Origin of the sequence: Streptomyces monticola (genome assembly GCF_042665355.1) — a bacterium.
Lineage (GTDB): Bacteria > Actinomycetota > Actinomycetes > Streptomycetales > Streptomycetaceae > Streptomyces > Streptomyces monticola.
The window spans coordinates 457,300-513,917 of the sequence record NZ_JBHTCF010000005.1; the positions used below are offsets into that span (position 1 = coordinate 457,300).

Consider the following 56,618-nt stretch of genomic DNA (forward strand, 5'->3'; position numbering starts at 1 on the left):
CCGGCCTGCTCTCCACGCACCTCGGCCCGACCCAGGACAGCGGCTCGGTCGCCTATCTGCGCCCCGAGACCGCGCAGGGCATCTTCACCAACTTCGCCCAGGTCCAGCAGACTTCGCGCCGTAAGCCGCCCTTCGGCATCGCGCAGATGGGCAAGTCCTTCCGGAACGAGATCACTCCGGGCAACTTCATCTTCCGCACCCGTGAGTTCGAGCAGATGGAGATGGAGTTCTTCGTCAAGCCGGGTGAGGACGAGAAGTGGCAGGAATACTGGATGGAGCAGCGCTGGAACTGGTACACCGGCCTCGGTCTGCGCGAGGAGAACATGCGGTGGTTCGAGCACCCGCAGGAGAAGCTCTCCCACTACTCCAAGCGCACCGCGGACATCGAGTACCGCTTCCAGTTCGGCGGCTCCGAGTGGGGTGAGCTGGAAGGCGTCGCCAACCGCACGGACTACGACCTGTCCTCGCACGCCAAGGCCTCCGGCAAGGACCTCTCCTACTTCGACCAGGAGGGCGGCGAGCGCTGGACGCCGTACGTCATCGAGCCCGCGGCCGGTGTCGGCCGCGCGATGCTGGCCTTCATGCTCGACGCGTACGCGGAGGACGAGGCGCCCAACGCCAAGGGCAAGATGGAGAAGCGCGTCGTGATGCGCCTCGACCCGCGGCTCTCCCCGGTCAAGGTCGCGGTCCTGCCGCTGTCCCGCAACCCCGACCTGTCGCCGAAGGCCAAGGGCCTCGCGACGGCCCTGCGCCAGCACTGGAACATCGAGTTCGACGACGCCGGTGCGATCGGCAAGCGCTACCGCCGCCAGGACGAGATCGGTACGCCGTTCTGTGTCACGGTCGACTTCGACACGCTCGAGGACAACGCGGTGACGGTGCGGGAGCGCGACACGATGAAGCAGGAGCGGGTGTCGCTCGACCAGATCGAGGGGTACCTGGCTTCGCGCCTGATCGGCTGCTGAGTTCTTCTTGTCGCGCGGTTCTTCTTACCGCTTACCGCGCGCGCGAAGGCGCCGGCCCGCTGTGCTGCGGGCTCGGCGCCTTCGGTGTCTTCCCGCACCTGCCGACGAGTCCGGGCAGTCACGGCCAATCCATCCGGCGCCCCACGGCGAACAACCCGGGACGGCCCGCAGGGGGCGGGCCGCTCTCATCCTCACGGGGGCATCCATGCACAAGAAGACAGTCGTCGGCGTCGTCACCCTCGCCGTGGCGGCGGGCACCGTCTGCGCCGCCACGGCGATGGCCGGTCCTGAGCGGGCCGACGCCACCATCAAGACAGCAACAGGCAGTGCGGCCGGGGGCGTTGCGGGCGCGGGAGCGAGTGGCGGGGCCGGGGCGGCCGGCGACCGCGCGGCCAAGGCCATCGGCCTCACCGCAGACGGCCGGAGCCTGGTCTCCTTCCGCACCGACCGCCCCGCACGCACCTCCGGCCTCGGTGCGCTGACCGGGCTCAAGGGCGACCAGAAGCTCATCGGCATCGACTACCGCGTACAGAACAACACGTTGTACGGGGTCGGCGACCTCGGCGGCATCTACATCCTGCGCGAACAGGGCGCCCGCGCCACCAAGGTCTCCCAGCTGACCGTCGCGCTCCAGGGCCAGAACTTCGGCGTCGACTTCAACCCGGCCGCCAACCGGCTCCGGGTCATCAGCGACACCGGCCAGAACCTCCGCCACAACCTCGACGACCCGAACGGCGCCCCGGCGGCCGGCACCACCGCCGTCGACGGCACCCTCACCAACCCTCCGGTGCCGCCCGCGCCCGGGGCCACCGCACTCGGCGTGACCGCGGCCGCGTACACCAACAACGACCTCGACGCGGCCACCGGTACCACGCTCTTCGACCTCGACTCGGCCCTCGACCAGATCTCCGTCCAGTCACCCGCCAACAACGGCAGTCTCGCGCCCACCGGCAAGCTCGGCACGGACGCCGCCGCCGACTCGGGCCTCGACATCCTCAGCTCGTCCGCCGACGGCTCCAACACGGCGTTCGCCACCACGCAGAACCGCCTGTTCCGTATCAACTTGCTGACGGGCAAGGCGACTTCGCTCGGCGCCTTCCCTGAGGGCCGTCAAGTCACCGACCTGGCACTGCCGTTGAACCAGGACTGAGGAGGGCGCGGGGCCTGACGGCAACAACCTGGCAACGTAACCCTGTTGATATTGGTCGTGCTGCACACTGGGCGCACGCAGATCAACAGGAGTGCCGCAAGTGCCAGGAGGCACGGATGCCGTCCATGACCACCAGCAAGGTCAGCCGCTGGGACCAGCACGGTCGCGAACACACCGTCCGCGTCACCAAGTCCGGGGTGCAGCGCGCCCTGGCCTGCGAAACCTGCGACTGGCGCCGGAGCGCACAGTTCCTGCCCTGGCTGAAGGCCGAGGAGCACCTGGCCGAGGCCCATCAGGCGACGGTCGACCCGGCGACCCCCTGAGCCGCCGCTCCCGCGGAGTGGCGGCTCAGGGGCGCAGGCCGCGCAGCACCAGGTCGCAGACCTCGGTGAAGTCCTGGTCGATGCCGGGCCTCGACCACTGCCCGGCGTAGTACGGATCGTGGAAGCGGCCGGTGGCGTCGAGGACCGCGCGGGCCCGCCCCGCGATGTCACAGGGCGCGAACTCCCCGGCGCGCACGCCCTCTTCGAGGATCACGGCGAGCTGGCCGACCAGGATGGCGATGTGCTGGTCCACCTGGTCACTGGTCTCGCCGACAAGCACCGAGTACGTGGCGAACAGCTGTGGGTCGTCGCCCGCCTTGTGGCGCTTCGCCTCGAACAGCGCCGCCAGCCAGCCGCGCAGCTTCTCCGGCGCGGGGCCCGTCCCTTCGACGACCCCGGCCAGGGTCTCGGTCGTCCGGCCGAGCCAGCGCTTGATCACCGCTTCCCGCAGCGCGGCCTTCGTACGGAAGTGCCGGTAGACGCTGCCGTGGCTGACGCCGAGCTCGCGGGCCACGTCGACGACGGTCGCCTTCGCGGGGCCATGGCGGCGCAGCACGTCCTCGGTGGCTTCGAGGATGCGCTCGGCGGTCAGGGGTGCGGCGGTGGGTGGCATGGGACCGACGGTACCCGCAGCGGATGCCGGGAACGAGCCACGACTGACAGCTGACGACTGACAGATAACAGATGACAGAAATTGAAATCTGTCAGTACCCGTGTCATGGTGGAAGCACCCCCCTCTCCCAAGGAGCCACCATGCGCACCCGCACCCTCGGCAGCACCGGCCCCCAGGTCTCGGCCCTCGGCCTCGGCTGCATGGGCATGTCCGCGCTGTACGGCGAGGCCGACCGGGCCGAGTCCCTCGCCACCATCCACGCCGCCCTCGACGCCGGTGTCACCCTGCTCGACACCGGCGATTTCTACGGCATGGGCCACAACGAGCTACTGATCAACGAAGCGCTGCGCACCGCCGCCCCCGAGGCCCGCGAACGAGCGCTCACCAGCGTCAAGTTCGGCGCCCTTCGCACCGTCGAAGGCGGCTTCACCGGATACGACGGCCGGCCGAACGCGGTCAAGAACTTCGCCGCGTACTCGCTGCAGCGCCTGGGCACCGACCACATCGACATCTACCGGATCGCGCGCGTCGACCCGGACGTACCGATCGAGGAGACCGTCGGCGCCATCGCCGAACTGGTCGAGGCCGGACACGTACGCCACATCGGTCTCTCCGAGGTCGGCGCGCAGACGCTGCGCCGGGCGGCGGCCGTCGCGCCGATCGCGGATCTGCAGATCGAGTACTCGCTGCTCTCGCGCGGCATCGAGCAGGAGATCCTGCCCACCGCCCGTGAACTCGGCATCGGGATCACCGCGTACGGCGTGCTCTCGCGCGGACTGATCAGCGGCAACTTCAGCCGTGACCGGCAGCTCGCCGCGGGCGACTTCCGTGGGATGAGCCCGCGCTTCCAGGGGGAGAACCTGCAGCGCAACCTCGACCTTGCCGACGCCCTGCGGAAGATCGCCGACGACCGGGGCGTCTCGGTCGCGCAGACCGCCATCGCCTGGGTGCTTTCCCGTGGCGAGGACATCGTGCCGCTGGTCGGCGCCCGCACCCGCGAGCGGCTCACCGAGGCGCTCGGCGCCCTGGACGTCACGTTCGACGAGGCCGGACTCGCGGCGATCGAGCAGGCCGTACCGGCCGGCGCCGCCGCCGGCGAGCGCTACCCGCAGGCGCAGATGGCGCACCTGGACAGCGAGCACTGACGCGCACACGGATATTCAGGTGCGCGGCAGGGCGCGCCTCGGCTACCTTCACCGCATGTACTTCCAGCTTCCGATCTACGAGTGAGAGCGCGCGGGCCCGGCGCCCGCCCCTCCGTGGCAAGACGACACCCCTTTCACCGTGACGGGAGCATCACCCATGGCCAAGAGCCGTAACAACCTCCTCGGCGTCGGCGGACAGCGCAAGAAGCCGCACCGCAACAGCGCACAGGGCGCGGCCGCGGACGGCGCCGCCGACCGCAGGGCCGCCGCCGACCAGAAGCAGGAGCTGCTGCGCAAGATGCGCGAGCGCGCCCTCGGCGGCGAAGGCACCGCGGAGCAGGACAAGGCCGAGCAGGACAAGTAACCCAAGCCCCAAAGGGGCGCGGGGAACTGCGCGACCAGCCACGACGCACCCGCAGGTCTCATGCCGGATCCTGCGAAGTGCTCAGCCGACGAAGGCCCGCAACTCCCTCAGGAAGCTGAGGAGTTGCGGGCCTTTCCGCGTCCGACCGGGTGGCGCCCCCGTGGCGCCCGCGTGGGCTACGCCACGCGCCGCGGCAGCCGCAGACTCAGACCGGCCGTCAGCACGATCGTCCCCAACTGCGCGAGCAGCGTGATCAGCAGGGCGTCCCGCATCCCGAGGCCCGGTGTCAGGGCCAGGAAGAGCGTGCCGAGGGTGGCCACACCGAGGGTGAGCGCGGACTGCTGGGTGGTGACCATGACACCGCCGCCCACTCCGGCCCGGTCCGCGGGGATGTCGGAGAGCACGATCCGCATCAGGACCGGCAGTTGGAACGCCTGGCCGAGTCCGGCGACGGCGATGCCGGGGGCGAGCGCGGCGATCCCGGTGTCCGGCCAGCCCTGCCACACGGCCAGGCCCACCAGGGCGACACCGACGGCCTGGATCACCCCGCCGGCGGTGACCACCCGGCTGCCGTAGCGCCGGATGAGCCGGGGCCCGGCCAGCGAGCCGAAGAAGAACACGACGGCCATCGGCGCGAGGGTGAGCCCGGCGTTCACCGGCCCCATGCGCAGACCCTGCTGCAGGGCGACCGCGATCACGAACATAAAGCCGCCGAAGCCGACCGAGAACGGCACGATCATGCCGAGTCCCCGGCGCAGACTGACCAGTTGGAGCAGGCTCGGCGGGACGAGCGGGGTGCGCCCGGCCCGGTCCGCGCGCCGCTCGACGAGGCAGAAGGCGGCCGCGACGAGGGGGAACGCCGCGAGCGACAGCCAGGTCCACAGCGGCCAGCCCGCCGCCCTGCCCTCCGTGAGCGGGGCGAGGAGGGTGATCAGGGCGAGCGCGAGCAGCAGGGTGCCGGGGATGTCGACCGGCGCGGGCCGCTCGCTGCGGCTCTCCGGCACATGACGCACGGCGAGTACGAGGCCGAGCAGCACGACCGGCACATTGACGAGGAAGATCGACCGCCAGCCGGTGCCGGCCAGGTCGGCGCTGATGAGGACGCCGCCGAGGATCTGCCCGGCGGTCATGGCGAGACCGCCGGTGGCGCCGTACAGACCCATGGCCCGGCCCCGGCGGGCGCCCTGCGTAGCGGCCTGGATGGTGGCGAGCACCTGCGGCAGCATGAGGGCGGCCGTGGCACCCTGTGCCACCCGCGCTCCGACCAGGGTCCAGGCGTCGGGGGCGAGGCCGCAGGCGAGTGAGGTGATGCCGAAGGCGGCCAGGCCGATCAGGAACAGCCGGCGCCGGCCGAGGAGATCGCCGAGCCGTCCGCCGAGGACGAGCAGGACGGCGTACGCGACGCCGTATCCCGCGACGATCAGTTCGAGGACCGCGGGGCTCGCGGCCAGGTCATGGCCGATGGTGGGCAGCGCGACATTGACGATAAAGAAGTCGATCATCGGCAGGGCCGCGCCGAGCAGCACGGTGAAGAGGCCGAGCGGACCGAGCACGGGGCCGTGGTCGGTACGGGGCACTGAGCCGTGGCCGTCCGGTGGCACGGGCACAGGGGACAGGTCGGTGGACGCGGAGGTGGTGCGTACGGTCGTTTCACTCACGGCAACGACGATCCCGGACTCCGCAGCCTGGTACCAGAGTGTCTTTATCCTGGTACAAGCACTACCTGGAAACCGCCTGAGCGGTTCGGCACGCTGGGAGCATGACGACGATGGTGCAGGAGTCGCGGGCGACGGCAGTGGACGCGGGCGTACGCGCACAGGGCCGCGGGGACGACGGTGACGTACGCCGCCACGAGCTGGCGGCATTTCTGCGCAGCCGCCGTGAGCGCATCACGCCCGAGCAGGTCGGTCTGCCGCGCGGCCGCCGCAGGCGCACCCCGGGTCTGCGCCGCGAGGAGGTCGCGCATCTCTCCGCGGTGGGGGTCACCTGGTACACATGGCTCGAGCAGGCCCGCCCCATCCAGGTCTCGCCGCAGGTGCTCGACGCCCTGGCCGGGGCGCTGCAGCTGGACGCCGGTGAACGCACCCATCTGTTCGCGCTCGCGGGCACCGCGGATCCCGCGCCGGGCACGCAGTGCCCGACGGTGACGCCGGCGCTGCGGCAGATGGTCGAGCAGCTGGAGCCGCTGCCCGCCTGTGTGCAGAACAGCAGGTACGACATCCTCGCGTACAACCGCACCTACGGCCGCCTCATGTGCGACCTGGACGAGCTGCCGCCGCAGGACCGCAACTGCCTGTGGCTGTCGTTCACCAACGAGGAGTGGCGGGCGTCCCTGGGCAACCTGGACGAGACGATCCGCCTCATGGCCGGGAAGTTCAGGGCCGCGATGGCGCAGCATCTCGCCGAGCCCGCCTGGAAGACGCTCCTGCACCGGCTGCAGTCGGCGTCCCCGGAGTTCTGCGAGATCTGGGAGCGGCACGAGGTGGTGAGCGCGGGCGACAAGACGAAGCGGTTCGTCAACTCCCGTGTCGGGCGGCTGAATCTGGTGCACACCAACCTGTGGCTCGGCCCGTCCTCGGGGCCGCGCCTTGTGACGTACGCACCGGTGGACGACGAGTCGCGGGCGGGCCTCGAGAAGCTTCAGGCGCTGGCGCTCGCCGAGGGCTGACCCTCGGTGTGCTCAAGGCGTTCGGCGGTCCGCAGGGCCGTGCCACGCGCCCAACTGCCGCTGGTGAGCGCCCCGATGACGAGGACGCAGAGCCCGCACCCGGCGATGATCCACCAGGCCGGCCTGCTCGCGGACACGAAGTCCGCCGTGCCGGCCGCGGACGAGGTCGCCGAGGCCATCCCGGAGGCGAGCACCGCGCCGATCACGGCGACGCCCAGGGTGCCGCCGATCTGCCGGCTGGTGGAGGCCACCGCGGCGGCGACGCCGGCCTGGGTGCGCGGCATGCCGGCGACCGCGGTATTGGTGATCGGGGCGTTGACGAAGCCGAAGCCGAGGCCGAACAGGACATAGCCGAGCACCAGCGTGCTGTTCGCGGTCTCCGCCTCGAAGGCCGCGAAGAGCACCCCGCTCGCCGTCATCGCGGCGCCCGCCACGAGCAGCGGTATCCGCGGACCGCGGCTGCCGACCAGACGCCCGGACAGCGGTGCGCACAGGAAGGTCAGGGCCGCCATCGGCAGCATCCACAGGCCCGCGTGCAGGGCGTCGAGGCCGCGGACGTCCTGCAGATAGAGGGTCGACAGGAACAGGAACCCGGAGAGCGAGGCGAAGGCGCACACCGCGATCACGGTGGCCCCGCTGAACGGCGCGCTGCGGAAGAACCGCAGATCGATCAGGGGCTGCGCACGCCGTGGCTCATGGACGAGAAGCCCGATGAGCGCGAGCACGGTGAGACCCGCGAAGACGAGGGTCTCCGGCGAGGTCCACCCCGCCGCGGGCGCCTCGATGATGGCGTAGGTGAGCGATCCGAGCAGCACCATGATCAGCACCTGCCCGACGGGGTCGGGGCGGCGCGGCTCGGGGGCGCGGGACTCGGGGACGTACCGGATGGTCAGGGCCAGCGCCAGGAGGCCGACGGGCAGATTGACCCAGAAGATCGAGCGCCAGCCGACCGAGTCCACGAGCAGTCCGCCGATCAGCGGCCCCGCGGCCATGGAGATGCCGACGACACCGCCCCAGACGCCGATCGCACGGGCGCGCTCGCGCGGCTCGGTGAAGGTGTTGGTGATGATCGACATCGCGACGGGATTGAGCATCGAGCCGCCCACGGCCTGCAGCATCCGGAAGGCCACGAGGGATTCCAGGTTGGGCGCGACGGAGCAGAGCAGCGAGCCGAGCGTGAAGAGCACGAGCCCGGCCTTGAAGACCTTCCGGCGCCCGATCCGGTCGGCCGTGGAGCCGGCCAGCATCAGCAGCGAGGCGAGGACCAGGGTGTACGCGTCGATCGTCCACTGCATGCCCGCCACATCGGCGTTCAGCTCTTTGCGCATGGACGGCAGGGCGACGTTGAGGACGGTGTTGTCGAGACTGACGATCAGCAGGCTCATGCAGCAGATCGCCAGGACGAGCATCCGTCGGCGGTGAGTGAGCTCGGGCATGGCATCAATAGTACGGCTAACTAACGACCAAGTGCCCCGTCGGGTCGGACGGCCAAGTGTCCCGCCGAGCCGGACGGCCAAGTGCCCCGCCGGACCGGCAGTCCCCGCTCTGCGGCCGATACGCGACAATAGGGGGATGACCACGCTCGCCCAGGGCCCCGCCGAGGCCCCCGCAGGCCCCGTCGAGGCCCCCGCCGCTCTCGCCATCGGACCGCACGTCGTGCAGCCGCCGGTGGTGCTCGCGCCCATGGCCGGCATCACCAATGCGCCGTTCCGCACCCTGTGCCGTGAGTTCAGCGGCGGCAAGGGGCTGTTCGTGAGCGAGATGATCACGACGCGGGCGCTGGTCGAGCGCAACGAGAAGACCATGCAGCTGATCCACTTCGACGAGACCGAGAAGCCTCGCTCGATCCAGCTGTACGGCGTCGACCCGGCCACCGTCGGCAAGGCCGTCCGCATGATCGCGGAGGAGGGCCTGGCCGACCACATCGACCTGAACTTCGGCTGCCCCGTGCCGAAGGTGACGCGCAAGGGCGGCGGCTCGGCGCTCCCGTACAAGCGGAATCTGCTGCGCGCGATCCTCAGGGAAGCCGTCAGCGGTGCGGGCCAGCTGCCGGTCACGATGAAGATGCGCAAGGGCATCGACGACGACCACATCACGTTCCTGGACGCGGGCCGGATCGCGGTGGAGGAGGGCGTCACGGCGATAGCCCTGCACGGCCGCACCGCCGCCCAGCACTACGGCGGCACGGCCGACTGGGACGCCATCGCCCGCCTCAAGGAGCACGTCCCGGAGATCCCGGTGCTCGGCAACGGCGACATCTGGTCGGCCGACGACGCCCTGCGCATGGTCCGCGAGACCGGCTGCGACGGCGTGGTCGTGGGCCGCGGCTGCCTCGGCCGCCCCTGGCTCTTCGCCGACCTCGTGGCCGCCTTCGAGGGCCGCACCGACCGGGCCCGCCCCACCCTCGGCACGGTCGCCGACGCCATGGTCAGGCACGCCACCCTGCTCGGCGAGTGGATCGGCGACGAGGCGCGGGGCGTGATCGACTTCCGTAAGCACGTGGCCTGGTACCTGAAGGGCTTCGCGGTCGGCTCGGAGATGCGCAAGCGCCTGGCGATCACCTCGTCCCTGGCCGAACTGCGCGCCGGGCTCGACGAGTTGGACCTCGGCCAGGCATGGCCCACGGGCGCGGACGGCCCCCGCGGCCGCACCTCGGGCAACAACCGGGTGGTGCTGCCGGACGGCTGGCTGAAGGACCCGTACGACTGCGCGGGCATCGGCGAGGAAGCGGAACTGGACACGTCCGGGGGCTGAGCGGCACCGGCGCCCCAGGGCCCCCTGCGATCCCGGACGGGGTCGCAGGGGGCCCTTTTTTGCGGAAACCCCCATATGACAGGCCCGTTACCGCGTCTCGTCCGGCGTCCGGATCGTGAAATCGGCCGCCCACGAACGGCGTGATTCTCGCCACCCTTGATAGGGGTCACGCTCAGATGAGCGGATCTTGAGCGTCTGCACTTTTCCAACACTGGCACTCAGTGCCATCCATTCTGCGTTCAAGAACTGAACACAGATGCCAGAAGGTGTGCTCAAGTGAGCGGGAATTTGGGATCTACGGGCGTAGTCGCCTTCGCGCCCTGAACGGTAACCGTCCGACTCCTCTACGCGCCGGTCACTTTTGATCTGGTGGCGGACGGGTGGTTACAGCCGTATGACGGCTAAGTGGACGTACCCAGGTGCCTTCGATCTGGGTATGTTCCTGGCCGTCAGGGCAGCCGCACCGAGGAGTCAGGCCCGTGTCGGATCACGTAGATCGCCAGAAGTTCGTTTACGACTTCACCGAGGGCAACAGGGACCTCAAGGACCTGCTCGGGGGGAAGGGCGCCAATCTGGCCGAGATGACCAACCTCGGCCTGCCCGTGCCGCCCGGCTTCACGATCACCACCGAAGCCTGCAAGGAGTACCTGGCCAGCGGCGAGGAGCCGGCCGCTCTGCGCGACGAGGTGGGCGGTCATCTGGAGGCCCTCGAGCAGAAGATGGGCAAGAAGCTCGGCCAGGCCGACGACCCGCTGCTCGTCTCGGTGCGCTCGGGCGCCAAGTTCTCGATGCCCGGGATGATGGACACCGTCCTCAACATCGGGCTCTCCGACAAGTCGGTGCAGGGCCTCGCCAAGCAGGCCGGCGACGACCGCTTCGCGTGGGACTCGTACCGCCGCCTCATCCAGATGTTCGGCAAGACCGTCCTCGGCGTCGACGGGGAGCTCTTCGAGGACGCCCTGGAGAAGGCCAAGGACGCCAAGAAGGTCACGGTCGACACCGACCTGGAGGCGGCCGACCTCAAGAAGCTCGTCACCAAGTTCAAGAAGATCGTCAAGACCGAGGCCGGGCGGGACTTCCCGCAGGACCCGCGCGAGCAGATGGATCTCGCGGTCAAGGCGGTCTTCGAGTCCTGGAACGGCGAGCGCGCCAAGCTCTACCGCCGCCAGGAGCGCATCCCCGGCGACCTCGGCACGGCCGTCAACGTCTGCTCGATGGTCTTCGGCAACCTCGGCCCCGACTCGGGTACGGGTGTGGCGTTCACGCGTGACCCGGCCTCGGGCCACCAGGGCGTGTACGGCGACTACCTGCAGAACGCGCAGGGCGAGGACGTCGTCGCCGGTATCCGCAACACGGTGCCGCTCGCCGAGCTGGAGCAGATCGACAAGAAGTCGTACGACCAGCTCATGCAGATCATGGAGACCCTTGAGACGCACTACAAGGATCTCTGCGACATCGAATTCACCATCGAGCGCGGGCAGTTGTGGATGCTGCAGACCCGCGTGGGCAAGCGGACCGCGGCCGCGGCCTTCCGGATCGCCACCCAGCTCGTCGACCAGGGTCTGATCGACGAGACCGAGGCGCTGCAGCGGGTCAACGGCGCGCAGCTCGCGCAGCTGATGTTCCCGCGCTTCGACGAGGACACCAAGGTCGAGAAGCTGGCGCGCGGTATCGCTGCCTCGCCGGGTGCCGCCGTCGGCAAGGCCGTCTTCGACTCGTACACCGCCATCAAGTGGTCGCGCTCGGGCGAGAAGGTCATCCTGGTCCGCCGTGAGACCAACCCCGACGACCTCGACGGCATGATCGCGGCCGAGGGCATTCTGACCTCGCGCGGCGGCAAGACCTCGCACGCCGCCGTCGTCGCCCGCGGCATGGGCAAGACCTGTGTCTGCGGCGCCGAGGAGCTGGAGGTCGACACCAAGCGGCGCCGGCTCACGGTCAACGGCACCGTCATCGAAGAGGGCGACGTCATCTCCATCGACGGCTCCACCGGCAAGGTCTACGCCGGTGAGGTGCCCGTCGTGCCCTCGCCCGTGGTCGAGTACTTCGAGGGCCGGATGCACGCGGGCGCCGACGAGGCGGACGAGCTGGTCGCCGCCGTGCACCGCATCATGTCGTTCGCCGACGGCAAGCGGCGGCTGCGGGTGCGCGCCAACGCCGACAACGCCGAGGACGCGCTGCGCGCGCGGCGGTTCGGGGCGCAGGGCATCGGCCTGTGCCGCACCGAGCACATGTTCCTCGGCGAGCGCCGCGAGATGGTCGAGAAGCTGATCCTCGCCGACACCGAGAACGAGCGCGAGGACGCCCTCAAGCAGCTGCTGCCGCTGCAGAAGCGGGACTTCGTGGAGCTCTTCGAGGCGATGGACGGGCTGCCGGTGACGGTGCGCCTGCTCGACCCGCCGCTGCACGAGTTCCTGCCCGACATCACCGAGCTGTCGGTACGGGTCGCGCTCGCCGAGTCCCGCAAGGACGCCAACGAGAACGACCTGCGCCTGCTCCAGGCCGTGCACCGGCTGCACGAGCAGAACCCGATGCTGGGCCTGCGCGGTGTGCGCCTCGGGCTCGTCATTCCGGGTCTGTTCACCATGCAGGTGCGGGCCATCGCCGAGGCGGCCGCCGCCCGCAAGAACGCCAAGGGCGACCCGCGCGCCGAGATCATGATCCCGCTCGTCGGCACCGTCCAGGAACTGGAGATCGTCCGTGACGAGGCCGAGCAGGTCATCGCGGAGGTGCAGGAGCAGACCGGTGTCGAGCTGAAGCTGGCGCTCGGCACCATGATCGAGCTGCCCCGGGCCGCGCTCACCGCGGGCCAGATCGCCGAGGCCGCCGAGTTCTTCTCCTTCGGCACCAACGACCTCACGCAGACCGTGTGGGGCTTCTCCCGGGACGACGTGGAGGCGAGCTTCTTCACGGCCTACCTGGAGAAGGGCATCTTCGGGGTCTCGCCGTTCGAGACCATCGACAAGGACGGCGTCGGCTCGCTCGTACGCAACGCGGTGCAGGCGGGCCGTGCGACCCGGCCCGACCTGAAGCTCGGTGTCTGCGGTGAGCACGGCGGCGACCCGGAGTCGGTGCACTTCTTCCACGAGGTCGGCCTGGACTACGTGTCCTGCTCGCCGTTCCGGATTCCGGTGGCGCGCCTGGAGGCGGGCCGTGCGGCCGCCGAGTCCAAGGGCAGCGACAGCCGCTGACCGTCTGAGATCCCGGAGCCGCGGCCGGTCACCCGACCCTCACCGACCGCGGTCGTGGCTCCGGTGCACGAAGGAGGGGGCGCCCTTGTGCGGGGGCGCCCCCTCCTTGCTTGCCGCCTATGAGCGGAACGGGCCCGTCACCTCGTAGGTGATGCCGCCCGACGAGCTGCCGCTCGTACCGCGCTGGCTGGAGAAGTAGAGGCGCTTGCCGTCGGGCGAGAAGGCAGGGCCGGTGATCTCCGAGCCCGACTGGCCGCCGATCCGCAGGAACGGGGCGACGATGTCGTCCGGCGTGATCAGGCAGATCTCCATGTTCCCGCCGTCCTCGGCGATGAACAGATCGCCGGACGCGCTGCCCGTGACGTTGTCCACCCCGGTCAGGGGCGCCCCGCTCACCAGTGAGTCGTCGTAGGCGAGTTCGATGGTCTGGGCGGCCGCGTTGTACTGCCAGACGCGGTTGTCGCCCTTGGTGGTGAACCAGCAGGTGTCGTCCGCGTAGTGGCAGCCCTCGCCGCCGGTGAAGCGCTTGGCGCCGGAGACCTGGTTGCGGGTGGCGGTGGACGCGCCGCTCGGGTCGGGGACGGTGGCCCAGGTCACCGGGCCGCTGGTGCCCGAGCCCATCTTCAGGACCTCCAGCCTGCCCGCCGACAGATTGCCCCAAGTGGTGGGCGTGAAGCGGTAGAAGCAGCCGTCGGAGACGTCCTCGGTGAGGTAGACCGTCTTGCGGACCGGGTCGGCGGCCGCGGCCTCGTGCTTGAAGCGGCCCATGGCGTCACGGCGCACGGCCGCCTTCACGCCCCACGGGTCGGTCTCGTAGACGTAGCCGCGGTCCACCTCCTCGCAGGACAGCCAGGTGTTCCAGGGGGTCTTGCCGCCCGCGCAGTTGGTGCGCGTGTTGGACAGGATGCGGTACGCGCCGGTGATGGCGCCGGTCGCGGAGAACTTCACGGCGCCCGCGCCGCCGCCGGGGCTGATCTCCGAGTTGGAGACATAGATCCAGCCGCTGCCGTCGGCGTAACAGGCGCCGCCGTCCGGGGCGTTGTGCCAGGTGTAGTCCGTGCCGGTCACCTTCTGGCCGGAGCGGGCGATGACTTTGCTGCTGAAGCCGGCGGGCAGTCGAATGCCGTTGCCGTCGGCGGAACCGAGTGCTCCGTAGGGACCTGCGCCGGGCTTGGCCGGGTCCGCGAAGGCGGCGCCGCGCCACAGTGTGCCGCCGAGTGCGGCCGCCGAGCCGCCGATGACCGCTCCGCGCAGGAAGGTTCTACGTTCCACTGTCACTCCAGGTGGGGGTGAAGTCCGCCCCGCCGCCGGAGCGGCGACGGGGTCGCGCGCTTCCGGAACGTAAGCCTCCCGAATTGACGGTGCATGGCCAAGCCATGGCGCAGGAATGACGTCAGTCATTGATGCCGGAACGTTCCACACCTGCCACAATCCACCGCTGGAACACCAGGAAAGCCACAAGCAGCGGCACGATGGACACCGCCGCGGCGATGAACAGCTCGTGCAGGCGCACCACTTGGCCTGTCGAGAACGACGAAAGCGCCACCTGGACCGTCCAGGCCTCGCGGTCCTGGCCGATGACCAGCGGCCACAGGAAGGAGTTCCAGGCGCCGATGAAGACGATCGTGCCGACCGCCGCGAAGACGGGCCGCGTGTTGGGCACGACGATGCGCCAGTACGTACGCCAGTAGCCGAGCCCGTCGACCCGCGCCGCGTCCTCCAGCTCCCGTGGGAATCCCAGGAAGTACTGGCGGAAGACGAAGCACGCGAACGCCGAGAACAGGGTCGGGATGATCAGGCCCCGCAGTGTCGAGATCCAGCCCAGGGTGGAGACGAGCACGAAGCTCGGCACGAAGGTGACCGCCGCCGGGACCATCAGGGTGCCGAGGATCGCGTAGAAGACCTTGTTCGCGTGCCGGTAGGGGATCCGGGCCAGGCCGTAGCCCGCGAGGGAGGCCAGGAGCAGGGTGCCGAGGGTGGTGGCGACGGCGATCAGGGCGGAGTTGAGCAGGGAGCGCGCGAAGGGCACGCTCGGGTCGGCGAACAGCTCGGTGATATTCGACCAGCGCAGCTCGGACGGGAAGAAGGTCCAGTCCGGCGAGGTGATGTCCTGCTCGGACGCGAGGCCGTTGCGGACCAGGAGATAGAACGGGATCAGGAAGAGCAGGGCGAGCGCGACGAGCACCACGAGGCGCAGGGCGCGGCCCACTCGTACGACAGCGTCCGTGCGCATCACGCCTCCTTGCGGCCGAGGCCGAACCAGCGGGCCTGCCCGATCGTCACCACGGCGATGATCACCGCGAGGATCACCGCGCCCGCGCTGCCCGCGCCGAGGTTCTGCCCCTGCCCGAGGGCCGTGTAGTAGAGATAGACGAGGGGCGGCCGGGCGTAGGGCGGATAGCCGCGGGCGTCGGCGAGCAGGTTGTAGAACTCGTCGAAGGCCTGGAAGGCGTTGATGACAAGCAGCAGCGCCACCGCCACCGAAGTGGCCCGCAGCTGCGGGAACGTGATGTGTCTGAACACCTGCCAGCCGGGCCGCGCGCCGTCCACCGCCGCCGCCTCGTACAGCTGCGGGGAGATCCGCTGCAGGCCGGCCAGGAACAGGATCATGAAGAACCCGGCCTGCAGCCAGAGCCGTACGGTGACGATCGCCAGCCAGTACCAGGGCGGGTCGGTGGTCGACAGCCAGGCGACCGAGTCGGCGTCGAAGTAGCCGAGCACGGTGTTGGCGAGCCCGAACCGCACCCCGTTGAAGAGGGACATCTTCCAGATCAGGGCCGCGACGACATACGAGCAGGCCGCGGGCAGAAAGAACACCGACCGGAAGAACGCCTGCGCGCGGCGGAGCCGGTTCACCATCAGGGCGAGCGCGAGCGACAGCGCGAAGGTCGCGGGCACGATGAACACCGAGAACACCAGGAAGGTGAGCAGGCTGTCGGTGAACGCCTCGTCGCCCAGCATCGACACGTAGTTGCCGAGCCCGACGAAGTCCGCCGACGGGTCGGGCGCCACGGTGTTGTGCGCGTCGAAGAAGCTGAGGTAGACGCTCCACAGCAGCGGGATGTACGTGAAGACGCCGAGGCCGAGCGCGAAGGGCCCGACGAACAGCCAGAACCAGAGGGTACGGTTCTGCCGCCCCCGCAACCGCCCCAGGAGCCCGCTCACTTCTGGACGCGGTCGAGCTCGGCCCGCACCTTGCGTACGACGGCGCGCAGTTCGGTCTCGGGGTTCGCGCCGTCCTTGATGATGCGGCTGAGGGCGTCCGCGTACGCGGTCTGGTTCCGCGGTGTCCACAGCAGCGGCTGGGAGGCGAAGCCGTTGTCGGTGGTGAGGCGGACGGCGTCGGCCGCCGCGCCCTTCTTGAGCTTCTCGGCCTTCTTGGCGAGGGAGATACGGGCCGGGATGTGGAAGCCGTAGGAGAGCGCGAAGTCCTCCTGGTACGCGGTCTGTTCGACCCAGAGCCACTTCACATACGCCTTGGCCGCGTCCTTGTCGCGGGCCCGTGCGCTGACCGCCGCGCCGTACGCGCCCACCGGCACGGACGGTTTTCCCGGCCCGTCCTTCGGGAACGGCAGCACGCCGAAGTCGTCGCCGAACTCCTTCTGCACCGCGGGCAGCGCCCACAGGCCCGACCACTGCATGGCGGTCAGGCCCTGCAGAAACGCCGCCGGATCCGACCAGTCGCTGGGCGCACCGAGCAGCAGCGACTTGTCGGCGTACAGCTGGCGGATCTTGGCGAGGGCACGGGCCGCGGCCGGATCGTCGAAGCCGACCTCGCCGTCCTCGGTGATGAGCTCAAGTCCCGCCGCGTGCAGGGGAGTTCCGCCGAGCACCGCGGCGCCGGCGTCGTTCCCGATGAAGAGGCCCTTGACGTCCTTCGTGGTGAGCTTCTTCGCGGCGTCCACCAGCTCGTCGAGGGACTGCGGCGGCTCAAGGCCCGCGTCGTCGAGCAGGCTCTTGCGGTAGTAGAGCAGCTGCATGTCGATGACCTGCGGAATGCCCCAGACCTTGCCCTCGTACGTCTTCGGCGCGAGGACCGCGGGGTTGAAGTCGTCGCGTACGTCCGCGATCAGCTCGGTGAGGTCGACGACCTGGCCGCCCTGGATCTGGTCGAGGCTCGGCCCCGCCGCCTCGAAGACATCGGGGCCCGAGTCGGTGAGCAGCGCGGCGGCGGTCTGCTGGTCGTAGTTCCCCGGCCGCCACTGGATCTGCACGTCGGCCTTGTCGTACGCCTTCGCGTACCGCCGCACGGCCTCCTCGGTGCCCGGCTCGCCGTACTGGTGGTACCACTGCCGAAGGACGGGCCCGCCGTTGCCGCCGCCTTCGTCGCGGCCCGTGTTGGAACCGCATGCGGTCAGCAGGCCCGTCGCGGCGCCGGCCGCGAGCAGGTGTCGTCGGCTGATGGTCATGGTGCGCTGCCCCCTGGATCCGTAAGACCGAATCGGCGTTCGCTCGGCCCAACGATCAACCATGCAGGGCGATTACGACAGGGATTTTGCAGCCTTGTGTCGCGCTGCGGAACCGTGTCCGGCGCGGCACCCCCGTGGACGGCTCAGGACTCCAGGAGGGTCTTGAGAGCGGTGAGGTGCTCGCGCCAGAACTCCTTGTACGCCGCCACCGCGTCGGCGTCCGCCAGCTTGTGGTGGCCCACGCCGACCACCGTCTTGGTCTCGCTCTTGACCGTCAGGAACACGGAGATCCGGCTGGCGCCGCCGTCCCAGTCCGCGGTGAGGGACTTGCCGGGGCGGTGGGTGCGCACGGTCAGATCGCCGTCGGGCAGCCAGCGGCGGCGCACGTCCTCGTCCACGAACGCCTCGGTGACCTTCACGGCCGGGGCGTTCACGGTCTTGCTCGCGCTCGCCTCCCAGGTGCCCGCGCAGGACTGGCCGACCTCGCGCAGACCCCGCTCCTGCTCGTAGCCGACGGTGATGGACTGGGCGTGCCAGCCGTTGACGCCGTGCTCGTCGCGCAGATGGCGCGCGATGTCCGTATGGCTGCGCCGCTCGGGGCCCGCGGCGCCCCACTTGTCGAGCACCGCGAACCAGCCGACCCAGTCCTTGCCCGTGGCTTCGGTCAGGGCCGCGGCCGACAGTTTCTCGGTGATCTTCCTGCCCGTGCTCATAGGCTTGACGTTACCCGGCGTAATGCCCGGGCGCCCGGGACCTTCGTCCCTGTACCGGCAGGGGCGGGAGGGCGCAGCGTGGAGATATGGACGGTGCAGAAAACGGTGCAGAAGTGAACGGCGGTCTCCGCGACATCTCGGGCCGCGCCGACCTCGACGTCCTGCTGCGCCGCTTTTATACGGCAGCCTTCGCGGACCCGCTGATCGGGCCGTACTTCACCCAGATCGCGGGCACGGACCTCGAAGTCCATCTGCCGCGTATCACCGACTTCTGGGAGCGGGCGCTGTTCCGCACCGCGGAGTACCGCCGCAACGCGTTCGTGCCGCACGACGCGCTGCACTCGGTGGAGCCGATGACCGCCGAGCACTTCGGCCGCTGGGTGCAGCTGTGGCATGCCACGGTGGACGGGCTGCACGCCGGGCCGAACGCCGAGCGGGCCAAGGCGCAGGGGGAGCGGATCGCGGTGGCGATGCTGCGGCGCCTCAACGGCAAGGACGCTTCCACGGCGGGGAACGGACAGGGCTTCATCCCGCTGGCGGCGCTTGAGCTGAGGGTCGCGGCGTAGCGGCTCCTGGAAGCGTAGAGATCTCTGAAGCGTAGAGATCTCTGGAATTCTTGACCGGGCGTTCCGGTAACGCTTACTGTCTCCCCATGGCCCGCACCAAGGAGTTCGACCCCGACGTCGCGCTGCAGGCGGCCCTCGACCTGTTCTGGCGCCGGGGCTACGAGGCGACTTCCATGGCCGACCTCGTCGAGCACCTCGGCATCGGCCGCGCCAGCCTCTACGCCACCTTCGGCAACAAGCACGAGCTGTACCTGAAGGTGCTCGACCGGTACGCGCAGAGCCGTGACCCCGCGCTGCTCCACGAGCTGTCGCAGCCGGGCCCGGTCCTGCCCGCCGTGCGCGCGGTCGTCCGCCGCTTCGCCGCCGAGGCCGCCGACGGCGAACTCCGCCTGAACGGCTGCCTCGTCACGAACACGGCAGCCGAGCTGGCCCCGCACGACGACGCCGCGGCCCGTCGGGTCGAGACCAGCTGGGACCACGTCGAGACCCCGCTGTACGCCGCACTCGTCCGCGCCCAGGCGCAGGGCGAACTGCCCGGGGACCGCGACCCGCGGGCCCTCGCCCGCATGCTGCTCGTCCTGCTGCAGGGCGTACGCGTGGTGGGCAAGGCGTCGCGCGAGCCGGCGCGGGTGCGGGACGCGGCGGAGCAGGCGCTGCGGCTGCTCGATTGAGGCGGCTGTGCGGCGCTGCGGCCTGCAGGCGCTCGGCGGCGCCTTTTTCTTTGCCCTGATACTGAAACGATCGTTCTAGTTAACAAGGAGTTCCCCATGGTCGGCAATCGCTTCACCGGCAAGAGCGTGCTCGTCACCGGTGGCGGCAGCGGTCTCGGGCGGGCCATCGCCCTTTCCTTCGCCGGCGAAGGCGCGCACGTCGTCGTCGCCGGGCGGGGCGAAGGCCCCCTCAAGGAGACCGTCGGCCTGATCGAGGAGCGCGGCGGCAGCGCGTTCGCCGTGACCGCCGACGTGAGTCGCGCCGAGGAGATCGAGGCCGCCGTGCGGGCGGCCGTCGACCGGTTCGGGGCGCTCGACGTCGCCGTCAACAACGCCGGTGTGCTGCGGGCCGGCGCCCCCCTCGCCGAGCTCTCCGAGGCCGACTGGCGCACCCAGCTCGACATCAACGTCACCGGTGTCTTCCTCGCCCTGCGGGCCGAGATCGCGCAGATGCGGGAGCAGGAGTCCGGCGGCGCGATCGTGAACGTCGCCTCCAACCTCGGCCCGCATCTGCGGGTGCCGGGCACCGCCGCTTACGCCGCGACGAAGGCCGCCGTCTGGGCCCTCACCCACGGCGCCGCCCTCGACCACATCGGCGACGGCGTGCGGATCAACGCGGTCAGCCCGGGTGCGTCGGACACGTCCATGTCCCTGCTGCCAGGCGAGACGGAGGCCGGACGGGCCGCGCGGATGAAGGAGGGCAACCCCCTCGGCCGGGTGGCCGGGCTCGACGAGGTGGCCGCGGCCGTGCTCTATCTCGCGTCGCCGCAAGCCGCTTCGGTCGTCGGCACCGATCTCGTCGTCGACGGAGGCGCCGCTGCCTGATCCGGGCTGCGGTCGTAGGGTGAGACGACGGTCGTGGGGTGGAGCGAGCACCCCGGCGGCAACGACGTCTTCCGGAAGGACCCGCCATGACGGGCTGGAACGCGAGCCATATCCCCGATCAGAGCGGCCGCACCGCGGTGGTCACCGGAGCCAACAGCGGCATCGGCTATGTCACGGCCCGCGAACTGGCCCGCCGTGGCGCCCGGGTGGTGCTCGCCTGCCGCAGTGAGAGCAGGGGCAAGGAGGCGGAGTCCCGGATCGGCGCCGAAGTGCCGGGCGCGAGCGTCGAGTTCGCACCCCTGGACCTCGGCGATCTGAAGTCGGTACGGGACTTCGCCGCCTCGTACGAACGCGACAAGCTCGATCTGCTGGTCAACAACGCGGGCGTGATGGCTCTGCCGTACGCCCGCACCGCCGATGGGTTCGAGACCCAGTTCGGCGTGAACCACCTGGGCCACTTCGCCCTCACCGGGCTGCTGCTGCCCAAGCTGATGGCCACCGACGGTGCGCGGGTGGTGAGCGTCTCCAGTGGCCTGCACGCGCTGGCGAACATCGACATCGGGGATCTCAACAGCGAGCGCAAGTACGGGCGTTGGGTCGCCTACGGGCGCTCGAAGTCGGCGAACCTGCTGTTCATCCACGAGCTGGCGCGGCGCCTCGCGGCCGTGGGGTCGGGGGTGGTGGCCGCGGCCGCGCACCCCGGGTACGCGCGCACCAATCTGCAGACCGCGGGTCCGAAGCTGGAGGGCCGCAAGGTCGTGGAACGCGTCGTGGGGCTCGGCAACCAGGTGATCGCGCAGTCCGCGCAGGCGGGTGCGCTGCCGACGCTGTACGCCGCGACCGCCCCCGGTGTCCGCCCCGACTCCTTCACCGGCCCCCGCCTGCAGGGCTGGCGCGGCGCGCCCGCCAAGTCCTGGCGGGCCGGCTGGACGCGTAACGACGTGGCGGGGGAGCGGCTCTGGGTGGCCAGCGAGCAGCTGACGGGGGTGGAGTACGGGGCGTTGAGGGGGTGAGGTCGGTGCGGGCCGGCAGCACCTGCTGATGGGTTACCCCGCTTTGACCTCGTACGCCGTCACCGAGACGGTTTCGTCGTCCAGGCACCGCCCCGTACTCAAGTCGAAGCGCTGCTTCAGAAGCGGGGACGCCACGAAGGCCGAGCCCGCCGCCGAGCCGAGAAGGCCGCGGGACAGGACCGCCGCCCCCGTGAACGGGTCGCGGTTGTCGATCGCGTACCAGCGGCCCGCGCGGTCCTGGAAGAGCGCGGCCTGGCGGCCGCCGGGCAGCAGGACCGCCACTCCGCGGCCGGGCGTCACCCGCGCCGGGTCGCAGACCGGCAGCCAGTCGCCGTCGACGTACAGCTGGAGCAGGGTGGTGGTGGCTTCCGGGGCGAGCGAGACGGTGGTCATCGGGTGGCAGTCCCTTCCAGGGTGCGAGTCGTGCCGAGGGCGAGCAGCGGCAGGTCCGGCTTGATCTGGTCGCGTTCGGGGACGAACTTGACGGTCGGGTCCGGGACTTCGGGTGCGTTCACGAACGACACGAAACGGGCCAGGCGCTGCGGGTCGTTGATGGTCTCGGCCCACTCGTCGCGGTAGCCCGCCACGTGCGCCGCCATCAGGGCCTCCAGGTCGGCGCAGATGCCGAGGGAGTCATGGACGACGACGTCACGGACGTGGTCGAGGCCGCCCTCGATCCGCTCCAGCCAGGTGGAGGTGCGCTCCAGGCGGTCGGCGGTGCGGATGTAGAACATCAGGAAGCGGTCGATGAGGCGGATCAGTTCCGCGTCGGAGAGATCCTGCGCGAGCAGATCCGCGTGGCGCGGGGTCGCGCCGCCGTTGCCGCCGACGTACAGGTTCCAGCCGTTCGACGTGGCGATCACACCGAAGTCCTTGGACTGGGCCTCGGCGCACTCGCGGGCGCAGCCGGAGACCGCCGACTTCAGCTTGTGCGGGGCGCGCAGTCCCCGGTAGCGCAGCTCCAGGTCGATGGCCATCCGGACCGAGTCCTGCACGCCGTAGCGGCACCAGGTCTGGCCGACGCAGGACTTCACCGTCCGCAGGGCCTTTCCGTACGCGTGCCCCGACTCGAAGCCCGCGTCCACCAACTTGGCCCAGATCTGCGGGAGCTGGTCCACCCGCGCGCCGAACATATCGATGCGCTGACCGCCCGTGATCTTGGTGTAGAGGCCGAAGTCGCGGGCGATCTCGCCGATCACGATCAGCTTCTCCGGGGTGATCTCACCGCCGGGGATACGCGGCACGATCGAGTAGGAGCCGTTCTTCTGCAGATTCGCCAGGAAGTGGTCGTTGGTGTCCTGCAGTGCCGCCTGCTCGCCCTCCAGGACATAGCCGTCCGCGCCGAGCGCGGGGGCGAGCGAGGCGATGATCGAGGCGACCGCAGGCTTGCAGATCTCACAGCCCTCGCCGCCGCGTGCCGCTTCCCGGCCGTGGCCGTCGAGCAGTTCGCGGTACGAGGAGATCCGCAGCGCCAGGACGATCTCGTACAGCTCCTGGCGGGTCTGCGCGAAGCAGCCGCACAGGCCCTTGTCGACCTCGACGCCGCCGGCCTCCAGCTCGGCCGTCACCAGCTGCCCGAGCACCTTCACACAACTGCCGCAGCCCGTACCGGCCTTGGTGCACTTCTTCACCTCGGGCACGTTCGTGCAGCGGTGCTCGGTGACCGCGCCGCGGATCGTGCCCTTGGTGACGTTGTGGCAGGAGCAGATGACGGCTTCGTCGGGCAGGGCGGCCGGGCCGAGCGCGACCGGCGCACCGGCACCCGCCGGAAGCACCAGCTGCTCGGGGGCGACCGGCGGTACCGAACCGGTGAGCGGACGCAGCGTGCCGTACGCGTCCGCGTCGCCGACCAGGACACCGCCGAGCAGCGTCCCGTCCGCGCCGATCACCAGCTTCTTGTACGTGCCCGAGCGCGAGTCGGCGTAGACGACGTCGAGGCAGCCCTCGGTGGTGCCGTGCGCGTCGCCGAACGAGGCCACGTCCACCCCGAGCAACTTCAGCTTCGTCGACATGTCGGCGCCGGTGAAGGTGACTTCGGCACCCTCCGCCCCGGGCTGCGCCGACTCGTCACGCGCGATCGCGGCGGCCGCGGTCTGCGCCATCTCGTAGCCGGGCGCCACCAGGCCGTACACCCGGCCGTCCGCGGCGAGCGCGCACTCGCCGATCGCGAAGACCCGCGGGTCACTGGTGCGGCACTGCTCGTCCACGGTGACACCGCCGCGGTCGCCCACGAGCAGACCGCAGTCACGGGCGAGCTGGTCGCGGGGGCGTACACCCGCGCTGAACACGACCATGTCCGTGTCCAGTTCGGAGCCGTCGGACAGCTTCATCGCGCGGACGTGGCCGTCGTCGGCCGTGACGATCTTCTCGGTGCCGGTGCCCGTGTGGACGCTCAGGCCCATGTCCGTGATGGTGCGGTGCAGGGCGGCGCCGCCGCCCTCGTCGACCTGCACGGGCATCAGCCGGGGCGCGAACTCCACGATGTGCGTGGTCAGTCCGAGGCCCTGCAGGGCGCCCGCCGCCTCCAGGCCGAGCAGCCCGCCGCCCACGACGGCGCCGACCCGGGAGTTCTTCGCGTACTCCTCGATGGCGAACAGGTCCTCGATCGTGCGGTACACGAAACAGCCCGCCGCGTCCTTGCCCGGCACCGGCGGCACGAACGGGTAGGAGCCGGTGGCCAGGACCAGGGTGTCGTAGGTGACGGTGAGCCCGGAGCGGGCCGTGACCGTCCGGTGCTCCCGGTCGATGTGCTCCGCCGGGTCGCCCAGATGCAGCTCGATCCCGTGCTTCGCGAGGAACTCCTCGTCGGACAGGGCGAGTTCCTCCGGGCTGCGGCCGGAGAAGTACGAGGTCAGCTGGACCCGGTCGTAGGCGGCCCGCGGCTCCTCGCACAGCACGACCACCCGGGCGCGCTCGGTCTGGCCCTGGTCGGCGAGGGCCTCCAGGAAGCGCTGCCCGACCATGCCGTGGCCGACGAGCACGATCGTGCGGGGCGCGGGGGTTGCTGCGGGTGCGGTGGACATCAGGAGCCTCCGTCAGAGGTGAGCAGATGGAGCAACGGGGCCTGGGGGAGCGGCTCTTCGGCCTCCCAGGCCCGGGCGAGCGCGCCGACGGTGCCGAGCTCGCCGAGCAGTACACCGCCGACCAGACGGTCGTCGCGGACGACGACCTGGCGGTAGGTGCCGCGCGTGGCGTCGGCGAGCCGGACCACGTCGTCGCCGGGCAGCGGGTCGGCCTCGCCGAAGGTGGCGAGGTCGAGCGGGCCGTGGCCGTCGACCGGGCCGGCCCCGTTCAGGGTCAGCCGGGTCAGGGCCCGGGTGCCGGTGTAGCGCGATCCGGCCTTGCGGGTCAGCAACTCCGCGAGCGCGTCGGCCTGTTCCATGGCCGGCGCCGCCAGGCCGTAGACCCGGCCCGCGTGTTCGGCGCAGTCGCCGATGGCGTGGATCCGCGGATCGCTGGTGCGCAGCTCGTCGTCGACGACGATGCCGCGCCGCACGTCGAGGCCCGCCTCGTGCGCCAGGCCGGTGCGGGGCCGCACCCCGCAGGCCAGGACGACGAGATCGGCGCCGAGCGAGTAGCCGTCGGCGAGCTCGACGCGCTTGACGGCGTTCTCCTGCACGCCCACCCCGCGCACCCGGCACTCGGTGTGCACCTCCACACCGAGGTCGGTGAGATGGCGGCGCACCAAGTCGCTCGCTGTGGCGTCGAGTTGGCGCTCCATGAGCCGCTCGCCCTGCTGCGCCAGGACGACCTGGGCGCCGCGCTGGGCGAGCGCACGGGCGGCGGACACCCCGAGCAGGCCGCCGCCGATCACGACGGCCCGGGTGCCCGGGCGAACCGCCGCGGAGAGCGCGAGGCAGTCGTCCATGGTGCGAAAGGCGTGCACGCCGTCGGGCAGCCCGTGGAACAGGCCGCGCAGCGGCGGCAGTACGGGGTTCGAGCCGGTCGCGAGGACCAGTGTGTCGTAGGCGACCCGGCTGCCGTCCGCGCAGTGCACGACGCGCTGCTCGCGGTCGATGTGGTTCGCCCGGGCCCGGCGTACGGGTCCTGGCGAGGGCAGTGCGACCACCTCGGGGCCGTACCGCCCGGCGAGCACCTCGGCGAGCAGCACACGGTTGTACGGTGCGTGTGCCTCCTCACCGAGGAGCGTGACATGGGGGCGGTCGCCGCCTGCCTGACCGGCCCCCGCGAGCTGCTGCGCGAGCCGGGCGCCGGCGGTACCCGCGCCGATCACCACGATCTGTGAACCCATGTCCGCAGCGTGCGGTGCCGGTGTTACCCGGCCGCATCATGGTTGTTTCCCGCCGGGAACGCTGCGCTCCCCGAGCGGCCGCGGTGGCTGTGAGGGACCGCCGCGCGGATCTCGGGGGGCCGTTGCTTAATCGTCCGTGAGGCGACCCTCAAAGCAACCTTAAGGATCCCCGGTACGGCGCTGACCAGGTACTTTCCCCGTGCTCCAGGCCCTATGTTCAGCGGCGTGACAACCGAGGCCGCCGAATCAGAACTCGCCGCGTACCCCGCGCTGTCCGCCTACCTGAAGCAGACGGGGGCGGCTGCTCCGGGTCCGGGGCCCGCCGCACCGCCACCCCCGGCGGGACCGCCGCTCACCGTCGCCGAGCGGCCCGCGCCCGCGCCCGCGAAGACCGCGCCCGCGAAGACCGCGCCACCGAAGGCCGCCCGCCGCGTCGCCGACAGGGACCGCCTGCGCGGCGCGGCGGCGCGCGGGCTCCGGGCACTGCTCGGGCATGAGGAGGAGCACGAGCGGGGGCGTCCGCAGGCGCGGCAGCCTGCGCGGTCCGTGCGGCAGCCGGTGCGGTCCGTGGAGGAGCGGCCGGTGCGGTCTGTGGAGGAGCGGCCGGTGCGGTCTGTGGAGGAGCGGCCGGTGCGGTCTGTGGAGGAGCGGCCGGTGCGGTCCGTGAAAGAGGAGCAGCCGGTGCGGCAACGGCCGACCCGGCGCCGCGCCGCCCCCGCTCCCACCCGTTCCGCCGCCGCCACGCGTACCGCAGCTCCCACCCGTACCGCCGCCCCCGCGGCCAGGGCCGCCGCCACCCCCGTACCGCCGCTGCGGATCTCGCCGCGGTCGCTGCGGGCCGGGCTGCTCACCGGCGGGTGTGCGGTCGTCGGACTGTGGGGCGTACAGGCCGAGATGTCGGCGCGGCTCGACGCGCTGTTCGCCACCGGTGCCCATCTCACCGGCCTGCTCGCCGGCTACGGCGTACTCGTCATGCTCTTCCTGATGGCCCGCGTGCCCGCCGTGGAACACGGCGTCGGCGCCGACCGGCTGGCCCGCCGGCACGCGCTAGGCGGGCGCTGGGTGCTGATGCTGTGCGCCGCACACGCAGTGCTCGCCCTGTGCGGATACGCCGCGCACACCGGCGACGACCTGCTGCGCGCCACGCTCGGCCTGCTCGGCTACCCGGGCATCGCGGCCGCCGCGCTCGGCACCACCCTGCTCGTCGCCGTCGGGGTCACCTCGGCGCGTGCGGTACGCCGCCGCCTTCCGCACGAGACCTGGCGCGCCGTCCATCTGCTCACCTACCTCGGCGCCGGGCTCGCCTTCGCCCACCAGCTCGCCGGGCCCGATGTCGCGGGCAGCGTCCTCGCCGTGTGGGTGTGGTCCCTGCTGCACGCCACCGTCGCCGTCCTGCTCGTCTGGTACCGGCTCGTCGTCCCCGTACGCCAGGCCCTGCGGCACAGCCTGCGGGTGCTCGAAGTGAAGCAGGAGAGCCCCGACGTCGTATCCGTCGTCATGCAGGGCATCGGCCTGGACGAACTGCGCGCCGAACCGGGGCAGTTCTTCCGCTGGCGGTTTCTGCAGCGCCGGCTGTGGCACACGGCCCTGCCGTTCTCGCTGTCCGCCCCGGTCCGCGACGACACGCTGCGCATCACCGTCAAGGCGATCGGCAACCACACCCGCCGGATACGCCGCCTGCGGCCGGGCACCCGCGTTCTGGCCGCCGGGCCCTTCGGCGCCCTGACCGCGCACCGCCGCAAACAGCGCAAGGTGCTGCTGCTCGCCGGGGGCGTCGGCATCACCCCGATGCGGGCCCTCTTCGAGACGCTGCCCTGCGAACCGGGTGACCTCACCCTCCTGTACCGGGCATCCAGCGCCGAACAGGTCGTCCTGCGCGCCGAGTTGGAGGCCATCGCCGAGTCCCGCCGGGCCCAGCTGCACTTTCTGCTCGGCCCCTCCGACGCCTCCTTCGACCCGCTCGCCCCGCAGGCCCTGCGCAATCTCGTCCCGGGCCTGGCCGAACACGACGTCTACGTGTGCGGCCCGCCCGGTATGGCCGAGGCGGCCATCACCGCACTCGTCCGCGCCGGGGTCCCCGAAGACCGTATCCACGCCGAGAACTTCACCTTCTGAGAGACCCGCCCTCCGCGTCCTGCCCTCCGAACTCCGACCTCGAGTCCTGCCCTCCGAGTCCTGCCTTCCGAGTCCTGAGAGACCTGCCTTCTGAGGAGGGGGCACCCCCACACCATGGCCCGCCACCGTAAGTCCGCACCCGCCCAGGGACCCACGCTCCAGGCCCGCCGCAAGCTCGCCGCGGGCCTGGCGTCCGCCAGTGCGCTCGCCGCCACGCTGCTCGCAGTCAGCGTCGACCCGGCAGCACCGCCCGCCCCCGACCGGCTGCCGGTCAGCAACCCCGAACCCCAGGCGGCACCCTGACCGTGCGGCCGGCCTCCCGACCTCTGAAGAGGCTCAAGTTCCGGCGTAATCGATGGACGGCACACCTATCGCCTCCATAGTGTCGCGATCATGCCCGACATATCACTGACCACGGTCGTCATGCTCTGCCTCGCCGCGGCCGCGGCCGGCTGGATCGACGCCGTGGTGGGCGGCGGCGGACTGCTGCTCCTGCCCGCGCTGCTCATCGGAGTGCCGCAGGTGCATCCGACGTACGTATACGGCACCAACAAAGCGGTGGCCATCGTCGGCACCTCCGCGGCGGCCGTCACGTATATGCGTAAAGCACCGGTCGAGGTGGGCACGGCGCTGCGCATCGGGCTCGCGGCGCTCGCCGGGTCGATGGGCGGCGCGTTCTTCGCGGCCGGGATCAGCTCGGCCGTCCTGCGTCCCATGATCATGGCGGTGCTGCTCGGCGTCCTCGCCTTCGTGATGCTGCGTCCCGCGTTCGGCACCGGCGCGGTCGCGGGGCCGCCGACGAAGCAGCGGGTGCTCGCCGCGATCGGTGTCGCGGGCCTCGGCCTCGGCTTCTACGACGGTCTCTTCGGGCCCGGCACCGGCACCTTCCTGGTGATCGCCCTCACCGCCGTCCTGCATCTGGACCTGGTGCGGGCCTCGGCCACCGCGAAGATCGTCAACGTCTGCACCAACCTGGGCGCCCTGCTGATGTTCAGCTACAAGGGCACCGTCATGTGGCAACTGGCCGCGGGGATGGCCGTGTTCAGCCTCGTCGGCGGCATGGTCGGGGCCCGCACGGCACTGAAGAAGGGCAGCGGGTTCGTCCGCGGCGTGCTCGTGGTGGTCGTGGTCTCCCTGGTCGGGAAGCTGGCCTACGACCAGTGGCTGGGCTGACGACGGCAAGTGGCTGGACTGACGGCCGGTCCATGGGCGGTGGTCGGTCCACGGGCGGTGGTCGGTCCACGGGCGGTGGTCGGTCCGGTCACCATCCGCCCACGCGGTGCCCGGCGCCCTTCGTGCCGGTGAGGTGCGCGAAGACCACCACGTTGCCCAGGTAGCCGGTCTTCTTCGAGTAGCCGCCGCCGCAGGTGATCACCCGCAGCTCGGGGCGGCGCGACGAGCCGTACACCTTCTCGTCGGGGAAGGCGCGGCTGTCGTAGACCTCGACCGCGTCCACGGTGAACACGGCGGTCAGTCCGTCGGTCCTGTCGACCTCGACGGTGTGCCCCTTCTTCAGGGCGCCGAGCGAGTAGAAGACCGCCGGCCCCTCGGCGTTGTCGACATGTCCGGCGACGATCGAGGTGCCCCGCTCGCCCGGCGCGGTGCCCGCCTCGTACCAGCCGGCGAGGTTGCGCCGCTCGGCCGGCGGCACATCGAGGCTGCCCTCGGCGGTGAGCCCGAGGCCCATCAGCGGAGCGTCGACACGGAGCGAGGGAATCCGCAGCCGGGTGGGCGCGGACGGGGGCAGCGCGGAGAAGGCGGCCGCTTCCCCGGGGCCGGGCCGCTCGCCCGCGGCCTGGGCGGCGGACGGCTGCGGCGGTGCGTGGCCCGCGCCGCCGCTCTGCAGCAGCCAGACGCCGCAGCACAGGGCGAACGCGGAGACCGCGGCTATCGTCGCGCGGGCCGTACGGCGCGACCGTGCCTCTCGACGGCTCGGCATGGTGGGCCCCCTCGGGGTGCTCTGCCGTGCCCCACGTCCCCCTCCAAGCCGCGTGCGGAAGCGGACCTGAAGGGGGCGGGGACGGCGGTACCGGTGGACAGCGGAGGGTGTCCGGTCAGATCCCGTCGCCTCTCGCCCGGCGATGCAGGAGCCAGGTACCGCCCGCGGCGGCGACGGCCAGTGCCGCCACGCCCGCCGCGGTCTGTACGGGGTCGGGGCCCAGTGCGCCGCCGACCCCCGTCTTCACATGTCCCTTCGGGTGCACCTGTTCCTTGGCGGCGGTCAGGGAGACGACCAGATCGCCCGAGACCTCCTCGCCGTTGGCGCACTTCGCGCGGATCGCGTAGGTGCCGGGCGACGCGGACGACGGCACCTTGAACTGTCCGACCACGACCTCCTGGTGGGTGCCCACGGCGAGCCGGAACGCCCCCGCGCCGACCGCGCTGGCATCCCCGCCGGCGCTGCCGCCGGGCCCGCAGGCGAGGGTGTTCACGGTCACCTCGGTGCCCGGCGTCGCGCTGGACGGGTAGACCTCCAGGGCGGAATTGGGCGGCGGTGTCGGGGAGGAGTCCGCGTACGCGGAGCCCCCGGCGAGGCTGAGGGAGGCCGAGGCGACGACGACGGCGAACGCGGCAGCGGTCAGCGGGCGGGTGGCGGTGCGCATCTCAATTCCTCCGAGAGAGCGCGGCCCGCGGCACCCCCATGTGCCGCTGCGTCGGTCGCGCCCTTGCTACGAGGTAAGTGGCACTCGGCGCGGCACGCCTGCCGGTGGGGGCCCAATTTCCGTGCGTATCAGGGGTTTCTGACGCTTCGAAGGTGCCGTTCCAGCAGGTCATGGGGGTGCGGAGGGGTACTCGTCGAAGTCGTGGGAGCAGGGCTGTGAACGGGTGATCCACGGCCGGCCCCGGGTGGCCTCAGGAGGCCGCCTCCTGCGGGCAGGCCTCTTCCGCCGCGGCGCAGGCCGCCCCCGGTCCGTCGAGCAGGCGGCGCGGCCCGGGGCCCTGACCGGCGAGTTCGTCGTACGGGTTCGACAGCGCACACCGGTCGAGGGACAGACAGCCGCAGCCGATGCAGTCCGTCAGGTCGTCCCGCAGCCGCTGCAGAGTGCGGATCCGGGTGTCGAGGTCGGAGCGCCAGCACTCGGAGATACGGGCCCAGTCCTCGCGCGTGGGCGTGCGGTCCTCCGGCAGCAGGCCGAGCACCTCCCGGATGGTGGCGAGGGGAATGCCGAGCCGCTGTGAGGTGCGGATGAAGGCGACCCGGCGCAATGTGTCACGGCTGTAGCGGCGCTGGTTGCCCGAGGTGCGGCGGCTCGTGATGAGCCCCTCGCGCTCGTAGAACCGCAGGGCCGACGGGGCGACGCCGCTGCGCTCGGCCAGCTCTCCGACGGTGGCTTCCTTGGCGTTCCAGGCGAGTTGGGTCATGGGCGACAGCGTAGCTTGACCTCAACAAAGGTTTAAGTATCAGTCTTGGCGCATGACTTCCACCACCGCTCTTGAGCACCCTGTCCGTTCCGCCGATCCCGGTCCCGCCGGTTCCGCCGGCCCGGCCGCTCCCGTCCGGATCGCCGTCATCCTCGGCTCGGACCGCGAGGGCCGCTTCGGCCCCGTGATCGCCGACTGGTTCCTCTCCCGGGTCCGGGAACGCGCCGATCTGGAGGTGGAGCTCATCGATGTCGCCTCGGCCGGACTGCCCACCGTGCTCTCCCACCAGCCCTCGGCCGAGGTGCGCGAGCGGCTCGGCGAGGTGAGCCCGAAGCTGGCCGCCGCCGATGCCTTCGTCGTCCTCACGCCCGAGTACAACCACTCCTTCCCCGCCGCCCTGAAGAGCCTCATCGACTGGCACCACGTCGAGTGGCAGGCCAAGCCCGTGGCCTTCGTCTCGTACGGCGGGATCTCCGGCGGTCTGCGGGCCGTCGAGCAGCTGCGGCAGATCTTCGCCGAGCTGCACGCGGTCACGGTCCGCGACACCGTCTCCTTCCACGGTGCGCACGGCCACTTCGACGACGACGGCAACCACAAGGACCCGACGGGCCCCGACGCCGCCGCGAAGACCCTGCTCGACCAGCTCACCTGGTGGGCGCTGGCCCTGCGGGAGGCGAAGGCGACCCGGCCGTACGGCGGTTGATGCTCCACGGTCCACGGGTTCTCCGTGGGTCGTGAGTCCTCGGTGGGTTACGGGTTCTCGGTGGGCTACGAGCTCTCCGTCGGCCACGAGCTCGCCGTGGGCAGGATGACGGTGGCGACCGCGCCGCCGTCGTCCGCGTTGCGCAGCTCGACCCGCGCCCCGATCACCTCGGCCTGGCCGAGCGCGATCGTCAGGCCGAGCCCGGTGCCCTGGCCGCGCTCCTGGACGCCGGTCAGGAAGCGCTGCGGGCCGTGCTCCAAGAGGTGCTCGGGGAAGCCCGCGCCGTGGTCGCGGACCGTGACGGCGGCCCCGTCGACGATGACCTCGATCGGCTCGGAGCCGTGCTTGCGGGCGTTCGCGATGAGATTGGCGACGATCCGCTCCAGGCGGCGCCCGTCGGTGCGTACGAGGGTGTCGTTGCCGCATACGAGGGGGGCACCGGCACGCACGAGTGGTTCGCCGCCGCTGAACTCGACCGCTGTCCCGGCCCGCTGGATGATCCCCTCGACCAGCTTGCCGAGCGGGTGCACATCGAGGTCGGGCTGCTCGATCCGCGCGTCGAGGCGGGCCACTTCGAGAAGGTCCTCGGTGAGGGTGCGCAGGGCGGAGACCCGGTCGCGCACCAGCTCTGTCGGACGTCCGGGCGGCAGCAGCTCGGCCGCGGTGTGCAGACCGGTCAGCGGAGTGCGCAGCTCGTGCGCCACATCCGCGGTGAACCGCTGCTCGGCCTCGAGGCGCTGCTGCAGCGTGGCCGCCATGCTGTCCACGGCGCAGGCGAGTTCGGCCACTTCGTCCTTGGTGCGCGGCGGCCGCGGATGGTCGATCCGGGCGTCCAGGTCACCCGCGCTGATCCGCCGCGCGGTGGCGGCGGCGGTGCGCAGATCCCGGCTGACCCGGCTGGCCATGGCGGCGCCCCCGAGCGCCGCGAGGGCGACGATGACGGTGCCCCAGGCGAGCAGCTGGCTGTCCAGCTCCTCGAGATCGGCCCGCTGCTCGGCCAGCGAGGTGCGGACCGAGAGCACATGCGTGCCGATCGGACGGGCCGCCCACACGGCCGGGTCGGGCCCGGTCATATCGAGATACGTGGTGCGCCGCCCGGCGAGCGCGGCCTCGCGCAGCGAACCCGGCAGCTTGGGGCAGTCGATCGCGGCCTCGGTGGCCTCCTGGTCGACCTGGCCCGTCACCTCGTAGATCTTGCGTACCCGCCACAGCTCGTCGACGGCGGTCTTGCGGGCGCCGGTCGCGACCTGTTCGTAGCGGGCATGGTGGATCAGCAGGCCGATGGTCAGGGCGACCAGGGCGCAGCCGGTGGCGAGCAGGGCGGCGATCTTCCAGCGCAGACCGAGGCCGTTGAGGGCGAGACGGGCTCGCCGGACATAGGTGATCATCGGCCGGCGCCGTCGTTCGGCTCGGTGGCCACGCCGCCCGGACCGGTCGCGCTGTCCGGACTGGTCCCGCTGTCCGGACTGGTCCCGCTGTCCTGACCGGTCCCGCTGTCCTGACCGGTCCCGCCGTCCCGGCCGGTCCCGCTGTCGCGAGTGGCCGCGCCGTCCGGGGTGAGCCAGAGCGAGTTCGACTGGTTGAGCGAGCCGCCGTCGTAGGGCAGATCGTCCGGGGCCGGATCGCTGCCGCCGCCCCCGGCGGGGGACTGGGCGGGGCCGCGGCCGTCCTGTCCGCCCGTGGAGCCGGAGCCGGAGCCGTTGCCGCTGCCGGCCACCGGCTCGCGATTGCCGCCGTCCGGTTCGTCGCCGCCCCACAGATGGGGCGATGAGGTCGGCCGCGGGGAATCCGCCGTGGAGTCCTTGGGGGAGTCCTTCCCCGAAGCCGCCCGCTGACCGCCCGGCGATGCCGACGGGCCGTTCGACGTGCGGGTGGAGGGCGGCAGGGGCCCGGACTTCGGGTAGGTCGTCGTATCGCTCACGGTCGACATACGGGCGCCGTCCCAGTGGTAGCGCACGGCCTTCTCGCCGCCCTCGGGGCCCGGGCTGCGAAGAACCAGGTCGATGCCGACGGTCTCGATGGCGACCTGCTTGCCGCTGGCGTACAGGATCGGCACGATCCGGCGGTCCCGCTGCATGTAGACGACGAGGATGGTGCGGCCGCTCTCCGTGTCGATCGCGACCAGGAGTTCGGGCTTGCCGCCGCCGGTCAGATCCTCCAGCTTGGGCGGCCGGATGCCCGCGCGGCCCGGCTTGTGGATGATCTCCTCGCCTGCGTACCGCTTCATCTGCGGGTCGGCCTTCAGGATGTCCTTGACCGACATCTGCCCGAGGCCGCCTTCGGGCACCTCGATGTTCCGCAGCGGCTTCGGCGGCGGCTGGTGCTCGGTGGTGTCGGCGGCCGGGGCCTGCGACGAGGGTCTTGACCAGGAGGGCCACATCGCCTCGGGGCTGGGCTGGGCGGAGACCGAGGGCGCGGGTTCGCCCGCGGCGAGGCCGTTCGGATCCCCGCAGCCCGCGAGTGCCGCCATCGCGACGGCCGTGAGGGCGGCGCCGAGCAGCAGACGGCAACGGGAGATCATGGCGGCGTCGTCCCTCTCAGGGGCAGTCGTCCCTCTCGGGGCAGGAAGAAAGGTGGTGGCCGACCGGGGGATGCCGGGGATTCGGCGAGGGGTCGACCACCACAATCGACGGTAGGCACCGTCCATCACGGAAATACGGACGTTGTGTAACAGACACCAATAGACAAGCCGAAGCCTGCAAATCGGGACCTTTGTCCCCGGGCTGAAGGGATGTGAAGCCATCGTGACCGAGCAGAACAGGACGGACGCCGAGGCGGTGCCGTCTGTGCCGTCTGTGCCGTCTGTGCCGTCTGCGTCGTCCGTGTCATCCGTGCCATCCATGTCGTCCGTCCCGGCGGGCACCGTGCTGACCGTGCTGACGACGACGGACGCCGCCGATCGGGCACGGGCCCTTGCGGACGGCGCGGTGGGCGCCCGGCTCGCCGCCTGCGCGCAGATCTCGGGACCGATCACCTCCGTCTACCGCTGGGACGGCGGGCTCGCCACCGACCAGGAGTGGCAGGTGCTGCTCAAGACGACCGTCGAGCGGTACCCGGAGCTCGAAGAGTGGCTCGTCGCGACCCACACGTACGACACCCCGGAGATCATCGCCACCCCCGTGGTCCGGGGCGGCGCCGGCTACCTGGAGTGGGTGCGCGAGGAGACGGAACGATGAGCGACGCGGGGCCCGGACCGGGGGAGTCCGGGCCGGGGGAGCGGCTGCCCTTCTTCGTGTACGGCACCCTGCGCCCCGGCGAACACAACCACGACCACTACCTGCGCGGCCGGGTGGCGGAGGAGCGCCCCGCGCTGCTCGCGGACGCCGTCCTCTACGAAGGCCCCGGTTATCCGTACGCGGTCGAGTCGCCCGGCGCGGGGCCCGTGTACGGCGAACTCGTCACCGCCGGGCCCGAGCACTACACCGAGCTGCTCGCCGCGCTCGATCACCTGGAGGACTACGCGCCCGGCGACCCGCGCAACCTCTACGAGCGCGTCGTATGCCAGGTGGCCGAGCGCGGCGGTACGGCGGTACGGGCCTGGGTGTACGTGGCGGCCCCGCCCGTCCGCGAGCGCCTCGTGGCCCGCGGCACGGTGATCCCGGGCGGCGACTGGCGCGAGAGGGACCGGGATGGCGGGCGTGACCGGGATGGCGGGTGTGACCGGGACGGCGGGTGTGACCGGGACGGCGGGTGTGACCGGGACGGCGGGTGTGACCGGGACGGCGGGTGTGACCGTGGCCGGAACCAGCCCATCCGGTCCGCTACCGCGTCCCCCTCCGCTACCGCGTCTCCGCCCGCTCCAGACGCACCGCGCACACCTTGAACTCCGGCATCCGCGAGACGGGGTCGAGGGCGGGATGCGTGAGCGTGTTGGCACGGCCCGCGCCCGGCCAGTGGAACGGCATGAACACCGTGTCCGGCCGGATGGACCGGGAGACCCTGGCGGGTGCCACGGCCGTGCCGCGCCGCGAGACCACGGTGATGTCCTCGCCGTCGGCCACCCCGATCCGCGCGGCGAGCTCCGGATGCAGCTGTACGAAGGGGCCGGGGGCGGCGGCGTTCAGCTCGGCCACCCGCCGGGTCTGCGCGCCCGACTGATACTGCGCGACCACCCGGCCCGTGGTGAGCAGCACCGGATACTCGGCATCCGGCTCCTCGGCGGCCGCCCGGTGCGTCACGGGCATGAACCGGGCCCGCCCGTCCTCCGTGGCGAAACGGTCGAGGAAGAGCCGGGGGGTTCCGGGGTGCGGGGCGGTGTCCGCGCTCGCCGGGTCGTCCGGCGCCGGGTCGAGCGCCGAGTCCTCACCGTCACCGGCCGCGAGCGGGGTCACCGGGGCCGACGGGGCCGTCGCGGCAGCTCCGTACTCCGTGCCCTCGGGCGCCGGGCACGGCCAGAACACCCCCTCCTCCTCGACGAGCCGCCGATAGGTGATCCCGGAGTAGTCCGCGGGGCCGCCGGCCGAGGCGCGCCGCAGTTCCTCGAAGACCTCCTCCGGGTCCGTGGGGAAGCCCTTCTCCACGCCCAGACGGGCGGCCAGTTCATGAAGGACGACCAGGTCGCTGCGTACCCCCGGCGGCGGCTCGACCGCCTGGCGGCGAAGGAGCACCCGGCCCTCCAGGTTGGTGGTCGTGCCCGTCTCCTCCGCCCACTGGGTCACCGGCAGCACCACATCGGCCAGTTGGGCCGTCTCGGAGAGCACCACGTCGGCGACGGCCAGGAAGTCCAGGGACTTCAGCCGCTCCTCGATATGCGCGGCACGCGGCGCGGACACCACGGGGTTGGAGCCCATCAGGAGCAGCGACTTGATGTCCGAGCCGAGCGCGTCGAGCAGTTCGTACGCACTGCGCCCAGGGCCGGGCAGCGACTCCGGGTCCACGCCCCACACCTCGGCCACGTGCGCCCGCGCCGCCGGGTCGGTCAGCTTGCGGTAACCCGGCAACTGGTCGGCCTTCTGGCCGTGTTCACGCCCGCCCTGCCCGTTGCCCTGCCCGGTCAGACAGCCGTACCCGGACAAGGGGCGCCCCGCCCGGCCGGTGGCGAGCACCAGATTGATCCAGGCGCCCACCGTGTCGGTGCCCTTCGACTGCTGCTCGGGGCCCCGCGCGGTGAGCACCATCGCGGCCTCGGGATCGCAGAACAGCCGCACCGCCTCCCGGAGTTCGGGCACGGATACCCCCGTGATCCGCTCCACCAGCTCCGGCCAGTGCGCCATGGCCGCCGAGCGTGCCTCCTCCCAGCCGCTGGTGCGCTCGCGTATGTATGCCTCGTCTGTGCGGCCCTCCGCCACCACCAGGTGCAGCAGGCCGAGCGCCAGGGCCAGATCGGTGCCGGGGCGCGGCGCCAGATGCAGATCGGCCTGCTCGGCGGTCTTCGTGCGGCGCGGGTCCACGACGATCAACGAGCCGCCGTTCTCCCGCAGTTCGGTCAGATAGCGCAGCGCGGGCGGCATCGTCTCGGCGAGATTCGAGCCGACCAGGATGACGCAGCCGGTGCGCGGCAGGTCCTCCAGCGGGAACGGCAGCCCCCGGTCGAGGCCGAACGCCCGCTGGTGCGCGGCCGCCGCCGACGACATACAGAACCGGCCGTTGTAGTCGATCTGCGAGCTGCCGAGCACCACCCGGGCGAACTTCCCGAGCCCATAGGCCTTTTCGTTGGTGAGCCCGCCGCCGCCGAACACCCCGCACGCGTCCGGACCGTGCTCCGTGCGCGTGCGGGACAGCCCTTCGGCGATCCGGTCCAGGGCCTCCTCCCAGGTGGCCGGTTCGAGCCGGCCCGTGGCGTGGGTCCTGATGAGTGGCTCGGTCAGGCGCACCCGGGAGGAGAGCACCGCAGTCGCCGTACGGCCCTTGCCGCACAGCGCGCCCCGGTTCACCGGGAACTCCGCGCGCTCCACCACCGCAAGCCCGCCGTCCCCCTGCGGGTCGGGAGCCAGGCCCATCCCGCATTGCAGGGCGCAGTACGGGCAGTGCGTGAGGGTCGGAGAGGCCGGTGCCGCGGTGGAGTGCATACCGCTCAGCGTGCGTCGGGCGTGTTACGGGGCGCGGTGCCGCCGGTTACAGACCAGGTACGACCGGCTCAGCAACCGCGGCCCCCGGCGGTGAGGTGCCCGCCGGGCGCCCGGTGTCCGTGGAGGTCAGCCCCTGGACAGGCGGCGATGGTTCGTAGCGGTGCGGGGCGGTGCGGTGCGGTGCGGTGCGGGCAGGCGGGCGGCGCCCGGTGGTTCCGTGCGGGTCCGTGGCATGGGCGCCCGGTGGTGCGGCGCGGTCCGTGGCATGGGCGCCCGGTGGTGCGGCGCGGGTCCGTGGCATGAGGCACGGCACCTCGCAGGCGGCACACCGGTCCGTGGAGACCGGATCGCGCCGGGCCGCGGCCGTGTCACATCCCGTCATCCCGTCATCCCGTCAGCGCCTTCACCGTGGGCCCCGCGGTCCACCCTCCGTCCACCGCGAGCTCCGCGCCCGTCATATACGACGCCGCGTCCGACAGCAGGAACGCCACCGCCTCCGCTATCTCCTCCGGCACCCCGACCCGGCCCATCGGCGTCCCGGGATAGCCGCCCTCGCCGGGCTGGACACCGAGCCCCGAGGTCATCGGCGTGTACGTCATGCCGGGGTGCACGGAGTTCACCCGGATCCTGGCCTCGGCGAGCTCCACCGCGCCGATCTTCGTCAGCCCGCGCACCCCCCACTTCGAGGCGCCGTATCCCGCGGTCAGGGGCAGGCCGGTGAGTCCGGCCGCCGACGAGATATTCACGATCGAACCGCCGCCGTGCTCCCGCAGCACCGGTATCGCCGCCTTGATGCCGAGGAAGACGCCGACCAGATTGACCTCGATCACCTGCCGGAAGTGCTCGACGGACTCCTGCTCCAGGAACTGGCCCGTGGAGACACCGGCGTTGTTCACCAGGCCGTCCACGCGCCCGAACTCCGCCACCGCGAAACCGAGAACCGCCCGCCAGTCGTCCTCACTGGTCACGTCATGGCGGTGGAAACGGGCATCGTCGCCCAGCTCGGCCGCCGTCTCGGCGCCCTCACGCTCCAGGACATCCGTCACGAGCACCTTGCCGCCGCCGGCCACCACGGCACGGGCCGCCGCGGCGCCGAGCCCCCGGGCGCCTCCGGTGATGACGACGACCTTGCTGCTCAGGTCAGCGGGCATGTCTGGATACCTCCGGAACGACGACAACGGGCTTACCGCATATGACTGTTCGGCATATGGCGCCGCGTCAGTCTGCCAGGGGCCGCGCACCTTGTCAGGAGGGTGCCCGCCACCGCTTCCGCCGCCACGGTCACCGGTTGCCGCCCCCTCCCGTCCTGCCGGCACCGCGGCTCCGAAGCGGCGCCGGGGGGGGGGGGGGGGGGGCTCAGCGCGAAGCCCGCAGGGCCTGTGCGACCCCCTTCTCCCGGGGACCGAGGAAGTGCGGATCCGGCTTGAAGAGGGCGTCCGCAGCCGCCTTGCCCGAGGCGAACAGCTCCCGCACGCCGCCGTAGTACCAGGTCGCGTCATGCAGGGCATCGACTCCGACGCCGTACGACTCGACTCCCGCCGACCGGCACAGGGCGACCGCCCTGCGTATGTGGAACCCCTGGCTGATCAGCACCGCGCGGTCGACGCCGAATATCCGCTTGGCCCGCACACACGAGTCCCAGGTGTCGAAGCCTGCGTAGTCACTGACGATCCGCCGCTCCGGCACACCTCTTTTGGTCAGATATGCCCGCATCGCGTCCGGCTCGTCGTACTCCTTGCGGCTGTTGTCGCCCGTGACGAGGACGACCTCGATCCGGCCCGCGCGGTACAACTCGGCCGCCGCGTCAAGGCGGTGGGCCAGATACGGGGACGGCTCACCGCCCCACAGTCCCGCCCCGAACACGACCGCCACCTCGGCCCGTGGCACATCCGCCGTGCCGTGCACACGGCTGTCGGCCACCGCGTGCATCCAGGTCGACGGCAGCAGCGCGAGCACACAGCCGAGCATCACCGTCTGCACGGCCCGCCGCCGCCCCCGCCGGGTACGCGGCAGCCGCAGACGCCGGAGCGGCTGTCTTCCGTCGCGCCATGGCCACGGCCACCGAGCCGCCTTCTGCTGGTTCATACGTTTCCCCCGCTCTCCGGATCCCTCTGTGATCCATCCCGCTTGCCGCGGCCATCTCTCTCGCCGCGGCCATCGCGCACGGCCCGGCCATCCCTCTCGCCCGCGGCCATCCCTCTCGGCCCCCGGCCGACTGTCCCCCTCCCAAGATCAGACGCAGCAGCGCCCCCGCCGGTTCAAGGCCGGCGGCTCTGACCGCCGCCCGCCCGTCCCCGTGAGCCACGGGGAAAGCGCCCGTGACCGGCGCGCAATCCGTTGGCAACGTGCGCAGGCCAGCCTTGCTCCATGACGCCGCCGAACGCACCCAGCGAGCCTCCGGGCCCCCTCGCGGGCACCCTCGACAGCACGGCGCAGCTGATGAACCGGATCACCACCCAGCTCGGCAGCCAGCTCTGCCATGTCGCGCTCAACGGCATACGCCGCCCGGATCCTCCTCCCACACTCGTGGTCGCCGCCCACGGCAGCCGCGATCCGCGGACTCTGGACACCGTGAGGTCTCTGCTCAATAGAGTCCGCGAGCTGCGTCCATCGTTGCCTCTCCGCCTCGGACACATCGAACTCAACGAACCGCTGCTGTCCGAAACCCTGGCGGACCTGGCCCCGGGCCGTGCCGTTCTCGTGCCGCTGCTGCTCGGCCGCGGCTATCACGTCAAGCACGATCTGCCCGCGGCCGCCGCCGACGCGCCCCACCTCGACACCCGGGTCGCCACCCCGCTCGGCCCGCACCCGCTGCTCGTCGAGGCCCTGTACGCCCGGCTCGTCGAGGCGGGCTGGCCCGCCCGGGAACTGCTCGGCACCGATCTGCGCCGCAACGGCGGAGTCGTGCTCGCCGCCGCCGGCTCCCGCGACCCCGACGGCCTCGCCGACACCCGGCGCACCGCCGAAGAGCTCGCCGAACGCCTCGGCGTACCGGTACTCGCCGCCTACGCCTCGGCCGCTGCTCCCACCGTCCCCACGGCCCTGCGTGCCCTCGCCGCCCGCGGCCGCCACCGAGTGGCCGTCGCCTCGTACTTCACCGCCCCCGGCTACTTCGCCGCGCAGGCCGCCGCGGCCGCCCCGTGGATCGCGGCCGCCCCACTCGGCGCGCACGCGGCGGTCGCGAGGCTGCTCCTGCGGCGCTACGACGAGGCGGTCACCACCTTCGGGACAGCGGCCGCCACCGGCACGGCCGCGGCCGCCACCGGCACAGCCGCGGCCCCCGCCGCACCTCAGCTGGCTTCCGCCTGACAGCGGCCCCACCCCGTCAATCCCGGTTTGTCACTGGTTCCGTTTACTGTCGGTGCATGGCAGGCACGCACGGCACCGCACACGGCGCAGCACACGGACGCGGACCGGAACACACACGCAGCGAAGCACACGACCATGACGCGCCCTACGACACGGCGGCCACCGAACGCTGGGCGCCCGAGCCCGACAAGCGCCCGGGACGCACCGCCTTCCAGCGTGACCGCGCGCGCGTGCTGCACTCCGCCGCGCTGCGCCGCCTGGCGGGCAAGACCCAGGTGGTCACGCCGGGCACGCGCAGCCAGGTGTGGGACGCCAGCCCCCGCACCCGTCTCACACACTCCCTGGAGTGCGCCCAGGTGGGCCGCGAGCTGGGCGCCGCGCTCGGCTGCGACCCGGACCTGGTGGAGACCGCCTGCCTCTCGCACGACCTCGGCCACCCGCCCTTCGGGCACAACGGCGAGCAGGCGCTCAATGAATTCGCCGAGGACTGCGGCGGATTCGAGGGCAACGCACACTCGCTGCGGCTGCTGACCCGTATCGAACCCAAGCGGTTCGTACGCTCCGAAGCCACGGGCGAGCTCGTCAGCGTAGGGCTCAACCTCAGCCGCGCCGCCCTGGACGCCGCCACCAAGTACCCCTGGCCGCGCGGAGCTCACCCCAGCGATCCGGAGTCGCACAAGTTCGGGGTGTACGACGACGACCGGCCCGTCTTCGAGTGGATCCGCAAGGGCGCCCCCGCGCACCGCACCTGCTTCGAGGCGCAGGTCATGGACTGGTCCGACGACGTGGCGTACTCGGTGCACGACGTCGAGGATGGACTGCACGCGGGCCATGTCGACCCCAACTGCCTGCACGCGGAGCCCGAGCGGCAGGAGATCTTCGCCGTGGCGATCGGGCGTTACGTCCCCGAGGGCACCGATCCGGCCGAGCTCTCCGCGGCTCTCGACCGCCTTCTGGAGCAGGAGTGGTGGCCGCACGGCTATGACGGCTCGGCGGTCGCGCAGGCCCGGCTCAAGGACGCCACCAGCCAGTTGATCGGCCGCTTCTGTCTCGCCGCGGAGGGCGCCACGCGCGCGAAGTACGGCAACGGCCGTCTCACGCGTTACGCGGCGGAGCTCGTCGTACCGATCGAAACCCGCCATGAATGCGCCGTGTTGAAGGCCGTGGCCGACCGCTATGTGATGCAGCGGGACGAGCAGGAACGGCTGCGCGCGGACCAGCGGATCGTGATCGCCGAGCTGGCCGCGGCCCTCACCGCGCGGGCCCCGGAAGGTCTCGACCCGCAGTTCCGGGCCCTGTTCGACACCGCGGACGGCGACATGGCCCGTAAGCGTGTCGTCGTCGACCAGATCGCGGCCCTCACCGATGCCTCGGCCCGCTCGTTGCACGCCCGCCTCACGCAGGCACGGTCCTGACGGCAACTGCCGTACGCACATGATGGGATTGAGCCACGTCCGGGTGACGACCTCTTCCCCCGTTACGCTCCGTGCGGGACGCTCGCAGGTGGCGGCCACGCTGCGTGCGGGACGCCCGCAAGTGGCGGCAAGGTTGTGAGGAGGCATCAAGTGGTCGACGCGGATCAGACGTTCGTCATCGTCGGAGGCGGCCTGGCCGGGGCCAAGGCGGCCGAAACCCTTCGTGCGGAGGGGTTCACCGGCCGAGTGATTCTCATCTGTGACGAGCGCGACCACCCCTATGAGCGGCCTCCGCTCTCCAAGGGCTACCTCCTCGGCAAGGAGGAGCGCGACAGCGTCTTCGTGCACGAACCCGCCTGGTACGCACAGCACGACATCGAACTGCACCTGGGCCTGCCCGCTGTCGCCATCGACCGCGACAACAAGGCGGTAGGCCTGGGCGACGGCACTCATGTCCGCTACGACAAGCTGCTGCTCGCCACCGGTGCCGAGCCGCGCCGTCTGGACATTCCGGGCACCGACCTCGCGGGCGTGCACCATCTGCGCCGTATCGCGCACGCCGAGCGCCTCAAGGGCGTACTCGCCGCCCTCGGCCGTGACAACGGCCATCTGGTGATCGCCGGCGCCGGCTGGATCGGCCTGGAGGTCGCGGCCGCGGCCCGCTCCTATGGCGCCGAGGTCACCATCGTGGAGCCCGAGCCCACCCCGCTGCACGCCGTGCTCGGCCCCGAGATCGGGCGCCTCTTCGCGGATCTGCACCAAGAGCACGGCGTCCGCTTCCACTTCGGCGCCGGCCTCACCGAGATCACAGGCCAGGACGGCATGGTGCTCGCGGCGCACACCGACGACGGCGAGGAGCACCCCGCGCACGACGTACTCGCCGCCATCGGCGCAGCCCCGCGCACCGCGCTCGCCGAGGCCGCGGGCCTCGCCCTGGTGCCCCGTGGGGACGGCGGCGGCATCGCCGTCGACCCGAGCCTGCGCACCTCCGACCCGGACATCTTCGCGGCGGGTGACGCGGCCGCCGCCCACCACCCGCTCTTCGGTTCACGGCTGCGCGTCGAGCACTGGGCCAACGCCCTGAACAGCGGCCCGGCCGCCGCGCGCGCGATGCTCGGCCAGGACGTGACGTACGACCGCGTGCCCTACTTCTTCTCCGACCAGTACGACGTCGGCCTGGAGTTCTCCGGCTGGGCGCCCCCGGGCACCTACGACCAGGTGGTGATCAGGGGCGACGCGGGCAAGCGCGAGTTCATCGCCTTCTGGCTGTCCGAAGGACGGGTCCTCGCGGGCATGAACGTCAACGTATGGGATGTGACCGGGCCCATTCAGGCAATGATCAAGGCCGGTGCCCGCCCCGACCTGGAGCGCCTCGCGGACCCGTCGGTTCCGCTGGACTCACTCCTGGACACCTGACAGGACTCCCGGCCCGGCAGCTCACAAGAGTCCGGGCCCGGCGCCCGAGCGGACACCTGCCCTGACTGTCACAGCCGCCCCGTAGAATTCACGCGTGGCTGGCAGGATCAATGACGAGGACGTGAAGGCTGTTCGGGACGCGGTCCCGATCGACGCCGTCGTGTCCGAGTACCTCCAGCTGCGCAATGCCGGCGGCGGCAATCTGAAGGGCCTGTGCCCCTTCCACGACGAGAAGTCCCCGTCCTTCCAGGTCAGCCCGAGCAAGGGGCTCTTCCACTGCTTCGGCTGCCAGGAAGGCGGCGACACGATCGCCTTCGTGATGAAGATCGATCATCTCTCCTTCTCCGAGACGGTCGAGCGCCTCGCCGCCCAGGCGGGCATCACGCTGCGGTACGAAGAGGGCGGGTACAACCCCTCGCACCAGCGCGGCGAGCGCATCCGCCTGGTCGAGGCACACAAGATCGCCGCACAGTTCTATGTGGAGCAGCTGGACAGCCCCGAGGCGGAGATCGGCCGCAAGTTCCTCGCCGAGCGCGGCTTCGACCAGGCCGCGGCCGCGCACTTCGGCGTGGGGTACAGCCCCGCGGGCTGGGACCATCTCACGCGCTATCTGCGCGGCAAGGGCTTCACCGACAAGGAGCTCACCCTCTCCGGCCTCTCCCAGGAGGGCCGCCGCGGTCCCATCGACCGCTTCCGCGGCCGGCTGATGTGGCCGATCAGGGATATCTCCGGCGAAGTGGTCGGCTTCGGTGCCCGCAAGCTCCGCGACGACGACAACGGCCCGAAGTACCTCAACACGCCCGAGACGGCGATCTACAAGAAGGGCCAGGTCCTCTACGGCATCGACCTCGCCAAGAAGGAGATCGCCAAGACCTCCCGCGCGGTCGTCGTCGAGGGCTACACCGACGTGATGGCCTGCCATCTCGCCGGCGTCACCACCGCCATCGCCACCTGCGGCACGGCCTTCGGCGGCGACCACATCAAGATCCTCCGCAGGCTCCTGATGGACAACGGCTCGGCCCGGGTGATCTTCACCTTCGACGGCGACGCGGCCGGCCAGAAAGCCGCCCTGCGCGCCTTCGAGGACGACCAGAAGTTCGCCGCCGAGACCTATATCGCCATCGCCCCCGACGGCATGGACCCCTGCGACCTGCGCCTGGCCAAGGGCGACGAGGCCGTCTCCGACCTGGTCGAACCCCGCACCCCGCTCTTCGAGTTCGCCCTGCGCCAGATCGTCAGCCGCTATGACCTGGAGACCCCCGCGGGACGCGCGTCCGCCCTCGACGAGGCGGCGCCCATCGTGGCCCGGATCAAGAACAGCGGCGCGCAGCACGAAGTGGCCGTCCAGCTGGCCGGCATGCTCGGCATCCTGGACACCCAGTTCGTGGTCAAGCGCGTGGGCCAGCTGGCCCGTTGGGCCCGTGACCGCGGCGGCCGCGGCCCCGCGCAGCAGCAGCCCCGCACCCCGCAGACATACGACCAGGCGCCCCGCCCCACCGGCGGCCCGGCCCTGAACCTGCGCAGCCCCGCCCACCGCACCGAGCGCGAGCTGCTCAAACTCGCCCTGCAGCACCCCCAGTTGGTCTCCCCGGCCTTCGATGCCTACGGAGTGGACGAGTTCACCGCCCCGCCCTATGCCGCGGTCCGCGAGGCCATCGCGTACGCGGGCGGCGCCGAGCAGGGCGTGCAGGACCCCTCCGGCTATCTCGCGCGCGTCCGCGAGGCCGCGCCCGACGACACGGTGCGCGCCATGGTGACCGAGCTCGCCGTCGAGGCGATCATGCGCAAGACGGTCGACGAGGTGTACGGCGGCGAGCAGCTCGTCCAGGTCCGCCTGCGCGCCGTGGACCGCCGTGTGCGCGACCTCCAGGGCAGCTTCGCCCGCCTCGGCCCGCACGCGGATCCCGATCAACTCGCCGCCGCGCAGAACGAGTTGTGGGTCCTGCAGCAGTACGGCAGAGCCTTGCGGGAGCGCGGCGCAGACGCCCTGTGACGCCTGGCCCATAGGTACTACGCAGGGTGTCGGAATCGCCACCCGAACCCGCATACGGGTTTACGACATGGGTAACCGGGCGGTCACGGACCGGACTCAAAAAGTGCCCGCACGCCCCTCGTGGCGGGGATGTGTCGTACTCCACACTGGGGGCGGTGCCTGAGTCTTCGGAGCGCGGCCGGCCCACCGGGCGTGGGCCCGACAACCCCGCGGATCCGCTCATTGATTACGGGACGGACGGCGGCGCGGCCGCCGGTACCGCCCCGGACGTACCGCTGCCGTACACCCCCGATACGGCAGCGATCACCCTGGAGGTCGCCCCCGTGCAGACCCAGACCCAGACGTTGACGCAACCCACTCCCGATGCGGAATCCGACACCCCCTCCGATGCCGGGGCCACGGCCACGGACGTCATGACGGCTGTGCCGCCGCAGTCCCGCCTCGTCCACCACCCTGAGGTGGGCCCCGTCCCCGCCGCGCCGGAACAGCACACGCCGCCTGCGCAAGCCGCCGAAGCGACGGCGGACCCGGTGGCGGCGGACACGGTGGAAACGGAAGCGGAGCCGGAGTCCGAGGCTCCCGAGCCCCCCGAACCACGGGCCAAGCCGGAGACCGGCGGTCCCTCGTCGGACCTGTTCCGTCAGTACCTGCGCGAGATCGGCAGAATCCCGCTGCTCACCGCGGCGGAGGAGGTGGAGCTCGCCCGTCGCGTCGAGGCCGGGCTCTTCGCCGAGGAGAGGCTGACGCGCAGCGCCGACCTGGACACCGAACTCGCCCTGGACCTCGACAAGTTGGTGGTCATGGGCCGGATGGCGAAGCGCCGTCTGATCGAGGCCAACCTACGGCTCGTGGTGTCCGTCGCCAAGCGCTACGTAGGCCGCGGACTGACCATGCTCGACCTGGTCCAGGAGGGCAACCTCGGCCTGATCAGGGCGGTCGAGAAGTTCGACTACGCCCGCGGCTACAAGTTCTCCACCTATGCCACCTGGTGGATCCGCCAGGCGATGTCCCGCGCGCTGGCCGACCAGGCCCGCACCATCCGGGTGCCGGTGCATGTGGTGGAGCTGATCAACCGCGTCGTCCGCGTCCAGCGCCGCATGCTGCAGGAACGCGGCTATGAACCCACGCCCGAAGAGGTCGCCGCCCATCTCGACCTGCCGCACGAGCGGGTCAGCGAGGTGCTGCGCCTGGCTCAGGAGCCCGTCTCCCTGCACGCCCCGGTGGGCGAGGAGGACGATGTGGCGCTCGGCGACCTGATCGAGGACGGCGACGCCGCAAGTCCCGTGGAATCAGCGGCGTTTCTGCTGCTGCGCGAGCACCTGGAGGCGGTCCTCTCGACTCTCGGCGAGCGCGAACGCAAGGTCGTGCAGCTGCGCTACGGCCTGGTGGACGGCCGCCCGCGCACCCTGGAGGAGATCGGCCGGATCTTCGGCGTGACCCGGGAGCGGATCCGCCAGATCGAGTCCAAGACCCTCAACAAACTCCGTGACCACGCCTTCGCGGACCAGCTCAGGGGCTATCTGGACTGACAGCGGCCCGGCACCGCGGAGGTACCGGGCCACTGCGAGCACGCCGCTCGACTGCGCACGCGCGACCACTCAGTTGACCTCGACGACCGCCTCGGCGAACTGCGCCTTGTACAGCCGTGTGTACGCGCCACCGGCCGCCAACAGGGCCTCGTGGGTGCCCTGTTCGACGATCGAGCCGTCCTCCATCACCAGGATCGTGTCGGCGTCCCGGATGGTGGAGAGCCGGTGCGCGATCACAAAGGACGTACGGCCGTGCGCGAGCCGTGCCATGGCCTTCTGGATCAGCACTTCGGTTCGGGTGTCGACGGAGCTGGTGGCCTCGTCGAGCACCAGGATCACCGGGTCGGACAGGAAGGCCCGGGCGATGGTGATGAGCTGCTTCTCGCCGGCGCTCACCCCGGTGCCCTCGTCGTCGATGACGGTGTCGTAGCCCTCGGGCAGGGTGCGGATGAACCGGTCGGCGTGCGCGGCCCGCGCCGCCTCCTCGACCTCCTCACGGGTGACGCCCACCCGTCGCCCGCCACCGCCCTTGTCCGAGGCGCTGCGCGCCGCCCCTTCCGATTCCGCGCCGTACGCGATGTTCTCCGCGATGGTCCCGCCGAACAGCCAGGTGTCCTGGAGCACCATGCCGATCCCGGCGCGCAGTTCGTCGCGGGACATCTTCGCGACGTCGACGCCGTCGAGGGTGATCCGGCCGCCGGTGACCTCGTAGAACCGCAGCAGCAGATTGACCAGGGTGGTCTTGCCCGCGCCGGTCGGACCGACGATCGCGACGGTGTGCCCGGGGTCCACCGCGAGGGACAGATCCTCGATCAGCGGCTTGTCCTCCTCGTACCGGAACGAGACATGCTCGAACCCGACGTGGCCGCGCAGCCGTGCGGGACGCTCGCCCGGCACCGGGTCGGCCTCCTGCTCGTCGGCGTCGAGGAGTTCGAAGATCCGCTCGGCCGACGCGACCCCGGACTGCACCAGGTTCGCCATCGAGGCGACCTGTGTGAGCGGCATCGAGAACTGCCGCGAGTACTGGATGAAGGCCTGCACATCACCGATCGACAACGCGCCGGACGCGACCCGCAGACCGCCCACCACGGCGACGAGGACGTAGTTGAGGTTGGAGATGAAGAACATCAGCGGCTGCATGATGCCGCTGTTGAACTGGGCCTTGAACCCCGCCTCGTAGAGCGCGTCGTTGTGCTCCGCGAAGATCTTCGCGGACTCCTCCTGCCGCCCGAACACCTTCACCAGGGCGTGCCCGGTGTACATCTCCTCGACATGGGCGTTGACCTTGCCGGTGGAGCGCCACTGCTGCACGAACTGCGGCTGCGACCGCTTGCCGACCCTCGTCGCCACGAAGAACGACAGCGGCACCGTGATCAGCGCGACCAGGGCGAGCAGCGGCGAGATCCAGAACATCATCACCAGGACGCCGACGATGGTGAGCAGTGAGTTGATCAGCTGCCCCATGGACTGCTGCAGGGTCTGGCCGATGTTGTCGATGTCGTTGGTGGCGCGGCTGAGCACCTCGCCGCGCTGGCGCTTGTCGAAGTACGACAGCGGAAGCCGCGACATCTTCGTCTGGATGTCCTCGCGCATCCGGAACACGGTCAGGTTGACCGCCCGGTTCACCAGGCGCGTCGCCACCGCCATCAGCAGCCCCGCGGCCAGGAACACCCCGAGCGCGAGCAGCAGCACCTCGCCGACGGCGTCGAAGTCGATGCCCTGGCCCGGGGTGAAGTCCGTGCCCGAGAGCATGTCGGCGATGCCGTCGTCACCGCGCTCCCGCATGGAGTCGAGTACCTGCTCCTTGGTGGCGCCCGCGGGCATGTCACGTCCGACGATGCCCGCGAAGATCAGGTCGGTGGCCTTGCCGAGGATCTTCGGCCCGACCACTGAGAGCGCCACGCTCAGCACCACGGCGAGGAGCATGGCGTACATCGTCATCTTCTGCGGCTTGAACTGGGCGAGCAGCCGCTTGCCCGAGCCCTTGAAGTCCATGGACCGCTGATCGGGGCCGCCCCCGGCCATCATCCGCCCTGCCGGCCCGGCCATCAGGCTGCCTCCGCTTCCGTGAGCTGGGAGAGCACGATCTCCCTGTAGGTCTCATTGGTGTCCATCAGCTCGTGGTGCCGTCCGGTGCCGACGACCCGGCCCTCGTCCAGGACCACGATCCGGTCGGCGTCCCTGATCGTCGACACACGCTGGGCGACGATCACCACGGTGGCCTCGGCGGTCTCATGCGAGAGCGCGGCCCGCAGCGCCGCGTCCGTCGCGTAGTCGAGCGCCGAGAACGAGTCGTCGAAGAGATAGATCTCCGGGCGCTGCACCAGGGTCCGCGCGATGGCGAGCCGCTGGCGCTGACCGCCGGAGACATTCGTTCCGCCTTGCGCGATGGGGGAGTTGAGGCCGTTCTCCAGCCGCTCCACGAACTCCTTGGCCTGCGCCACCTCGAGCGCGTGCCACAGTTCCTCGTCGGTGGCGTCCGGATTGCCGTAGCGCAGATTGGTCGCGACGGTCCCGGAGAACAGATAGGGCTTCTGCGGTACGAGGCCCACGGTGCGGGCGAGCAGCGCGGGTTCGAGGGTGCGTACGTCCACACCGTCCACCAGGACCTGTCCCTCGGTGGCGTCGAAGAGCCGCGGCACGAGCCCGAGAAGCGTCGACTTGCCGCTGCCGGTCGAGCCGATCACGGCCGTGGTCTCACCGGGACGGGCCACCACGTCGATGGACTTGAGCACCGGCTCCTCGGCGCCCGGATAGGCGAACCCGGCCCCGCGCACCTCCAGATGACCGTGCCGGCGCAGCTCACGCACCGGGTCCTTCGGCGGCACCACGCTGGACGAGGTGGCGAGCACCTCCTGGATCCGCTCGGCGCAGACCTCGGCGCGCGGCACCATCATGAACATGAAGGTGGCCATCATCACGGACATCACGATCTGCATCAGATACGCGAGGAACGCGGTCAGCGCACCGATCTCCATGCCGCCGCTGTCGATGCGATGGGCACCGAACCAGACCACCGCGATGGACGAGACGTTCACCACCGTCATGACGATGGGGAACATCAGGGCGAGCAGACGTCCGGTGCCGAGCGAGACATCGGTCAGCTCGGTGTTGGCGCCCTTGAAGCGCTCCTTCTCATACGAGTCCCGCACGAAGGCCCTGATCACGCGGTTGCCGGTGATCTGCTCGCGCAGTACCCGGTTCACGGTGTCGAGCCGCTCCTGCATGGTCCTGAACAGCGGCCGAAGGCGCCGCACGATCAGGCTGACCGCGATGCCGAGCACCGGCACGACCGCGACGAGGACCGTGGACAGCTGTACGTCGAGGCTGAGCGCCATCACGATGCCGCCGACGCACATGATCGGCGCCGACACCATCAGCGTGAACGTCATCAGGGCCAGCATCTGGACCTGCTGGACGTCATTGGTGGTCCGGGTGATCAGCGAAGGTGCCCCGAAGTGCCCGACCTCGCGCGCCGAGAACGACTGCACCCGGTCGAAGATCCCGGCCCGGATGTCCCGGCCGAGCGCGGCCGCGGTGCGGGCGCCGTAGTAGACGGCGCCGATGTTGCACACCACCTGCACCACGGTGACCCCGACCATGAGGGCACCGAAGGTGAGGATGTAGCCCGTGTCCCCCTTCACGACACCGCGGTCGATGATGTCGGCGTTGAGGGTGGGCAGATACAGAGTGGCGGAGGTCTGCAGGAACTGCAGCAGCACCAGCCAGGCTATGGAGTTCTTGTACGGAGCGAGATAAGTCCGCAGGAGTCGTATGAGCACGCGATACCCATCGCAGAAGCCGGAGGGAGTGTTTCAAACGGGTCACCCCATCCTGCGACACTCCACCGAGCAGAGCTCAACCGAATAACTCAAGGACCGGTCAAGAAAACCGCCCCCACCAGCTTCCCGTGGACCTCCCGAGGGCCCCCGCGGATCAGCCGGAGAACGCCCCGGGATGGGTCTGCTCCCGCACCGCCACGTACTGCTGTCGCACCGCCTGCCCCACGGCGAGCTCCTCGCCCGGCTCGAATACCTGCGCCGCCGCGCCTTGCCACGCGGGTGGCATTTGGGTGTCGAGGGTGCCCTGCGAGACACCGAGCGCCCACGCCGCCTGCCGCGCCGCACCGAGTGCCGCGTAGTCGGCCGGTTGGGGGACGACGACCTGTGCGCCGAACAGCATCGGCGCCGCGGCCTGCACCGCGGGCAGCTCGGCGGCGGGACCGATCAGGAACACCCGTCGCACCTCCACCCCGCGCTCGCGCAGCACGTTCAGGGCGTCCGCGAGCGAGCACAGCATGCCCTCGAACGCGGCCCGCGCCAGGTGCTCCGGCTTCATCGACTCCCGCCGCAGACCGCTCAGGGTGCCCGCGGTGTGCGGGAGCTGCGGGGTGCGCTCGCCCTCCAGATAGGGGAGCAGCACCAGACCGTGCGCGCCGGGAGTGGACTTCATGGCCAGCTGAGAAAGCCCGTCCAGGTCGGTACCGAGCAGCTCCGCCGTCCCGCGCAGGGCCCGTACGGCGTTCAGCGTGTGCACCACCGGCAGATGCATACCGGTCGCGTCGGCGAGTGACGTGATCATCCCGTGCGGATCGGCGAGCGCCTCGTGGTGCACCGCCATCACGGATCCGGAGGCGCCGAGGGACACCACGGCGTCGCCGACCCCGATACCGAGGCCGAGCGCGGCGGCCATCGTCTCGCCGGTGCCCGCGGAGATCAGCAGCCCCTCGGGCGTCGTGCCCGCCGCCTGCGCCGGGCCGATCACCTCGGGCAGCGCGGTCTGGTGCCCGAGCGCCAGCTCCACCAGATCAGGACGGTACGACGCGCTCACCGCCGACCAGTAGCCCGTACCCGAAGCGCCGCCGCGGTCCGCGGTCCGCCGCACCGGGCGCCCGAGCAGCTGCCACACCAGCCAGTCATGGGCCTGCAGCACCATCGCGGTGCGCTTGGCCGCCTCCGGCTCCGCCTTCGCCAGCCAGCGCAGCTTCGTCACCGGCTGCGCCGCCTGCGGTACGACGCCCACGGCCTCGGCCCAGGCCTGCCGGCCGCCGAGCGCGTCGATCAGATCGACGGCCGCGACCTGCGCCCGCTTGTCGCCGCCGACCATCGCGGGGCGCACGGTGCCGCCCTGCGCGTCCAGCGGGACGACCGCGTTCTGCTGTGCCGATACGCCGATCGCCTGCACGCCCTCGAGCAGCCCGCCCGTGGCGGCCTCCCCGAGCGAGAGCAGCCAGGCCTGCGGATCCACGTCCGATGGCCTGCCCTCCAACGGATGCGGTGCATATCCCTGCCTGATCACGGCACCGGTGTCGGTGTCGCAGACGACGATGCGTGTGGCCTCAGGCGAGCTGTCCAGACCGGCGACTATCCCCATACCCAAGATTTTGCCCTACCGCGAGCGCGCCCCGGGCCGCCGGAAGGCACTCAGTGCCCGCCGAGGCGCGGGGCGCGCACCGCCACCGGCGGCCGGCGGCGGCTGGGTTCGCAGGCAGAAGGCCTGGCGGGGCTAGGTATTGCTGGTGCCCCAGTCGTCCTCGCCGCCCTGACTCTTCTCGCGCAGCGAACGCACCCGCTCGGCCACCGAGTCCGGAACCTTGTCGCCGACCTTGTCGCTCACCGTCGCGAAGGCCTTGCCCGCGAACTCCCGGCCGCTCTGTGTCGCCGACTCCACCGTGTTGCGCACGGCCGGGTTCTGCGCGACCTGACGGGCGGACTTCTTCAGCTGCTCGTAACGCTCCCGCCCGGCCCGTGTGCCGATCACGTAGCCCAGGGCCAGTCCCGCGACGAACGTGAGCTTGTACCGCATGGCTGCCACCCTTCCCTTGAGTCCGGTGCAGGGCGCCTACCCGATACCGATTGGCGGAGCACCCCCCTGCTTGCGCTAATGTATGTGTCGCAGCGAACGCGCGCCGCCCGGGAAACCCCAGGCAGGTGACTTCGTTGCGACGGGACAATCCCCTGTAGCTCAATTGGCAGAGCAGCCGGCTGTTAACCGGCAGGTTACTGGTTCGAGTCCAGTCGGGGGAGCTCGGTCTCCTGTAGCTCAATTGGCAGAGCAGCCGGCTGTTAACCGGCAGGTTACTGGTTCGAGTCCAGTCGGGAGAGCTTCGCAAAAAGGACCCCTCGGGGTCCTTTTTCGTGTGCGGTGGAACCGCGCGCGCGGCAGTGAAGTCCTCAAGGTCGAGAGCAGCCGTGCAGAGCCGACCATCCGACGCAGGAGATCGTATGAGCGGCTATGCTGCGGCAGACGGCGCGTACATGTGTACGCGACACGCCGTTCCGGGGCGGTAGCTCAGCCGGTTAGAGCAGCGGACTCATAATCCGTCGGCCGTGGGTTCGAGTCCCACCCGCCCCACTTGAGTGTCAGTACGAAGAAACGTTCTGACCTGCGGTTATGTGACCCTGAGGGGTGCCGCGTAAACGCGATATCCTCAATTCACCCGTTGACCAAGATCGAGTGGGCAACTCGGTGGACGCGGCGGGGTCCGAGGCGTGCGCGGGTCTGTACGTGAGCCTGCGATGCGTCGCGGAGTGCCTCGGATGCTCCAGGGGGAGGTGCGGCCCCGCCCCGGAGGCGTCACGGAGGTTGTACGGGAGTGGCATGACCTGTGTGATCGCTGGCATGCCGTCTTGGGCGCGGCGCGGCACATTGCTTGCACCCCTGGGTGAGGTGGACGCGCTCCGTGAGGTTGACGTGCGCGAGGCTGCTGTTGTCGAGGCTTCCTGTCCGGTGTGGGGGAGTAGCGATTGACTGCGACTGCACGTTCCTCTCCCTTCTCTGTCTGCTTCGGGGTTGTCGGCCGGCAATCGGAAGGCCTTGTGCCCGTCGGCGGGCCGTTGCGGTAGGCGGAGTCGCGGGCGCTGCCGGGGACGGCGACGCGCACCGAGTCGCCGATCTGGTGCATGGAGTTGGCCAGTGTCGAACCGGCGCTCACCACGGCGGCGGGCAGTGAGCCGAGGGTGGTGGGTGCGGTGTGTGATGGTCACCCTGCTTGTCGTCACGGTCGCTGCGGTGATGGTGGCAACCGGCGCATGGTGACTCCAATGTGACCAGATGGGCCGCGGCTGGGAGGGTTCGGGGAGGCGCCGTGGCAGTAATGTGGAGTGCCCTTCCCGTGGGGTGAAGGTTCCGAGTTCATGCGACATGGACAGCCCGTTGAACGGGCGTGCGTCAGCTGCAATTCGCGACCGGTATCTCCTCGCGCCCACAACCGGCGCTCCAGCGAGCCCGCCACCGCGGTTCGCAGCACCCCGAGACGACTCTGCCTACTCGGAACTCATCTCTCAACACCTCCGCTGTCACGGCTGTTGCCAAGGCAGCGGTCGCCGGGGCAGGAAGCTCGGCGCGAGCATCGGAGGCCGCGCTCCCACGAGCCGGGCGAGGTCGTGTGTAACGGATGGTGGTCCGGTAGTCGGCGCCCATGGAGTGTGCGCCGTCGCTGCGTGCAGGCGCGACTGCCTCACGGGGGAGTTGAGCCGTCCCAGGCATCGCGCCCTCAGGCAGGAGCACCTTGGTCCAGCGTCGGCCGAGGTCGCCGTCCGGCCATCTCCCGGCCGGCTCCGGGCGGCCGGCTTGCAAGAGCCCCGCGCGCTGCGGTCCCGGGCAGCTGTGAGTTCTGCCGTCGACCATGGATCACCGGGCGCTCGTGGCCCGCTGACGAATGGCGGGATAGCGGCGTTCGGCCTTCCTTGCGGAGGGGCGGTCGTGGTTAGGCTGCCGTCATCGGGTCGGGACCCCGCCGCAAGCACTTGTCGTGCACTGTGACGAGAGGGTCCCGTGTATGCACGCGTTCCTGGGCCTCGCAGACCGACTGTGGTCGGCTGCCGACCGGTTGACCAGCCCGCTCGCGCTCGGCGACTACCTCGGCCTGGTCGACCCGCTCCTCTCCCCCGCTTTCCGGCGGGACGCGTGACGGCCGTACGGGCGGAGACCGCAGACGCCACCACCCTCGCCATCAGGCCGGGGCGCGGCTGGTCGGGCCACCGGGCCGGGCAGTACCTGCCCGTCGGCGTACAGATTGATGGCGTACGGTGCTGGCGCACCTACTCCCTCACCTCCCCTCCAGGCGGCAGCAGCGGGTTGCTGACGATCACCGTCAAGGCCACGACGAGCGGGCTGGTGTCCCCGGTCTGCTCGCCGTCGGAGAGGCGGCGGGCGTACGGATGCCGTACGGCTGTCGGCGCGGTATCTGCTTCGGCTGTCTCACGCCGGTGACGTACGGCCTCGTACAGCCTCGTACGGGACCTGCGGACCGGCGAACTGCGCGACCGTACCGGCCAGTTGATCCAGACCTGCGTCTCGGCCGCGGCCGGACCGCTGACTCTCGGCGCCTGGCCACGCAAGGAGTCCACGTGACCGCAACCGCCGTCGAACCCACCGAGACCACCCCCGGCGAAGATCCGAGTGAGGCTTTCGGTGAGGAACTCGACCGGATACGTGCCGATGTTCTCGCCGCACGGGGCGCCGAGGACGCCCGCTACATCCACGCCGTGATCGCCACCCAGCGGGGCCTGGAGGCGGGCGGCCGGCTCGCCCTGGCCGTCTCGCTCCTGCCGCCCGCCTGGATCGCGGGCACCACCATGCTCTCCGTCGCCAAGATCCTGGAGAACATGGAGCTGGGCCACAACGTCCTGCACGGCCAGTGGGACTGGATGGGCGACCCGGCCATTCACTCGACCACCTGGGAGTGGGACTTCCTCACCCCCGCCGACGCCTGGAAACACACCCACAACCACCTCCACCACACCTGGACCAACGTCGTCGACCGTGACCGGGACCTCGGATACACCGTCTTCCGGTTGAGCGAGGAACAGGACTGGCGGCCGCGCCATCTCGCCCAGCCGCTCTACAACTTCGTGCTCGCGCCCCTCTTCGAGTGGGGCATCGCGCTGTACGACCTGGAGCCCGACGCCGTCGCCGCCGGCCGCAAGTCATGGCGTTCCTTCGCGGCCGATCTGACCGGATTCCTCACCAAGGCCGCTCGCCAACTGGGCAAGGACTATGTGCTGTTCCCACTGCTCGCCGGGCCTTCCGCGCTGCCCTGCCTGCTCGGGAACCTCACCGCCAACACGGCACGCAACCTCTGGTCGCACACCGTCATCTTCTG

Annotated in this window: 48 protein-coding genes, 3 tRNA genes and 1 pseudogene (1 of these 52 running past the window's edge); 29 read left to right on the forward strand and 23 right to left on the reverse strand. The window is 71.0% G+C overall.

Annotated features, from left to right (window positions below; genetic code table 11):
* The 3 genes from ACFQVC_RS15650 to ACFQVC_RS15660 all read left to right on the forward strand — a co-directional run.
* A protein-coding gene (locus ACFQVC_RS15650; protein WP_381830990.1) for a glycine--tRNA ligase crosses the window boundary here: on the forward strand, positions 1-965 show its 3' portion. It extends 415 nt beyond the left edge of the window; 965 of the gene's 1,380 nt are visible here — the last part of the coding sequence; its start codon lies beyond the left edge, outside the window; it ends in the stop codon at positions 963-965.
* 277 nt (positions 966-1,242) lie between these two features.
* On the forward strand, positions 1,243-2,115 hold the full coding sequence (locus ACFQVC_RS15655; RefSeq protein WP_381831072.1) for a DUF4394 domain-containing protein: 873 nt from the start codon (positions 1,243-1,245) through the stop codon (positions 2,113-2,115).
* A 116-nt stretch (positions 2,116-2,231) separates the two neighbouring features.
* A complete protein-coding gene (locus tag ACFQVC_RS15660) occupies positions 2,232-2,438 on the forward strand; it encodes a hypothetical protein (protein ID WP_381830991.1) in 207 nt (68 codons plus the stop codon).
* A gap of 25 nt (positions 2,439-2,463) precedes the next feature.
* Here ACFQVC_RS15660 and ACFQVC_RS15665 read toward each other — a convergent pair whose 3' ends face one another.
* The gene (locus ACFQVC_RS15665) at positions 2,464-3,051 is read right to left on the reverse strand and encodes a TetR family transcriptional regulator (RefSeq protein ID WP_381830992.1); all 588 of its coding nucleotides are present in this window, start codon (positions 3,049-3,051) and stop codon (positions 2,464-2,466) included.
* Positions 3,052-3,191: 140 nt separating this feature from the next.
* Here ACFQVC_RS15665 and ACFQVC_RS15670 point away from each other — a divergent pair, with 140 nt between their 5' ends.
* On the forward strand, positions 3,192-4,196 hold the full coding sequence (locus ACFQVC_RS15670) for an aldo/keto reductase (protein ID WP_381830993.1): 1,005 nt from the start codon (positions 3,192-3,194) through the stop codon (positions 4,194-4,196).
* Between the two features lie 157 nt (positions 4,197-4,353).
* A complete protein-coding gene (locus ACFQVC_RS15675) occupies positions 4,354-4,560 on the forward strand; it encodes a DUF6243 family protein (protein ID WP_381830994.1) in 207 nt (68 codons plus the stop codon).
* A gap of 176 nt (positions 4,561-4,736) precedes the next feature.
* Here the strand turns inward: ACFQVC_RS15675 and ACFQVC_RS15680 are convergent, their stop codons facing one another.
* Positions 4,737-6,167 carry an MFS transporter gene (locus ACFQVC_RS15680; RefSeq protein ID WP_381831073.1) on the reverse strand — a complete coding sequence of 477 codons (1,431 nt, stop codon included), beginning with the start codon at positions 6,165-6,167 and terminating at the stop codon, positions 4,737-4,739.
* 152 nt (positions 6,168-6,319) lie between these two features.
* Here ACFQVC_RS15680 and ACFQVC_RS15685 point away from each other — a divergent pair, with 152 nt between their 5' ends.
* Positions 6,320-7,228 (forward strand): helix-turn-helix transcriptional regulator, encoded by a 909-nt coding sequence (locus ACFQVC_RS15685; protein ID WP_381830995.1) that lies wholly within the window; start codon positions 6,320-6,322, stop codon positions 7,226-7,228.
* On the opposite strand, the gene ACFQVC_RS15690 is transcribed toward ACFQVC_RS15685, so the two are convergent.
* Positions 7,201-8,664 (reverse strand): MFS transporter, encoded by a 1,464-nt coding sequence (locus ACFQVC_RS15690; protein WP_381830996.1) that lies wholly within the window; start codon positions 8,662-8,664, stop codon positions 7,201-7,203. The genes ACFQVC_RS15685 and ACFQVC_RS15690 overlap by 28 nt on opposite strands.
* Before the next feature lie 136 nt (positions 8,665-8,800).
* Here ACFQVC_RS15690 and dusB point away from each other — a divergent pair, with 136 nt between their 5' ends.
* Both dusB and ppdK read left to right on the forward strand, forming a co-directional pair.
* Positions 8,801-9,982, forward strand: coding sequence for a tRNA dihydrouridine synthase DusB (dusB, locus tag ACFQVC_RS15695; protein WP_381830997.1), 1,182 nt, complete (start codon positions 8,801-8,803; stop codon positions 9,980-9,982).
* A gap of 479 nt (positions 9,983-10,461) precedes the next feature.
* Positions 10,462-13,173 (forward strand): pyruvate, phosphate dikinase, encoded by a 2,712-nt coding sequence (gene ppdK, locus ACFQVC_RS15700; protein ID WP_381830998.1) that lies wholly within the window; start codon positions 10,462-10,464, stop codon positions 13,171-13,173.
* 117 nt (positions 13,174-13,290) lie between these two features.
* Here the strand turns inward: ppdK and ACFQVC_RS15705 are convergent, their stop codons facing one another.
* The 5 genes from ACFQVC_RS15705 to ACFQVC_RS15725 form a co-directional block, all read right to left on the reverse strand.
* Complete coding sequence (locus ACFQVC_RS15705; protein WP_381830999.1) at positions 13,291-14,445, reverse strand: alkaline phosphatase PhoX; 1,155 nt, start codon at positions 14,443-14,445, stop codon at positions 13,291-13,293.
* Between the two features lie 121 nt (positions 14,446-14,566).
* The gene (locus tag ACFQVC_RS15710; protein WP_381831000.1) at positions 14,567-15,406 is read right to left on the reverse strand and encodes a carbohydrate ABC transporter permease; all 840 of its coding nucleotides are present in this window, start codon (positions 15,404-15,406) and stop codon (positions 14,567-14,569) included.
* On the reverse strand, positions 15,406-16,338 hold the full coding sequence (locus ACFQVC_RS15715) for a carbohydrate ABC transporter permease (RefSeq protein WP_381831001.1): 933 nt from the start codon (positions 16,336-16,338) through the stop codon (positions 15,406-15,408). The genes ACFQVC_RS15710 and ACFQVC_RS15715 overlap by 1 nt, the downstream gene beginning before the upstream one ends.
* Complete coding sequence (locus tag ACFQVC_RS15720) at positions 16,335-17,582, reverse strand: ABC transporter substrate-binding protein (protein ID WP_381831002.1); 1,248 nt, start codon at positions 17,580-17,582, stop codon at positions 16,335-16,337. The genes ACFQVC_RS15715 and ACFQVC_RS15720 overlap by 4 nt, the downstream gene beginning before the upstream one ends.
* Positions 17,583-17,725: 143 nt before the next feature.
* On the reverse strand, positions 17,726-18,295 hold the full coding sequence (locus ACFQVC_RS15725) for an SRPBCC family protein (protein WP_381831003.1): 570 nt from the start codon (positions 18,293-18,295) through the stop codon (positions 17,726-17,728).
* 113 nt (positions 18,296-18,408) lie between these two features.
* Here ACFQVC_RS15725 and ACFQVC_RS15730 point away from each other — a divergent pair, with 113 nt between their 5' ends.
* The 4 genes from ACFQVC_RS15730 to ACFQVC_RS15745 all read left to right on the forward strand — a co-directional run bounded on the left by ACFQVC_RS15730 (position 18,409) and on the right by ACFQVC_RS15745 (position 21,409).
* On the forward strand, positions 18,409-18,861 hold the full coding sequence (locus tag ACFQVC_RS15730) for a group III truncated hemoglobin (protein ID WP_381831004.1): 453 nt from the start codon (positions 18,409-18,411) through the stop codon (positions 18,859-18,861).
* Between the two features lie 86 nt (positions 18,862-18,947).
* Positions 18,948-19,532 carry a TetR/AcrR family transcriptional regulator gene (locus ACFQVC_RS15735; RefSeq protein ID WP_381831005.1) on the forward strand — a complete coding sequence of 195 codons (585 nt, stop codon included), beginning with the start codon at positions 18,948-18,950 and terminating at the stop codon, positions 19,530-19,532.
* Positions 19,533-19,628: 96 nt separating this feature from the next.
* The gene (locus ACFQVC_RS15740) at positions 19,629-20,396 is read left to right on the forward strand and encodes an SDR family NAD(P)-dependent oxidoreductase (RefSeq protein ID WP_381831006.1); all 768 of its coding nucleotides are present in this window, start codon (positions 19,629-19,631) and stop codon (positions 20,394-20,396) included.
* A gap of 86 nt (positions 20,397-20,482) precedes the next feature.
* Positions 20,483-21,409 carry an oxidoreductase gene (locus tag ACFQVC_RS15745; RefSeq protein ID WP_381831007.1) on the forward strand — a complete coding sequence of 309 codons (927 nt, stop codon included), beginning with the start codon at positions 20,483-20,485 and terminating at the stop codon, positions 21,407-21,409.
* Positions 21,410-21,442: 33 nt separating this feature from the next.
* Here ACFQVC_RS15745 and nirD read toward each other — a convergent pair whose 3' ends face one another.
* The 3 genes from nirD to ACFQVC_RS15760 are packed head-to-tail and all read right to left on the reverse strand — an operon-like array spanning position 21,443 to position 25,661.
* On the reverse strand, positions 21,443-21,802 hold the full coding sequence (nirD, locus tag ACFQVC_RS15750; RefSeq protein ID WP_381831008.1) for a nitrite reductase small subunit NirD: 360 nt from the start codon (positions 21,800-21,802) through the stop codon (positions 21,443-21,445).
* Positions 21,799-24,432: a nitrite reductase large subunit NirB gene (gene nirB, locus ACFQVC_RS15755; RefSeq protein ID WP_381831009.1), complete on the reverse strand. Its 2,634-nt coding sequence runs from the start codon at positions 24,430-24,432 to the stop codon at positions 21,799-21,801. Before nirB ends, nirD begins: the two co-directional genes overlap by 4 nt.
* A complete protein-coding gene (locus tag ACFQVC_RS15760; protein WP_381831010.1) occupies positions 24,432-25,661 on the reverse strand; it encodes an NAD(P)/FAD-dependent oxidoreductase in 1,230 nt (409 codons plus the stop codon). Before ACFQVC_RS15760 ends, nirB begins: the two co-directional genes overlap by 1 nt.
* A gap of 225 nt (positions 25,662-25,886) precedes the next feature.
* Between ACFQVC_RS15760 and ACFQVC_RS15765 the strand changes: the two genes are divergently transcribed.
* From ACFQVC_RS15765 to ACFQVC_RS15775, 3 genes are all read left to right on the forward strand, one after another.
* A complete protein-coding gene (locus ACFQVC_RS15765; RefSeq protein ID WP_381831011.1) occupies positions 25,887-27,776 on the forward strand; it encodes a ferredoxin reductase family protein in 1,890 nt (629 codons plus the stop codon).
* A 114-nt stretch (positions 27,777-27,890) separates the two neighbouring features.
* Positions 27,891-28,079: a hypothetical protein gene (locus ACFQVC_RS15770; protein ID WP_381831012.1), complete on the forward strand. Its 189-nt coding sequence runs from the start codon at positions 27,891-27,893 to the stop codon at positions 28,077-28,079.
* 90 nt (positions 28,080-28,169) lie between these two features.
* Positions 28,170-28,949, forward strand: a complete 780-nt coding sequence (locus ACFQVC_RS15775; RefSeq protein ID WP_381831013.1) for a sulfite exporter TauE/SafE family protein — start codon at positions 28,170-28,172, stop codon at positions 28,947-28,949.
* Between the two features lie 88 nt (positions 28,950-29,037).
* Here the strand turns inward: ACFQVC_RS15775 and ACFQVC_RS15780 are convergent, their stop codons facing one another.
* From ACFQVC_RS15780 to soxR, 3 genes are all read right to left on the reverse strand, one after another.
* Positions 29,038-29,715 carry a class F sortase gene (locus ACFQVC_RS15780; RefSeq protein WP_381831014.1) on the reverse strand — a complete coding sequence of 226 codons (678 nt, stop codon included), beginning with the start codon at positions 29,713-29,715 and terminating at the stop codon, positions 29,038-29,040.
* A gap of 115 nt (positions 29,716-29,830) precedes the next feature.
* Positions 29,831-30,379 carry a hypothetical protein gene (locus ACFQVC_RS15785; RefSeq protein ID WP_381831015.1) on the reverse strand — a complete coding sequence of 183 codons (549 nt, stop codon included), beginning with the start codon at positions 30,377-30,379 and terminating at the stop codon, positions 29,831-29,833.
* A 250-nt stretch (positions 30,380-30,629) separates the two neighbouring features.
* A complete protein-coding gene (gene soxR, locus ACFQVC_RS15790) occupies positions 30,630-31,139 on the reverse strand; it encodes a redox-sensitive transcriptional activator SoxR (protein ID WP_381831016.1) in 510 nt (169 codons plus the stop codon).
* A 52-nt stretch (positions 31,140-31,191) separates the two neighbouring features.
* Between soxR and ACFQVC_RS15795 the strand changes: the two genes are divergently transcribed.
* Positions 31,192-31,842, forward strand: coding sequence for an NADPH-dependent FMN reductase (locus ACFQVC_RS15795; protein WP_381831017.1), 651 nt, complete (start codon positions 31,192-31,194; stop codon positions 31,840-31,842).
* Between the two features lie 65 nt (positions 31,843-31,907).
* Here the strand turns inward: ACFQVC_RS15795 and ACFQVC_RS15800 are convergent, their stop codons facing one another.
* Positions 31,908-33,230, reverse strand: coding sequence for an ATP-binding protein (locus ACFQVC_RS15800; RefSeq protein ID WP_381831018.1), 1,323 nt, complete (start codon positions 33,228-33,230; stop codon positions 31,908-31,910).
* On the reverse strand, positions 33,227-34,363 hold the full coding sequence (locus tag ACFQVC_RS15805) for a hypothetical protein (protein WP_381831019.1): 1,137 nt from the start codon (positions 34,361-34,363) through the stop codon (positions 33,227-33,229). Before ACFQVC_RS15805 ends, ACFQVC_RS15800 begins: the two co-directional genes overlap by 4 nt.
* A gap of 319 nt (positions 34,364-34,682) precedes the next feature.
* Between ACFQVC_RS15805 and cutA the strand changes: the two genes are divergently transcribed.
* Positions 34,683-35,018 carry a divalent-cation tolerance protein CutA gene (gene cutA / locus ACFQVC_RS15810; RefSeq protein ID WP_381831020.1) on the forward strand — a complete coding sequence of 112 codons (336 nt, stop codon included), beginning with the start codon at positions 34,683-34,685 and terminating at the stop codon, positions 35,016-35,018.
* Positions 35,015-35,464 (forward strand): annotated as a pseudogene (locus ACFQVC_RS15815) (gamma-glutamylcyclotransferase family protein); the annotation flags it as partial. The gene cutA and the pseudogene ACFQVC_RS15815, both read left to right, overlap by 4 nt.
* A gap of 157 nt (positions 35,465-35,621) precedes the next feature.
* Here the strand turns inward: ACFQVC_RS15815 and ACFQVC_RS15820 are convergent.
* The 3 genes from ACFQVC_RS15820 to ACFQVC_RS15830 form a co-directional block, all read right to left on the reverse strand.
* Complete coding sequence (locus ACFQVC_RS15820; RefSeq protein WP_381831021.1) at positions 35,622-37,850, reverse strand: molybdopterin oxidoreductase family protein; 2,229 nt, start codon at positions 37,848-37,850, stop codon at positions 35,622-35,624.
* Between the two features lie 386 nt (positions 37,851-38,236).
* Complete coding sequence (locus ACFQVC_RS15825; protein WP_381831022.1) at positions 38,237-39,001, reverse strand: glucose 1-dehydrogenase; 765 nt, start codon at positions 38,999-39,001, stop codon at positions 38,237-38,239.
* 205 nt (positions 39,002-39,206) lie between these two features.
* Entirely contained in the window at positions 39,207-39,935 is a 729-nt protein-coding gene (locus ACFQVC_RS15830) for a SanA/YdcF family protein (RefSeq protein WP_381831023.1), read from the reverse strand.
* Between the two features lie 282 nt (positions 39,936-40,217).
* On the opposite strand from ACFQVC_RS15830, the gene ACFQVC_RS15835 reads away from it, so the two are divergent.
* From ACFQVC_RS15835 to ACFQVC_RS15855, 5 genes are all read left to right on the forward strand, one after another.
* A complete protein-coding gene (locus tag ACFQVC_RS15835; RefSeq protein ID WP_381831024.1) occupies positions 40,218-41,159 on the forward strand; it encodes a sirohydrochlorin chelatase in 942 nt (313 codons plus the stop codon).
* Between the two features lie 56 nt (positions 41,160-41,215).
* Complete coding sequence (locus tag ACFQVC_RS15840) at positions 41,216-42,574, forward strand: deoxyguanosinetriphosphate triphosphohydrolase (protein WP_381831025.1); 1,359 nt, start codon at positions 41,216-41,218, stop codon at positions 42,572-42,574.
* Positions 42,575-42,724: 150 nt separating this feature from the next.
* Positions 42,725-43,990, forward strand: coding sequence for an NAD(P)/FAD-dependent oxidoreductase (locus ACFQVC_RS15845; RefSeq protein WP_381831026.1), 1,266 nt, complete (start codon positions 42,725-42,727; stop codon positions 43,988-43,990).
* A gap of 94 nt (positions 43,991-44,084) precedes the next feature.
* Complete coding sequence (gene dnaG, locus ACFQVC_RS15850) at positions 44,085-45,983, forward strand: DNA primase (protein ID WP_381831027.1); 1,899 nt, start codon at positions 44,085-44,087, stop codon at positions 45,981-45,983.
* A gap of 155 nt (positions 45,984-46,138) precedes the next feature.
* Positions 46,139-47,512: an RNA polymerase sigma factor gene (locus ACFQVC_RS15855; protein WP_381831028.1), complete on the forward strand. Its 1,374-nt coding sequence runs from the start codon at positions 46,139-46,141 to the stop codon at positions 47,510-47,512.
* Between the two features lie 69 nt (positions 47,513-47,581).
* Here the strand turns inward: ACFQVC_RS15855 and ACFQVC_RS15860 are convergent, their stop codons facing one another.
* From ACFQVC_RS15860 to ACFQVC_RS15875, 4 genes are all read right to left on the reverse strand, one after another.
* Positions 47,582-49,561, reverse strand: a complete 1,980-nt coding sequence (locus ACFQVC_RS15860) for an ABC transporter ATP-binding protein (protein WP_381831029.1) — start codon at positions 49,559-49,561, stop codon at positions 47,582-47,584.
* Entirely contained in the window at positions 49,561-51,294 is a 1,734-nt protein-coding gene (locus tag ACFQVC_RS15865; RefSeq protein ID WP_381831030.1) for an ABC transporter ATP-binding protein, read from the reverse strand. The genes ACFQVC_RS15860 and ACFQVC_RS15865 overlap by 1 nt, the downstream gene beginning before the upstream one ends.
* Before the next feature lie 154 nt (positions 51,295-51,448).
* Positions 51,449-52,885, reverse strand: coding sequence for an FGGY family carbohydrate kinase (locus ACFQVC_RS15870; RefSeq protein WP_381831031.1), 1,437 nt, complete (start codon positions 52,883-52,885; stop codon positions 51,449-51,451).
* Between the two features lie 132 nt (positions 52,886-53,017).
* Complete coding sequence (locus ACFQVC_RS15875; RefSeq protein ID WP_381831032.1) at positions 53,018-53,317, reverse strand: YtxH domain-containing protein; 300 nt, start codon at positions 53,315-53,317, stop codon at positions 53,018-53,020.
* A gap of 148 nt (positions 53,318-53,465) precedes the next feature.
* Here ACFQVC_RS15875 and ACFQVC_RS15880 point away from each other — a divergent pair.
* The 6 genes from ACFQVC_RS15880 to ACFQVC_RS15905 all read left to right on the forward strand — a co-directional run.
* A tRNA-Asn gene (locus ACFQVC_RS15880) sits at positions 53,466-53,538 on the forward strand.
* A 5-nt stretch (positions 53,539-53,543) separates the two neighbouring features.
* Positions 53,544-53,616 (forward strand) — tRNA-Asn (locus tag ACFQVC_RS15885).
* Positions 53,617-53,792: 176 nt separating this feature from the next.
* Positions 53,793-53,866 (forward strand) — tRNA-Ile (locus ACFQVC_RS15890).
* Between the two features lie 1,426 nt (positions 53,867-55,292).
* On the forward strand, positions 55,293-55,424 hold the full coding sequence (locus ACFQVC_RS15895; protein WP_381831033.1) for a hypothetical protein: 132 nt from the start codon (positions 55,293-55,295) through the stop codon (positions 55,422-55,424).
* A complete protein-coding gene (locus tag ACFQVC_RS15900) occupies positions 55,421-55,726 on the forward strand; it encodes an FAD-binding oxidoreductase (RefSeq protein ID WP_381831034.1) in 306 nt (101 codons plus the stop codon). The genes ACFQVC_RS15895 and ACFQVC_RS15900 overlap by 4 nt, the downstream gene beginning before the upstream one ends.
* Positions 55,727-55,863: 137 nt before the next feature.
* Positions 55,864-56,618, forward strand: a 755-nt coding sequence (locus ACFQVC_RS15905) for a fatty acid desaturase family protein (protein WP_381831035.1), incomplete at its 3' end; no start/stop codon positions are given.

Bases quoted from the DNA above. Each gene is read 5' to 3' on its own strand.
- nirB (WP_381831009.1), bottom strand. From the start codon at position 24,432: ATGTCCACCGCACCCGCAGCAACCCCCGCGCCCCGCACGATCGTGCTC.
- ACFQVC_RS15840 (WP_381831025.1), top strand. From the start codon at position 41,216: ATGGCAGGCACGCACGGCACCGCACACGGCGCAGCACACGGACGCGGA.
- nirD (WP_381831008.1), bottom strand. From the start codon at position 21,802: ATGACCACCGTCTCGCTCGCCCCGGAAGCCACCACCACCCTGCTCCAG.
- ACFQVC_RS15740 (WP_381831006.1), top strand. From the start codon at position 19,629: ATGGTCGGCAATCGCTTCACCGGCAAGAGCGTGCTCGTCACCGGTGGC.
- ACFQVC_RS15825 (WP_381831022.1), bottom strand. From the start codon at position 39,001: ATGCCCGCTGACCTGAGCAGCAAGGTCGTCGTCATCACCGGAGGCGCC.
- ACFQVC_RS15675 (WP_381830994.1), top strand. From the start codon at position 4,354: ATGGCCAAGAGCCGTAACAACCTCCTCGGCGTCGGCGGACAGCGCAAG.
- ACFQVC_RS15780 (WP_381831014.1), bottom strand. From the start codon at position 29,715: ATGCCGAGCCGTCGAGAGGCACGGTCGCGCCGTACGGCCCGCGCGACG.
- ACFQVC_RS15860 (WP_381831029.1), bottom strand. From the start codon at position 49,561: ATGGCCGGGCCGGCAGGGCGGATGATGGCCGGGGGCGGCCCCGATCAG.
- ACFQVC_RS15875 (WP_381831032.1), bottom strand. From the start codon at position 53,317: ATGCGGTACAAGCTCACGTTCGTCGCGGGACTGGCCCTGGGCTACGTG.
- ACFQVC_RS15770 (WP_381831012.1), top strand. From the start codon at position 27,891: ATGGCCCGCCACCGTAAGTCCGCACCCGCCCAGGGACCCACGCTCCAG.
- ACFQVC_RS15655 (WP_381831072.1), top strand. From the start codon at position 1,243: ATGGCCGGTCCTGAGCGGGCCGACGCCACCATCAAGACAGCAACAGGC.
- cutA (WP_381831020.1), top strand. From the start codon at position 34,683: ATGTCGTCCGTCCCGGCGGGCACCGTGCTGACCGTGCTGACGACGACG.
- ACFQVC_RS15760 (WP_381831010.1), bottom strand. From the start codon at position 25,661: ATGGGTTCACAGATCGTGGTGATCGGCGCGGGTACCGCCGGCGCCCGG.
- ACFQVC_RS15665 (WP_381830992.1), bottom strand. From the start codon at position 3,051: ATGCCACCCACCGCCGCACCCCTGACCGCCGAGCGCATCCTCGAAGCC.
- ACFQVC_RS15820 (WP_381831021.1), bottom strand. From the start codon at position 37,850: ATGCACTCCACCGCGGCACCGGCCTCTCCGACCCTCACGCACTGCCCG.
- ACFQVC_RS15745 (WP_381831007.1), top strand. From the start codon at position 20,483: ATGACGGGCTGGAACGCGAGCCATATCCCCGATCAGAGCGGCCGCACC.
- ACFQVC_RS15895 (WP_381831033.1), top strand. From the start codon at position 55,293: ATGCACGCGTTCCTGGGCCTCGCAGACCGACTGTGGTCGGCTGCCGAC.
- soxR (WP_381831016.1), bottom strand. From the start codon at position 31,139: ATGACCCAACTCGCCTGGAACGCCAAGGAAGCCACCGTCGGAGAGCTG.
- ACFQVC_RS15670 (WP_381830993.1), top strand. From the start codon at position 3,192: ATGCGCACCCGCACCCTCGGCAGCACCGGCCCCCAGGTCTCGGCCCTC.
- ACFQVC_RS15735 (WP_381831005.1), top strand. From the start codon at position 18,948: ATGGCCCGCACCAAGGAGTTCGACCCCGACGTCGCGCTGCAGGCGGCC.
- ACFQVC_RS15835 (WP_381831024.1), top strand. From the start codon at position 40,218: ATGACGCCGCCGAACGCACCCAGCGAGCCTCCGGGCCCCCTCGCGGGC.
- ACFQVC_RS15870 (WP_381831031.1), bottom strand. From the start codon at position 52,885: ATGGGGATAGTCGCCGGTCTGGACAGCTCGCCTGAGGCCACACGCATC.
- ACFQVC_RS15830 (WP_381831023.1), bottom strand. From the start codon at position 39,935: ATGAACCAGCAGAAGGCGGCTCGGTGGCCGTGGCCATGGCGCGACGGA.
- ACFQVC_RS15725 (WP_381831003.1), bottom strand. From the start codon at position 18,295: ATGAGCACGGGCAGGAAGATCACCGAGAAACTGTCGGCCGCGGCCCTG.
- ACFQVC_RS15795 (WP_381831017.1), top strand. From the start codon at position 31,192: ATGACTTCCACCACCGCTCTTGAGCACCCTGTCCGTTCCGCCGATCCC.
- ACFQVC_RS15690 (WP_381830996.1), bottom strand. From the start codon at position 8,664: ATGCCCGAGCTCACTCACCGCCGACGGATGCTCGTCCTGGCGATCTGC.
- ACFQVC_RS15785 (WP_381831015.1), bottom strand. From the start codon at position 30,379: ATGCGCACCGCCACCCGCCCGCTGACCGCTGCCGCGTTCGCCGTCGTC.
- ACFQVC_RS15685 (WP_381830995.1), top strand. From the start codon at position 6,320: ATGACGACGATGGTGCAGGAGTCGCGGGCGACGGCAGTGGACGCGGGC.
- ACFQVC_RS15805 (WP_381831019.1), bottom strand. From the start codon at position 34,363: ATGATCTCCCGTTGCCGTCTGCTGCTCGGCGCCGCCCTCACGGCCGTC.
- ACFQVC_RS15710 (WP_381831000.1), bottom strand. From the start codon at position 15,406: ATGCGCACGGACGCTGTCGTACGAGTGGGCCGCGCCCTGCGCCTCGTG.
- ACFQVC_RS15775 (WP_381831013.1), top strand. From the start codon at position 28,170: ATGCCCGACATATCACTGACCACGGTCGTCATGCTCTGCCTCGCCGCG.
- ACFQVC_RS15800 (WP_381831018.1), bottom strand. From the start codon at position 33,230: ATGATCACCTATGTCCGGCGAGCCCGTCTCGCCCTCAACGGCCTCGGT.
- dusB (WP_381830997.1), top strand. From the start codon at position 8,801: ATGACCACGCTCGCCCAGGGCCCCGCCGAGGCCCCCGCAGGCCCCGTC.
- ACFQVC_RS15720 (WP_381831002.1), bottom strand. From the start codon at position 17,582: ATGACCATCAGCCGACGACACCTGCTCGCGGCCGGCGCCGCGACGGGC.
- ACFQVC_RS15660 (WP_381830991.1), top strand. From the start codon at position 2,232: ATGCCGTCCATGACCACCAGCAAGGTCAGCCGCTGGGACCAGCACGGT.